This window comes from Aerococcus sp. NPDC058936 (assembly GCF_042741995.1).
In the GTDB taxonomy this organism is placed as follows: Bacteria; Bacillota; Bacilli; order Lactobacillales; family Aerococcaceae; genus Aerococcus.
Genome location: NZ_JBHYKZ010000004.1, coordinates 1 through 57671 on the forward strand (window position 1 = coordinate 1; position 57671 = coordinate 57671).

49 protein-coding genes and 1 riboswitch (1 of these 50 running past the window's edge) are annotated in these 57671 nt (G+C 40.8%); of the genes, 3 read left to right on the forward strand and 46 right to left on the reverse strand.

The genetic code is table 11. From position 1 onward, the window contains the following. Positions 1 to 669: 669 nt before the first annotated feature. From ACFW0C_RS04055 to ACFW0C_RS04065, 3 genes are read right to left on the reverse strand one after another with little or no spacing between them, the layout of a single operon-like run. A complete protein-coding gene (locus ACFW0C_RS04055) occupies positions 670 to 2016 on the reverse strand; it encodes a glucose-6-phosphate isomerase (protein ID WP_039935948.1) in 1347 nt (448 codons plus the stop codon). Between the two features lie 25 nt (positions 2017 to 2041). Next, a complete protein-coding gene (locus tag ACFW0C_RS04060) occupies positions 2042 to 2428 on the reverse strand; it encodes a CvfD/Ygs/GSP13 family RNA-binding post-transcriptional regulator (protein ID WP_378105604.1) in 387 nt (128 codons plus the stop codon). Positions 2429 to 2455: 27 nt separating this feature from the next. Then, entirely contained in the window at positions 2456 to 3043 is a 588-nt protein-coding gene (locus ACFW0C_RS04065) for a peptidylprolyl isomerase (RefSeq protein WP_003143396.1), read from the reverse strand. Between the two features lie 190 nt (positions 3044 to 3233). Here ACFW0C_RS04065 and ACFW0C_RS04070 point away from each other — a divergent pair, with 190 nt between their 5' ends. After that, positions 3234 to 3743 (forward strand): divergent PAP2 family protein, encoded by a 510-nt coding sequence (locus ACFW0C_RS04070; protein ID WP_378105607.1) that lies wholly within the window; start codon positions 3234 to 3236, stop codon positions 3741 to 3743. Positions 3744 to 3782: 39 nt separating this feature from the next. Continuing rightward, positions 3783 to 4781 carry an NAD(P)/FAD-dependent oxidoreductase gene (locus ACFW0C_RS04075; protein WP_378105608.1) on the forward strand — a complete coding sequence of 333 codons (999 nt, stop codon included), beginning with the start codon at positions 3783 to 3785 and terminating at the stop codon, positions 4779 to 4781. A 93-nt stretch (positions 4782 to 4874) separates the two neighbouring features. On the opposite strand, the gene ACFW0C_RS04080 is transcribed toward ACFW0C_RS04075, so the two are convergent. The 15 genes from ACFW0C_RS04080 to ACFW0C_RS04150 all read right to left on the reverse strand — a co-directional run bounded on the left by ACFW0C_RS04080 (position 4875) and on the right by ACFW0C_RS04150 (position 21828). Then, positions 4875 to 5549, reverse strand: a complete 675-nt coding sequence (locus ACFW0C_RS04080) for a TIGR01906 family membrane protein (RefSeq protein ID WP_378105610.1) — start codon at positions 5547 to 5549, stop codon at positions 4875 to 4877. After that, positions 5524 to 6333 carry an HAD-IIA family hydrolase gene (locus tag ACFW0C_RS04085; RefSeq protein WP_378105612.1) on the reverse strand — a complete coding sequence of 270 codons (810 nt, stop codon included), beginning with the start codon at positions 6331 to 6333 and terminating at the stop codon, positions 5524 to 5526. The genes ACFW0C_RS04080 and ACFW0C_RS04085 overlap by 26 nt, the downstream gene beginning before the upstream one ends. Next, positions 6334 to 7053, reverse strand: a complete 720-nt coding sequence (locus ACFW0C_RS04090; protein ID WP_378105613.1) for a YutD family protein — start codon at positions 7051 to 7053, stop codon at positions 6334 to 6336. A gap of 36 nt (positions 7054 to 7089) precedes the next feature. Next, a complete protein-coding gene (locus ACFW0C_RS04095; RefSeq protein WP_378105615.1) occupies positions 7090 to 8559 on the reverse strand; it encodes a bifunctional metallophosphatase/5'-nucleotidase in 1470 nt (489 codons plus the stop codon). Positions 8560 to 8801: 242 nt separating this feature from the next. Then, a complete protein-coding gene (locus ACFW0C_RS04100; protein ID WP_378105616.1) occupies positions 8802 to 9263 on the reverse strand; it encodes a MarR family winged helix-turn-helix transcriptional regulator in 462 nt (153 codons plus the stop codon). Between the two features lie 111 nt (positions 9264 to 9374). Then, positions 9375 to 10025, reverse strand: coding sequence for an endonuclease III (gene nth / locus ACFW0C_RS04105; RefSeq protein WP_378105617.1), 651 nt, complete (start codon positions 10023 to 10025; stop codon positions 9375 to 9377). A 43-nt stretch (positions 10026 to 10068) separates the two neighbouring features. After that, positions 10069 to 10716, reverse strand: coding sequence for a DnaD domain protein (locus tag ACFW0C_RS04110; RefSeq protein ID WP_378105620.1), 648 nt, complete (start codon positions 10714 to 10716; stop codon positions 10069 to 10071). Positions 10717 to 10898: 182 nt separating this feature from the next. Beyond that, positions 10899 to 12095, reverse strand: a complete 1197-nt coding sequence (locus ACFW0C_RS04115) for a pyridoxal phosphate-dependent aminotransferase (protein WP_378105622.1) — start codon at positions 12093 to 12095, stop codon at positions 10899 to 10901. 13 nt (positions 12096 to 12108) lie between these two features. Then, positions 12109 to 12582 carry a DUF5590 domain-containing protein gene (locus ACFW0C_RS04120; protein ID WP_378105624.1) on the reverse strand — a complete coding sequence of 158 codons (474 nt, stop codon included), beginning with the start codon at positions 12580 to 12582 and terminating at the stop codon, positions 12109 to 12111. A 39-nt stretch (positions 12583 to 12621) separates the two neighbouring features. Continuing rightward, positions 12622 to 15489: an exonuclease domain-containing protein gene (locus ACFW0C_RS04125; protein WP_378105625.1), complete on the reverse strand. Its 2868-nt coding sequence runs from the start codon at positions 15487 to 15489 to the stop codon at positions 12622 to 12624. 19 nt (positions 15490 to 15508) lie between these two features. After that, entirely contained in the window at positions 15509 to 16789 is a 1281-nt protein-coding gene (locus ACFW0C_RS04130) for a CCA tRNA nucleotidyltransferase (protein WP_378105627.1), read from the reverse strand. Continuing rightward, the gene (gene dapB / locus ACFW0C_RS04135) at positions 16782 to 17573 is read right to left on the reverse strand and encodes a 4-hydroxy-tetrahydrodipicolinate reductase (RefSeq protein ID WP_181463323.1); all 792 of its coding nucleotides are present in this window, start codon (positions 17571 to 17573) and stop codon (positions 16782 to 16784) included. The genes ACFW0C_RS04130 and dapB overlap by 8 nt, the downstream gene beginning before the upstream one ends. Positions 17574 to 17641: 68 nt before the next feature. After that, the gene (locus ACFW0C_RS04140; protein ID WP_378105628.1) at positions 17642 to 18937 is read right to left on the reverse strand and encodes a tetratricopeptide repeat protein; all 1296 of its coding nucleotides are present in this window, start codon (positions 18935 to 18937) and stop codon (positions 17642 to 17644) included. Positions 18938 to 19355: 418 nt separating this feature from the next. Then, positions 19356 to 20345, reverse strand: coding sequence for a LacI family DNA-binding transcriptional regulator (locus ACFW0C_RS04145; protein WP_378105630.1), 990 nt, complete (start codon positions 20343 to 20345; stop codon positions 19356 to 19358). Positions 20346 to 20364: 19 nt separating this feature from the next. Beyond that, positions 20365 to 21828, reverse strand: a complete 1464-nt coding sequence (locus ACFW0C_RS04150; protein WP_378105632.1) for a sucrose-6-phosphate hydrolase — start codon at positions 21826 to 21828, stop codon at positions 20365 to 20367. 253 nt (positions 21829 to 22081) lie between these two features. Here ACFW0C_RS04150 and ACFW0C_RS04155 point away from each other — a divergent pair, with 253 nt between their 5' ends. Beyond that, complete coding sequence (locus tag ACFW0C_RS04155; RefSeq protein ID WP_378105634.1) at positions 22082 to 24079, forward strand: sucrose-specific PTS transporter subunit IIBC; 1998 nt, start codon at positions 22082 to 22084, stop codon at positions 24077 to 24079. A gap of 237 nt (positions 24080 to 24316) precedes the next feature. On the opposite strand, the gene ACFW0C_RS04160 is transcribed toward ACFW0C_RS04155, so the two are convergent. From ACFW0C_RS04160 to mutS, 28 genes are all read right to left on the reverse strand, one after another. Continuing rightward, entirely contained in the window at positions 24317 to 24592 is a 276-nt protein-coding gene (locus ACFW0C_RS04160) for an HU family DNA-binding protein (protein ID WP_290490400.1), read from the reverse strand. A gap of 162 nt (positions 24593 to 24754) precedes the next feature. Further along, positions 24755 to 26065 carry a ribosome biogenesis GTPase Der gene (gene der, locus ACFW0C_RS04165; RefSeq protein WP_378105638.1) on the reverse strand — a complete coding sequence of 437 codons (1311 nt, stop codon included), beginning with the start codon at positions 26063 to 26065 and terminating at the stop codon, positions 24755 to 24757. 96 nt (positions 26066 to 26161) lie between these two features. Next, a complete protein-coding gene (gene rpsA, locus ACFW0C_RS04170; RefSeq protein ID WP_378105640.1) occupies positions 26162 to 27448 on the reverse strand; it encodes a 30S ribosomal protein S1 in 1287 nt (428 codons plus the stop codon). Positions 27449 to 27623: 175 nt separating this feature from the next. Further along, complete coding sequence (cmk, locus tag ACFW0C_RS04175; RefSeq protein WP_378105641.1) at positions 27624 to 28304, reverse strand: (d)CMP kinase; 681 nt, start codon at positions 28302 to 28304, stop codon at positions 27624 to 27626. A 24-nt stretch (positions 28305 to 28328) separates the two neighbouring features. Beyond that, positions 28329 to 29117 carry a LysM peptidoglycan-binding domain-containing protein gene (locus tag ACFW0C_RS04180; protein WP_378105644.1) on the reverse strand — a complete coding sequence of 263 codons (789 nt, stop codon included), beginning with the start codon at positions 29115 to 29117 and terminating at the stop codon, positions 28329 to 28331. 96 nt (positions 29118 to 29213) lie between these two features. After that, positions 29214 to 30695: a RecQ family ATP-dependent DNA helicase gene (locus tag ACFW0C_RS04185; RefSeq protein ID WP_378105645.1), complete on the reverse strand. Its 1482-nt coding sequence runs from the start codon at positions 30693 to 30695 to the stop codon at positions 29214 to 29216. Beyond that, positions 30679 to 31746, reverse strand: a complete 1068-nt coding sequence (locus tag ACFW0C_RS04190; RefSeq protein ID WP_378105648.1) for a helix-turn-helix domain-containing protein — start codon at positions 31744 to 31746, stop codon at positions 30679 to 30681. The genes ACFW0C_RS04185 and ACFW0C_RS04190 overlap by 17 nt, the downstream gene beginning before the upstream one ends. An 87-nt stretch (positions 31747 to 31833) precedes the next feature. Beyond that, the gene (locus ACFW0C_RS04195) at positions 31834 to 32454 is read right to left on the reverse strand and encodes an ECF transporter S component (protein ID WP_378105650.1); all 621 of its coding nucleotides are present in this window, start codon (positions 32452 to 32454) and stop codon (positions 31834 to 31836) included. 108 nt (positions 32455 to 32562) lie between these two features. Beyond that, a riboswitch (FMN riboswitch) is annotated at positions 32563 to 32680 on the reverse strand. 63 nt (positions 32681 to 32743) lie between these two features. Further along, positions 32744 to 33466, reverse strand: a complete 723-nt coding sequence (locus ACFW0C_RS04200) for a pseudouridine synthase (protein ID WP_378105652.1) — start codon at positions 33464 to 33466, stop codon at positions 32744 to 32746. A gap of 24 nt (positions 33467 to 33490) precedes the next feature. Further along, entirely contained in the window at positions 33491 to 34120 is a 630-nt protein-coding gene (scpB, locus tag ACFW0C_RS04205) for an SMC-Scp complex subunit ScpB (RefSeq protein ID WP_378105655.1), read from the reverse strand. Beyond that, positions 34117 to 34872 (reverse strand): segregation and condensation protein A, encoded by a 756-nt coding sequence (locus tag ACFW0C_RS04210; protein ID WP_378105656.1) that lies wholly within the window; start codon positions 34870 to 34872, stop codon positions 34117 to 34119. The genes scpB and ACFW0C_RS04210 overlap by 4 nt, the downstream gene beginning before the upstream one ends. 15 nt (positions 34873 to 34887) lie before the next feature. Next, entirely contained in the window at positions 34888 to 35301 is a 414-nt protein-coding gene (locus ACFW0C_RS04215; protein ID WP_378105658.1) for a GNAT family N-acetyltransferase, read from the reverse strand. A 525-nt stretch (positions 35302 to 35826) separates the two neighbouring features. Then, positions 35827 to 37122 carry an ABC transporter permease gene (locus ACFW0C_RS04220; RefSeq protein ID WP_378105660.1) on the reverse strand — a complete coding sequence of 432 codons (1296 nt, stop codon included), beginning with the start codon at positions 37120 to 37122 and terminating at the stop codon, positions 35827 to 35829. Then, entirely contained in the window at positions 37112 to 38023 is a 912-nt protein-coding gene (locus ACFW0C_RS04225) for an ABC transporter ATP-binding protein (RefSeq protein ID WP_378105663.1), read from the reverse strand. The genes ACFW0C_RS04220 and ACFW0C_RS04225 overlap by 11 nt, the downstream gene beginning before the upstream one ends. 257 nt (positions 38024 to 38280) lie before the next feature. Then, positions 38281 to 39180, reverse strand: a complete 900-nt coding sequence (xerD, locus tag ACFW0C_RS04230) for a site-specific tyrosine recombinase XerD (protein ID WP_378105665.1) — start codon at positions 39178 to 39180, stop codon at positions 38281 to 38283. Positions 39181 to 39301: 121 nt separating this feature from the next. Then, positions 39302 to 40162, reverse strand: coding sequence for a S1 RNA-binding domain-containing protein (locus tag ACFW0C_RS04235; protein ID WP_378105667.1), 861 nt, complete (start codon positions 40160 to 40162; stop codon positions 39302 to 39304). A 232-nt stretch (positions 40163 to 40394) separates the two neighbouring features. Continuing rightward, a complete protein-coding gene (locus ACFW0C_RS04240; protein ID WP_378105669.1) occupies positions 40395 to 40919 on the reverse strand; it encodes a shikimate kinase in 525 nt (174 codons plus the stop codon). A gap of 34 nt (positions 40920 to 40953) precedes the next feature. Further along, the gene (gene aroA / locus ACFW0C_RS04245; RefSeq protein ID WP_378105671.1) at positions 40954 to 42237 is read right to left on the reverse strand and encodes a 3-phosphoshikimate 1-carboxyvinyltransferase; all 1284 of its coding nucleotides are present in this window, start codon (positions 42235 to 42237) and stop codon (positions 40954 to 40956) included. 7 nt (positions 42238 to 42244) lie between these two features. Continuing rightward, complete coding sequence (gene aroC / locus ACFW0C_RS04250; protein ID WP_016897609.1) at positions 42245 to 43441, reverse strand: chorismate synthase; 1197 nt, start codon at positions 43439 to 43441, stop codon at positions 42245 to 42247. Positions 43442 to 43669: 228 nt separating this feature from the next. Continuing rightward, positions 43670 to 45436, reverse strand: a complete 1767-nt coding sequence (pyk, locus tag ACFW0C_RS04255; RefSeq protein ID WP_378105673.1) for a pyruvate kinase — start codon at positions 45434 to 45436, stop codon at positions 43670 to 43672. 30 nt (positions 45437 to 45466) lie between these two features. Continuing rightward, entirely contained in the window at positions 45467 to 46438 is a 972-nt protein-coding gene (gene pfkA, locus ACFW0C_RS04260) for a 6-phosphofructokinase (RefSeq protein ID WP_378105675.1), read from the reverse strand. A gap of 102 nt (positions 46439 to 46540) precedes the next feature. Further along, the gene (locus ACFW0C_RS04265) at positions 46541 to 50029 is read right to left on the reverse strand and encodes a DNA polymerase III subunit alpha (protein WP_378105678.1); all 3489 of its coding nucleotides are present in this window, start codon (positions 50027 to 50029) and stop codon (positions 46541 to 46543) included. A gap of 42 nt (positions 50030 to 50071) precedes the next feature. Next, positions 50072 to 51196: a tRNA preQ1(34) S-adenosylmethionine ribosyltransferase-isomerase QueA gene (gene queA / locus ACFW0C_RS04270; RefSeq protein ID WP_378105680.1), complete on the reverse strand. Its 1125-nt coding sequence runs from the start codon at positions 51194 to 51196 to the stop codon at positions 50072 to 50074. Beyond that, entirely contained in the window at positions 51197 to 52258 is a 1062-nt protein-coding gene (ruvB, locus tag ACFW0C_RS04275; protein ID WP_378105682.1) for a Holliday junction branch migration DNA helicase RuvB, read from the reverse strand. A 37-nt stretch (positions 52259 to 52295) separates the two neighbouring features. Further along, the gene (gene ruvA / locus ACFW0C_RS04280; RefSeq protein ID WP_378105684.1) at positions 52296 to 52928 is read right to left on the reverse strand and encodes a Holliday junction branch migration protein RuvA; all 633 of its coding nucleotides are present in this window, start codon (positions 52926 to 52928) and stop codon (positions 52296 to 52298) included. Between the two features lie 4 nt (positions 52929 to 52932). Continuing rightward, positions 52933 to 53373 (reverse strand): peptide-methionine (R)-S-oxide reductase MsrB, encoded by a 441-nt coding sequence (gene msrB, locus ACFW0C_RS04285; protein WP_378105686.1) that lies wholly within the window; start codon positions 53371 to 53373, stop codon positions 52933 to 52935. A gap of 240 nt (positions 53374 to 53613) precedes the next feature. After that, positions 53614 to 55677 carry a DNA mismatch repair endonuclease MutL gene (gene mutL, locus ACFW0C_RS04290; protein ID WP_378105688.1) on the reverse strand — a complete coding sequence of 688 codons (2064 nt, stop codon included), beginning with the start codon at positions 55675 to 55677 and terminating at the stop codon, positions 53614 to 53616. Positions 55678 to 55689: 12 nt separating this feature from the next. After that, on the reverse strand, positions 55690 to 57671 hold the 3' portion of the coding sequence (mutS, locus tag ACFW0C_RS04295) for a DNA mismatch repair protein MutS (protein ID WP_378105690.1). It continues 628 nt past the right edge of the window; 1982 of the gene's 2610 nt are visible here — the last part of the coding sequence; the start codon falls outside the window, past its right edge — the gene reads right to left on this strand; it ends in the stop codon at positions 55690 to 55692.

Below are 57671 nucleotides of genomic sequence, written 5' to 3' on the forward strand. Positions count from 1 at the left end.
GTATTAGGCATGCCGCCAGCGTTCGTCCTGAGCCAGGATCAAACTCTCATGAAAGATTTTCATGAGCTTGATTGCTCATTAAAGTTTGCTGACTTATTTATAGTAGTTCTCACTACTTTTAATTGTTGGAATCAAATGATTCCATACACAATTTTTGGTTTGTCTTCTTTGTTCAGTTTTCAAAGGTCTATCTCGTTGCTTTATTAGCAACTCATATATCATATCATCTTCATTCAAGCTTTGTCAACAAAAAGTTTTAAAAGTTTTTGTTTACCGCTCAACTACTTGAAGCGACTTGATTATCTTACCTTATTCTATGTTTTCTTGTCAACACTTTTTTTGATTTATTTTTAAATCATTTTTGTGTGATTTGTAAACTATAAAGCTCAATAATCTTACCATTTCAACCGGATGATTGTCAACAGTTTTTTTGAAGTTTGTTTTTTTAAAATCGAAACAAACAACTCTGTTATGATAGCATGTTCTTCCAGAACTTGTCAATCATTTTTTTACTGTTTTTTTTCGATTGGTTTTGGTCCGAATCGACAAGATTTATAATATCAACAAAGCAGTTTTTCGTCAATAGTTTTTTTGTCTTTTTTTATCAAAAATACAAAAAGATGTCGAACATCTCTGTTCGACATCTTTTTAATCGTGATTTTAAAACACTTATTTCAATCGTTCGTTCAATTCTGTTGCTAAATCTTCGAACCCTGGTTTACCTAATAAGGCAAACATATTTTTCTTATATGCTTCTACCCCTGGTTGGTTGAACGGATTTACGCCATTTAAGTATCCAGAAATCGCAACAGCAATTTCAAAGAAATAGATCATGTAACCTAATGAGTAAGCGTCCATTTCTGGGATTGTTAACACGAAGTTAGGTACATCACCGTCTGTATGCGCTAAAACAGTACCTTGGAAGGCTTTAGTGTTTACGAAGTCAACATCTTTACCTTCTAAGTAACCTAAACCGTCTAAGTCTTCATCAAAAGCAGGAATTGAAATTGATTTGCTTGGTTTGTCTACTTTCACAACAGTTTCGAATAAGTTACGTTGACCTTCTTGGATATATTGTCCTAGAGAGTGTAAGTCCGTAGTGAAGTTTGCACTTGATGGGTAAATCCCTTTTCCGTCTTTACCTTCTGATTCTCCGAATAATTGCTTCCACCATTCTGAGAAGTATTGTAATTTTGGTTCATAGTTAATTAATAACTCAGTTACTTTACCTTTACGGTATAGGACATTACGTAATGCAGCATATTGGTAAGCTTCGTTTTTACTTAAATCAGCATCACTGTATGCTTCCATCGCGTCAGCCGCACCTTGCATTAAAGCATCGATATCTGCACCTGAAACAGCAATTGGCAATAAACCAACCGGTGTTAATACAGTGAAACGCCCACCAACTGCATCCGGAATAACGAATGACTCGTATCCTTCAGCATCAGCTTCAGATTTTAATGCGCCATTTGCTTTATCTGTAGTCGCGTAAATACGTTCTTTAGCTGCTTCACCATATTTTTCTTCTAATAATTTTTTGAAGATACGGAAAGCTACAGCTGTTTCAGTAGTCGTACCTGATTTAGAAATAACGTTTACGGAGAAGTCTCTATCCCCAATTGTTTCGATTAATTCTGCAATGTAAGTTGAGCTTAAGCTGTTACCTGCAAAGAAGACTTGTGGTGTTTTACGTTCTTCTTTAGATTGTAAGTTTGAAAATGAATGAGATAAAAAGTCGATTGCTGATTTAGCACCTAAGTAAGAACCACCGATACCTAATACAACTAATACATCTGAATCAGATTGAATCTTAGCTGCTGCTTTTTTAATGCGTGCATACTCTTCTTTATCATATGCTTTTGGTAAATCAACCCAACCGATATAATCGCTACCTGCACCAGTACCTTCACGTAAGATTGTATCTGCTGCCGTAACTAACGGTTGCATTTGTGTTAATTCGTGTTCTGCAATAAATTGGTCAGTATTACTATAATCAAATTTGATATGTCCCATTTTAATACTCCTCATTTATAAAATATTATTTTGTAGCCATCTTTTGTAGCGCTTCCTCAACCCATCCCGGCAATTGTTCTTCTATGGAGACAAAGCCAATTTTTGGTGCATGACGTTTTTTAGGCCAAGCATTCTTAGCAGGTTTATTAGAGGTTGCAAGTTTTTTTAATGCTCGAATTGACAAACTCATTTTGCCTGTAAACTCATCGATATCGATAATCTTTACCTTCAGTTTTTGACCGATAGTAAATTTATCATCCACGTTGCTCACATAGCCATGATTGATTTCGGATATGTGGATTAAACCTTGATGGTCTTCGTCTAATTGAACAAAGACACCATATGGTTGTAAACCTGTTACTTCACCTTCAACTACATCACCAATGTGGTATGGAAATTCTTTAGTTGTCATGAAGTTGCATCCTTTCTAGTGTGTAGCTTATTCGTTTTCAAAAGTGACACTAGTAATAACAACTTCTTCTAAAGGTTTGTCTGATGCATTACGAGGTTGGTCTTCAATATTATAAACAACATCCATACCAGAAACAACTTGACCAAATACCGTATGTTTTTGATCTAACCATGGTGTTCCACCGTTTTCGCTGTAGGCTTCTATAATCTCTTCTGGCCAACCACCAGCTTTAAGTTGTCCTAACATTTGTGCAGGTACTTCTTTAGCTGTTACAACGAAGAATTGTGAACCATTCGTATTAGGTCCTGCATTCGCCATTGATAAGGCTCCGTTAATGTTGAACAATTCAAGATTGAATTCATCTTCGAATTTGTCCCCATAAATTGAAGTCCCACCCATACCAGTTCCAGACGGGTCGCCCCCTTGAATCATAAAGTTAGGAATTACACGGTGGAAAATAACACCGTCGTAGTAACCTTGTTTACCTAGGGTTACAAAGTTTTCTACTGTTTTTGGCGCTAATTCTGGAAATAGTGCAACTTGGAAAGTGCCTTTATTTGTTTCAATCGTCGCTTTCAATTGCGTATCTTTAATATCTAATTGTGGATAAGTCATTTTCTGCCTCCTATTTATTTCTATACTTATTGTAACAAATACTGAGCGAAAATTCTCCATTTAATGATTGAATAATTTTTATTCCTCCTAGTTGATAAAGTTTTCTTATTTTCTCTTTTTACATCGAAACATTTTCCGATTGAATCTTTTTCATGCTATTATTGAATTAAATAAATTCAAGGAGGAAAACATGAATACAACAACTAATTTTCCTTTAGTCGTTACCTTTGCAGCAATCATGATTGCACAGTTGGTTAAATATCCTATTGCTGTTTTCTTTAAGAAACCAAATGCTAATTTTTCCATCATTCATGCTACAGGTGGTATGCCTAGTTCCCACTCGGCTGCCGTTACTTCGCTAATCACTGCTTTGATTCTTCAATATGGATTCTTTTCTCCTATTGTAGCCATCGCCGTTTGTTTTGGTATGATTGTCATGTTTGATGCCATGGGGGTTCGTCGCCAGGATGGGGAGCAAGGGGTTTTAATCTATAACCTTATGAAGATTTTAAAAGAAAAGGCTAGAGAAACTGACGATTCAGATCTATTAGCTAAATTAAATACACTTGATGAGGACCGTATGGTCATTAATGATTATCTAGGCCACAAACCTTCAGAGGTTATTGGTGGTATGACCACTGGTGTACTTGTTACGTTAGGTGTCCGCTTTATCTACAGCCTATTAAACCTCCCATTATAATCCGCCAACATCATAAAATCTAATTAGAAAGTGATCACAATGACAAATAATAGAACGGACCTCCTCATTGTCGGGGCTGGTCCAGTAGGTATGTTTGCCGCCTTTTACGCAGGTATGCGGAACCTAAGTGTCCGCTTAGTAGACTCATTACCTGAAATCGGTGGCCAACCAAAAGCCTTATATCCTGAAAAAAACATATTCGATATTCCAGCATACCCTAAAATAACCGGTCTCGAGTTAAGCCAAGTTCTACAAGCACAATTAGACCGATTTTCTGCTACCACAGATATTCATCTAAACGAAAAAGTCCTAAATATTCAAAAAAATGACCAAGACTTTACGATTCAAACCAGCAAGTCGATCTATATAGCGGGCGCAGTCATTATTGCCGCCGGTAATGGTTCCTTTAAACCTCGAAAAATAGCCATTGATGGTCTTCCTGACTATGAAGGCCGGCATATTTCATACCATGTATCAGACTTTGCTAAATACACAGGTAAAGAAGTTGCGGTCCTTGGTGGTGGTGACTCAGCATTTGATGCCAGTTTGGCTTTAGCTAACTATGCTAAAAAAGTCTACTTGGTTCATCGTCGCGACCGTTTTCGTGCTCATGAATATTCAGTCACCTTAGCGAAACAAACAGCCAACATTGAATTCGTTACCCCTTATGTGCCACAAACCCTTCTTGGTGAAGACGGTTTCTTGACTGGATTAGAAGTTAACAAGGCTCGTAGTCAAGAAAAGCGTATACTAAATGTTGAGCATATCTTTATGACTTATGGATTTGTATCTTCAATCGATGAAATCAGAAATTGGGGTCTTGAAATTGAGAATGAATCTATACAAGTAGACCATAATCTGCAAACCAATATTCCCGGTATCTATGCAGTTGGTGATATAGCCAATTACCCGCATAAAGCAAAATTGATTGCAACTGGTTTTGGCGAAGCGCCACATGTTATTAATCAAGCGGCACATTACTTATTCCCCGACCGCCGGGTTGCCCCCCTACATTCAACATCTATGTTTACTGACTAATGTTGGTATGACTTGCAGTTTTAAAATAAATCAATAAAGTAAACCAAAAAACCAACCAAAAAGTGCTTATTACAGACACTTTTTGGTTGGTTTTTATATACCTAAAATTTGACGGTTGAAGTCCTTTTTCCCAATACGATAAACCAATTCAATAGCGAGTTGCAAGATCAAAAAGACAGATACAAAGCATAATAAGAAGAAGGATTCATGGAGCACGAGAATAATAGGATCTGTGGCTGGATTAAATAACCAAGCATCATTATTAAAGGCTATTTCATGAAACGCGATAAAAATAGTATTGAAATTAAAAACGAGTAGGATGATTACAATGATTGGAAGCCATCTGAGTTGCTTGAAGGGCCAATATAAGCGCCACAAATTATGTGTAATTTTCAATTGATATAAAAGATAGAAGCCGATTAGGGCGGCAATCGACATCACACCATAATTTAAATAAAATAAGTGCTTCACTTCCATAAAATGAAAGGCTGCTGAGGCAGAGGTGGGAAAGTCTGACATGGCTAAGGTATCTATCCAAGGAAAATTCAAATAGGCTAGCAACTGTAAGTAGTTTTCAACAACTGTCCAAAAGAATAAATTGACGGCTTCAAAAGACTTTGAAAACCATAGAGACCCCATAAATAAGGGGACGTTTGCGATTGTGACTGTAATCGCTAGTGTAATAAAGAATATCAATAGGGCAAGAATCCCTATCCATAAACGTGTTTCATTTAGCAGTCGACTACCAGGCCGATAAGAGTGCTTCATAATCTTCCACCACCAATGTTGGCGTCACGCCAAATTCTTCTAGATCATTTCTTTTATGTACCCCTGTTTCAATAAATATCGAATCAATACCAGCATTTACTGCTGCTGATATATCTGTCATTAAGTTGTCGCCTAGGAATACGGCTTGGTCTTTGCTATAGCCCATCTTGGCTAAGGCACCTTCAATAATCAAGGCATTGGGTTTTCCGCAAACCGTTGGGTGAATCCGTGTGGCTGCAGTGATCACTTGACCGATGGCACCAGCGCCTGGCACAAATCCTCGGTTTGAAGGGAACTGTACATCAGGGTTAGTGAGATAGAAAGCTGCCCCTCTTTGAACCGCAATTGAGGCTTCAATGAATTGTGGGTAGTTTACTTCTTGGTCAAGGCCAACGACCACCACATCGCATGGGTCCTGGTCGACGTTTTGAGTCAATTCAAAGCCAGCGTCCACTACTTCATCTTTTAAATAATCCATTCCGATGACATAGGCATTGCCCGTTTCTTTTGTCAGTTTGCCCGATGTTAAATCTTCAGCAAGGATAAAGCGCAAGGTATCCACTGAGGTGTAGAAATGTTTGGCCTCAACATTTAAGCCCGTAATTTTATTTAAATTATCAGCTGCTGCCTGGTGTTTACGCATGGCGTTGTTGGTCACAAACATAAATGGGATACCATCTTCAATCAAGCGTTCAATAAAGTCCTTCGCACCCGCTATCGGTTGTCCGCCACGGTACATCGTACCATCTAAATCAATTAAGAAAACTTTATCTTGTAGATCCATCTAAGCTTTATCCCCCTTTTCCTTGATACTAAAAGAATGTTGGCGTTTAGTGACGACTTTTCGCTTCACTGGCTTTTGATTTTCGGTATTTTTATTTGACTCTTTATTTTGTGAGATTGAGAAAGATGGCCCTTTAGCACTTTCATGCTTTTTGTTTGACCGTCGCTGTTTTTGTTTCCCATTATTTTGTTTTAGCTCAGATGATTGGTGGTGGTTGTCTGTTTTCTTCCTTTGGTAAGATTTCCGACTCGCTGACCTTTGTGATTGGTTTTTGTTTTGTCTACTTCTTGACGGTTCTTGGTTTTGGTCTTTTTGTTGTGTCCAAAAGGCTTCATTTCGTTTTTGGATTTCTTCTCCAGTCCGTTCATGCAATAGCACAAAATAAGAGGCCCCAAAACTCCCGTATTCTAGTAAGTAATCAGGTAAATGCTTGATTTTTTGCTCTAATGAGCCGATTTTCGCATCATTAGCAAAGAAGCCTTTCAACCGTAGTTGTTCATAGGACCAGTCCCCCACGACAAAGTCATAAACATCTAAAATATCCATATACCGGTCAGCCAACGCTTCAATATCTAATGCATCCCGGTAATTATCTACAAGCACAAATGATTGCCCGTTAATTTCTAAGGTCTCTTGACTCGTTTGTTTGATTTGCGCAATGGGGTAATTAAAACTTGCCCGCTGTTCTTTTAATTCTTCTTGTTTCTTACGACTTAACATGTCATACCTCCTTACGCCTTGTGCGCCTATGAATACCTATAGCGATTCATCGCGACTACTAGTTTGCTGGATCTTATCCGCAATGAGTTCTCGTATAAAGGGTTGTCCCCATAAATAATGTTTTTTATTGATTAGTTCCGTGAAAAACGGCAAATACAATAGGTGGTCGATTGTAATGATTTTCAAAGGTAAATCTGGTGCAAGTTGGTCTAAGTTTTCATTATCTAAGATCATTAATTGCCCAAAAATACGCCCTCTAAATCCTGATCCTTTAATCGGCATAGCTTGCAAATCTGGTCTGAGACTTGCAATTTGCGGGTATATTTGATTCAAATATTCTGAAACAGTACACTCGACCACCATCAAGCGAATCGGATGCGGTAAGGCCTTATGCAAATCATATTTAGATACTGGCCCAGCATGCAGTCCTTGAAGGAATAAGCCCGAATTAACCATAGCAATGTCTGCACCACTGGCTGCTTTCATGGCCAATAAGGTGTCATATTGTAGGGGGGAAAAATGATTTTCATCCGCTGCTAATGCGATGGGTAATTGGCCAACAATTTGGTTTTTCAATTGGCTTTCGCCCTCTTCTAACCACCTGTTGACCTGGATATAGTCTTCATCATAGGCAGAAATGCGGTCAGAAGCAATCAATTCTTCGTCCAATGTGAAATAGCGTGCATAATCGATAATCGCGTTATCTTGTTGAGCATCTGTTGACATTTTGCCAGGGGTATATAAATGTCCTTCATCTTTATTGATTTCAAGGGTTAGATGGCCCATAAATTGTCCGTACTTACCGCCACCAGTTAATAGTGTATGGCCGACCCATTCGCCTTCTGGTAAAACGTGGTGGGTGTGGGCACCGAAAATAGTCAAAATTTCTGGAAATTGCTCAGCGACTTGGCGGTCTGTTGGTAAACCGAGATGACTCAGCAACAGAATACCATCAAAAGATTCATTGCACTTAATGTCCTTTAATACACGTGCGATGCTCAAGAGTGGATCAATCGGGGCCCAGCCAACTACGTCGTAAGAAATTTCAAATGGGGCCGTCATGCCAAATACCGCAAACCGACTGCCCTGATTGGTTTGAATCATGGTGTAGTCTTGGGTATATTTGGGTGGGTGGCCACTTTCTTTATCAAGAATATTGCCTAAAACAACCGGGAAATCAGCTTGTTCATACAGGTTATCTAGAATATCATGCTGACTCCCAATCCCTTCGTTGTTGCCAATTGTCGCAACATCTACCCCAAGTTCATTCATCAAGGTCACCATATTTTGCCCCTGACTAGCTTCTGTAGAAGGATGTTGGCGGTCAACTGCATCTCCAATATCAAAAAGATAATGGGCTTCTCCTTCGCTTCGATGTTTATCTGCTTGTGTTTGATAATAGCGTAAAAATTTCGGCCAGTTCTCCAGATGAGAATGCCAGTCATTTGTATGATAAAAATGAATTATTTCCTTCAAATCAACACCCCAATCATTCTGTATAATCATATCATATTCGTACACTTTTCAACATGTGAAAAACTCGGCCGAGTTTATCAATAATCGATGACGAGAAAAAAAGAGAAGCTATCACATAGATAAACTTCTCCATATTAAATCCTATCCATCCTAATATCAGGTTTAAAAAAGGCAAAGGCTTCCGATGCTTCCCACAATACGCCAATTACGCACAAGTAATTGTTCCCCTTTTGGTCCAGCACAATGATTCTTAACGGCTTTTTTCACACCTATTATTTTTCTAGCATTTTTTGGGCTGTAAAGCCTAGTTTTTTGGTTAGATGAATAAACGTTTCTACATCCTCAGCACTAAATTCTTGGAACATATCTGCGATTAATTGACTGTGTCCGGGGAAAACTTCTGCCATTTTCTCGCGGCCTAGTTTTGTGATTTTAGCATAGATCACTCGACGGTCTTCAGGATTATGCGTACGTTCAACAAAATCCTTATCCTCTAAGCGATCAATCACATAAGTTAAGCTTGATGATGGAATAAGGATACGTTTACCAATTTGCTGGATGGGTTGTGGACCACGATTATATAATAACTCTAGGACTGTAAATTCGTTTTCACTTAAACCTTTCTTACGCATATCTTTTTTAAGCACTTCAAGGATATATTGACTCCCTTTTAAATGGACACGTAAGGCGTGTAAACTTTCAGCTGTTTGCGTCCCGTCATGTTCTGCAGGCATGTTTTCACCTTCTCTTTCATTTCATTGTTCATAAATATACCCAACTTCAAAATATTAATCAAGTGACGTTCTGTAATTGACTCGCTCTTTTGTCCTTCAAAAATGCGACATTTATTTGAGCTTTCGACATTCACAAAAAGTAATCCTCGGGTCAGATACACATTTAGGATTACGGGCAGTGCAGTATTCTCTGCCAAAATAAATAAATTGATGATGGGCATCCCGCCATCTTTCTTTAGGGATTTTCGCCATCAAAGTTTCTTCCGTTTGTCTAACGCTAGCATCCGGGTCGACAATGCCCATACGCTTGGTCACCCGTTCAACGTGAGTATCGACCGCGATTGTTGGGATTCCAAAGGCTTCACTTAGCACGACGTTGGCTGTTTTCCGACCTACACCCGGTAATTGAATCAGTTCTTCCCGAGTTTTGGGTACCTGTCCGTTGAATTCATCACGAATCATGATTGCTGTATTCTTCATATTTTTGGCCTTGTTATGGTAAAGACCAATCGTTTTAATATAGGATTCTAACTCTGCTAAGTCTGCTTCAGCCATATGGTCTGGGTCCGGATACTTGGCAAATAAGTTGGGTGTCACTTTATTGACCGCCACATCAGTCGTTTGCGCGGACATCAGAACCGCTATCACTAATTGGAATGGGGTTTGATAATCCAACATGGTTTTTGGGTTGGGGTATAGTTTATCTAACTCATCCAGTATAGCGATCGTTTCTGCTTTTGTTTTTAAAGGTAATTTGGTCACGGCTATTCCTCCCTCTTGCATATTAAATGATTTTTCTAAAGAATTATTTATTTAACCATTTGGTGACTGGTACCGGTGGGAGGTCTTGGTTTTGCACTTTTTGTTTACTGAAACCTGCTGAATCATTCGCTTGGGCCTGTTTACGTTTAGACCAGTTTAATAAGATACGGTCCATATAATTCAAGGAATAGGCATTGTTTAAGACGGATTCCTTCAAGGCCTCCTTGACAACATCTGGGTCATAACCGTCTTTCTTAAACCAATCACTAATCTTTTGGTACTCAATTGGCGATAATTGACGACCAAATTCGACTTGAATCATGTCGAAAACTTCGCCCTCTTTGGTAGCTTTGGCTTCTTTAAATCGTTCACTTTCGTCTATTTCATCCAATTGGGTGATTTTCTGGTAGAGAGGATCCAAGGAATAATACTCCACCGATTTGCCTTGGTCATTCTTATAAGATGGAATACTTAGAAAGCCTCGTTCAATTAAAGACTGGATCATGTCATAAAGTTGTTGGTCTTTTACATTCATCCGCCGACCAATCAGGGAAATAGCTGGAAAGTCTTCCCCTGCTTGTTGGAAAGTTAGAAAGTGGATTAAAAGCATCATTTCTTCATTTGAAATATTCAACCGGTGGTAGGATTCTAAAATGCGGTTGCGTAGGACTGTATAGTATTCTCTTTGCATGCGGCACCCTTCTTTCATCGTTTTTCTTACTTGTCTATTTCATCTACCGACGTGTTTTTCATTTCTTGAAAAATAGCCCATCTGCTCGAATGCTGTCGCGTCTATTATAATACAAAAAAGTTAGGTCTATAAAGTAACCTAACTTTTTTAATGCACATTTTATCAGATAAAAATTGCGTCTATTATTTAGCCATTTTCCCTTGAACAAATTCACGGATACGTTTCATTGCTTCTGCAAAAGTTTCTTCGTTTGTTGCATATGAAAAACGGATATGGTCTGCCTTACCAAAGGCCACACCAGGCACCCCAACAACATGTGCTTGATCAATGAAGGCATTGGCTAAGTCTGTTACGGATTCGTAGCCACATAATCTAGCAGTTTCAGTTGCATCTGGGAATAGGTAAAATGCCCCTTGCGGTTTGAAATCTAATTTAAAGCCCGGAATCGTTAATACTTCTTCGTAGGCTGCATTTAGGCGGTTTTCAAATTCTTTACGCATGGCTTCAACGGCCTCTTCACGGGGACCTGTTAAGGCAGCTAAGGCTGCAAATTGACTGATACCTGCCGGGTTTGAGTTGATTTGACTAGCCAATTTAGCAAAAGCGCCAACATATTTATTGTCCGCTAAGGCATAGCCTAAACGCCAACCTGTCATCGCATAGGCTTTTGAGAAACCATTAATCACGATGGTATTTTCTTGGACTTCCGGTGAAATAGCTGCAATCGATTGTGCTTGATGACCGTTGTAGACTAAACGGTAGTAGATTTCATCGGCAACTACTAGAATGTTGTGATCTAAGCAGTATTGGGCTACTGCGCGGGCGTCTTCTTCACTCATAATCGCCCCAGTTGGGTTAGATGGTGTATTTAAGACAAGTAATTTTGTTTTGTCAGTGACATGTTGGTCTAACAATTCAGGGGTAATTCTAAAGTTGTCACTTGCTGATGTTTCAAAAATCACGGGTACCCCGTCTGCCATCTTCACTTGGTCCACGTAGCTCACCCAATAAGGTGCTGGGATTAAGACTTCGTCCCCCTCGTTTAATAGGGATTGGAAAGTGTAGTACAAGACCATTTTCGCCCCGTCGGCAATAAAGACTTGGTCTAACGTGTAGTTGACCTTATCGTATTCATTATGATAGTCAATGATGGCTTGCTTCAAGTCTATGATCCCTGTTGAATCAGTGTAATGGTGACCGCGCCCAGCAAACATATCCTCTTTTACTTGTTCTAAGATATAGTTTGGGGTGTTAAAATCTGGTTCCCCTACCGCTAGCGAGATGACGTCAATTCCTTGTGCTTTTAGTGCACGAGCCTTAGCTGCAGCAGCTGATGTTTGTGACCCTTGCATTTTTTTAATTCTATTTGCTAATTCCATAGCCTCATTCCTCCTATAAGTCGTTGATGGTTTCGTACCATTCACCAGTTGTTGCATTGATGTAATGGTAGCCAAGACGGCCGTCTGCATCTGTGAATGAAACTTCCCACACGAATGTATCATTTTCGATACCGAGGTTGGCTGTTCTTACATTGACATCAGGCATTTCGTATTTTGTCAGTGAATAGGCGTTATCTTCGTTTACCATCTCATCTACAAAGCCCATTTTCTGGTACTCAGTATCGGGTTGATAGGCAAAATAAACTTGGCGCCCTTCACTATTTTCGCCCATAACGGCATAATACGTTTCATCTTTGTTAAATACATAAAAATCAGTGATATTGGTTAGGCCTACATCCTTTGCGACTTTCGTGGTTTCTGCTTCTGCTCTAGCCACCATTTGTTGCGAATTCGTGTAAATATAGGTGGACCCTACCAAATAAATTACCATTACGGCGATCAAAATGGAAAATAATTTGCGTTTCATGATCTCTTACCCCTTTTGTAGGTCTATTCTAACATAGTTTTAATCTATCCGCTTCAATTCCTGAAGTTTTACCGTCTGCATGTTTAAAGCATCCGGCATCACATTAGCAATTTGGTCAGCATAGGCTGCCTTTTCTAGCCGCTTATCCAGTGAGATAAAGATGGCATCTTGGCTACCCGACGCGGCCATCCGACCAAAGATTTGTGTTAAATTCATTAACATTTCCGGTAAGGCCACATCATCAAAGTAGTTATCGCCAAGTGATTTTAGATAGTCTTGCTTGGCTAATTCATCTGGCGTATCTGGCGCTGAGAACGGCAGTCTGGTTAGGACAAAAGCGTCCGTTTTGGCATTAAGATGGACCCCTTCTTGAAAGCTAGCCAAAGCGAACAATATGGCTCGTGAACTGGCTTCATACTGACGGGCTAACCGGTCTAGATTGCGTTGATTATTTTGGACAATCAGATTGCCATAATCAGACCGAGTCATCCGCTGCTTCATTTCAAATTGCGTTGCCCGCATCAAAGACCTAGACTGGAAGAAAACTTGGATTTTTTGCATGGCTTTTCGATTGGTCCATAGGGTTTCCACCAAATCAGCAATCACCATAGCAGCCTGGTCCTCATTGTATTTGTCGATAGAGTGGTAGTCTTTCAGATAATAGCCACGAACTTGATGGTCCCGGCCTTGGACTAATTGCTGGGTGTAAGAATCTTCCATGAAAGAAAACCATGCAAAGTCCTCGATACCAAATAATGACTGAATCATATTTTTAGACCGGACGATTTCAAGTGACGCTGATACCAATAACATTTGGCTTGGAATCGCTTGGAATATAGCCGCTAAATGAGCCTGACTCGTGTACAATTTGCGGTCAATGGTCACTTGAACATTGTGTTTGCCGAAATTGACTTGTAAGTCCGCGTAATAATTTTTGCTAGGTTCGGTCGTTTCTAGCCAGATTTGAATCGTGTAATCATATTGGTTTAATTGGCCAAGTAATTGCTGGTAGGCCCGCTTGGTCAATATCTCCATTTGATATAGCTGTCTGCCAATGACCTTCAACGGTGACACCATCTTAGACATGGCTGTAATCGCCTTTTGGGCTGATTCTCGCCAATCGGCCACTAGATAATAGTCATAGGCAATATAATAGGATTTTTGTGCCGTATGCCGTTGGTAGTAAGATTTGGTTTGGAATTTATCCGAAATTTGATCGATGAACCGGTCTAAATTGCCCCAAGCATCCTGTAAATTCTGCTCTACATGGTAGAGTTTGTCGACTGCCTGGATTTTCACATTGTTGGTGACTACCTTGTCCATCAACCGGTGCACCATTCGTTCCATCGCCGTCAAAGTTTCCTCCACCTCTTTCGATTGGAGGGTCTTAATCTGTTGTTGGTGGACGGTTACTGGTAATTGATGGCATTCGTCAATAATGACCTTAGCTTTTTCTGTCAAAATAGCTTGGTTAATTAAATCTTGGTAATGGTAGACAAAGTAAGCGTGGTTTAAAATCACGATGTCTGCAGACTTGGCTTCCGTCACATGTCGCTCATAGAAAGCATATTCTGCCCACTTTTGAATTTCATCATTTCGGCTGCCTTTTGATTGGCGGTTGACATTTTGCCAATAGACTTCATTGTTCAAGCCAGGATTCAGTTCATGCAAGTCACCTGTTTCAGTTTCATGCAACCAGACAAAAAGTGCCACTGAAATTAAGACATCTCGTTTTAAGGCCGCTTCCGGATGTTGCTTTAACTGTTGAGTGTATTTCTGCAATTTCGTCAATTGGATAAAGTGGTTTTGCCCTTTTAAAATAACTGTTTTCAAGGGTTTTCCTAATAAATTGGCCGCTAATTGGACCGTTTTATCCAAGAATTGGTGCTGTAAGACCACTGTTGAGGTTGAAATGACCACTTGTGTTTGATCATCATTTACCCCAGACCTAGCCCCAGTTTGTTGACTAACCAAATCGTCAGCAGTCAAGGCAGACACCACGTAGGCCAAGGATTTTCCTACTCCTGCATTGGCCGTTAGAAAGGCATATTTAGGTCTTTTATTCGTATCTGAAGAAGAAGTGGTCGCTTGCTCATGGAAAAATGGTGCTACATCTTTGATCATGGCCTTTTGAAGGGGCGCTAAACTTACCCCGTGATTGGCTTCAATCACTTTTAAATCACCAGCTTGTAAATAGCTAGCTTCTTTTGCACCAAAGCCAGCAGGAAAAATATGAAAATTGGCTAATTTTGGATTCAAGGCAAATGGCGCGATGTATTCGTAAGGACGTTTGGCTCCTTTGTGGTCTTTAAACCATAAAGCCATGTAGTCGCCGGTTTGCCCAATAAAATAATGTAAGAATGGCTGAAGCTGGGCGAATAACTCGGCTGGCATGGTGGCTACTTTTTCCTGACACATAATCAAAATTTGGGCGGTCGCCACTGCATCATCAATGGCCGTGTGGGCATTCTCAAGTTGGATGCCGTGGGCTAGACAGAATTCACCTAGTTTATAGGAATCTGCCGTTGGGAAAAGAGTCCGCACCATTTCCACAGTATCTACCCGGTCATGGGTCATAGCCGGGTAGCCGTGGGCTTGGAAGCTCTTGTCTAAAAATTTGTAATCAAAGCCTATATTATGGGCAACAATGACCGTATTGGAAAGCTTTTGCCAAAGGATTTCTGCAACTGCTTCAAACTTTGGCGCCCGCTTGACTTGTTCATTGGTAATACCGGTCAACTTGGTAATTTCACGTGGAATTTCTTGATTAGGAAAGATATCCGTAGCAAATTGATCCACAACCTGCCCGTTCTGAACAAAGGCCACCCCAATTTGAATAATGCGGTCCCCATTATCATATGTAGATCCTGTTGTTTCTAAGTCCAGAACTGCATAAGTGGTTGTCACTTCTAACACCTTCCTACAATTAAATTTCGTTTATTTGATCATGATGGGTATCTAGATAAGCTAATAAAGCTGCTCGGTCATTCACCACATCTTGGGCCACAACCGCCTGCTCTAAAAATTGGAGCATACGGCCAATCGCCCGTTTATTTTCTGGATTGATTTCTTGAATAATGTCTTGGCCGTTTAAGGCTAAATCACGCAAGGATTGAATTGGTAATTGGTCGAATAAAGCATGAATTGCTTGGACATTGGCTTTCTTAAAAATGGTTACAAAACCTTCTTGACCAGCCGCTTGCTGCGCTTCAATGAAGGCTTCTACTAAGAGAAGTTTCTCTCGGTCACGTCCATATAAATCAACTAGGGTCCATTCAGCTGCTTGGGACCGGTATACCAAGATATCTAAGTAAGCAAGGATATCCTTTTGGGCTTGGTTAGACAATTTCCAATCCTTGGCGAATTGGCGGACTTGTTGTTGAATAGCCGCCAAATCTTCCTTGTCATTTAGTTGAAAGGATCGCCAAAAGAATAAGGCCCAGGCAAAGTTTTCGTTTGGGATTTGGATTTGGTCACTCGTATGATCTAGTAAATCTGTGAAAACAGTCTTGTAATCCGCTAAAAAGGGTACATACTGAATTAAATCTGTTTCAAGAAAATAGACTAATCCTCTGTGCCAATTGACACCAACCCACAGTTTGTTCATTTCAACCGCAATTCGTTCAACTGCAATATGAACTAAAATCCTAGCGTTTTCAGCGATTGCTGTTAATGTTTGTGGCTCAATATGAAAGTCAAGTTGACTAGCAAAGCGAACGCCTCGCATCATGCGGAGACCATCTTCATTAAACCGGTCATGTGGGTTACCCACAGCCCGGATAACTTGGTCAGCTAAATCCTTTTGCCCATGGAAATAATCCACTATCTTGTGGTCAGGATTCATAGCCAAAGCATTAATGGTAAAGTCACGGCGTAATAGATCTTCTTCTAAGTTTTGAACAAAGGTTACCTTGTCCGGGCGACGGTAATCTTGATAGGTTGATTCGGTTCTAAAGGTAGTGATTTCATAGGTTTCACCTTCAAACCAAACCATAATCGTCCCATGATCTAAGCCCACATCAAAATGACGTGGGAAAAGGGCTTGAACTTCAGCTGGATAGGCAGAGGTAGCGATATCTACATCATGGATAGGCAAGTCTAATAGCAAGTCCCGCACAGCCCCACCCACAAAGTAGGCCTCGTAGCCAGCCTCGTTGAGGGTATGAATAATCGGTGCTGCTTTGGTAAATTCTTGACTATTAGTCATCTAACAAGTGCTCCAAACCATAGATTAAACCGTCTAATTGACCCACTTTTTCGACTGCCAATGCTACGCCGGGCATGTAAGAGTTACGGTCGAATGAATCTTGACGGATAGTTAAGGCTTCCCCCACACCACCGAATTGTACGATTTGATGTGAGTTGTAGCCTGGTAAACGTAATGAATGGATGCGGATGCCGTGGAAGTCAGCGCCACGTGCGCCTGACATTGATTCTGTTTCATCTGGATGTCCAGAAACATGCTCACCGCGTGCTTCATAAATTAATTTAGCTGTTTTTTCAGCGGTACCACTTGGGGCATCTAATTTTTGATTATGGTGAATTTCAGTTATTTCAACGTCTGGTAAGTATTTAGCCGCTTTAGCAGAGAAGACTTGCATCAAGACTGAACCAATGGCAAAATTTGGTGCAATTAAACCACCTAGTTTTTTTGCTTCAGATAAAGCCGTTAATTCTTCAATTTCTTCATCAGTGAAACCAGTTGTCCCAACTACTGGGTGGATATCATGTTCAATATAGTATTTAGTGTTTTCATAAGCTGCAGCCGGAATTGTAAAGTCGATTGCGACATCGATATCTACAGCTGCAATCGCTTCTTGAATACTTTCAAAGACTGGTGCCTTGTCTGACCATTCAGCCACCCGGTCTGCTTGCTTATTTAAATCGTTGTTGGCTAAAGCGACCAATTCGAACCCTTCATGGTTAATGACCATGTTGGCTGCTGTGGAACCCATTCTACCTAAAAATCCTGTTACTAATACGCGCATAATCCTGCCTCCTAAAATTCTCATTCTCTATGGTTCATTTAATCTGACTCGTGTGTATCCTAGCATTTTAATTAAAAACCTTCGTTTTCGGCCAACCAATCTTGTAAACTTTCATAAACATCTTGGAAGTCTGGTCTTTGGACTAAATCACTTTGGTTTTTAAAGATTGCTTCAATTTGGCGCCAATTCCCTGCTTCTCGTAAAAAGTCGAAATAGTCATGTAAGAAGGACGTATCTTCTTTCAACTGCGGGTAAGCATCGGTGTAGGCTTGGTTAGCAAAGTCAAATTCTTCTAGCTCTTGGAAGACTTTGGCCTTCATCCAAACATATCGGTCGAACTCGATCCCTTTTTCATCCATATCTTGAATCAAGGCTCTGGCTGTTCCGTAGTCTCCGTCATCAATCAATAATTGCAGTAGCAATACTAAAGCCTGGCCATAGTCAGGATCGATATCTAAAGCCAATTCCAATGCCTCACGAGCTGTTTCCCGGTTACCAATTTGTTGAGCAAATTCAGCCTTTTGGAAATACAAACGAGCTTCATATGGATTCACCAAAATAGCCTTGTCAATCATTTCCAAAGCCCCGTCATGGTCATGAAAGGCATTCTTTACTTGAGCAAAAACCGCTAGTAACCCATCCGATAATTTATCGTCTTCATACAAGGCTTCTAAAATGGTATTGGCTTTTTCAAAGTTTTCCGTTTCCACATAATAGAAGGCTAGTTGTTCTTGTTGCTCATCTGTCCGATCATTTTCAGGTGTCGCTTCAATTAATTCAATGGCTTCTTCAAAGTCCCCAGTTGCCGCCTTAGCATAAGCAAAATGGGCTTCAATAGTCTCAAATAAAGATTCTGGCGTTTCCTCAGACTGCAATAACCGCTCATATAATGGCAAGGCTTGTTGGAATTCACCCTGTTGGAACCGTAATTCCGCAATCCCGTATAAAATTACCGGTTGGTTTGGCGCTAATTCCCGCGCTTCACTCAATTTGACCAAGGCCACTTCCGGCAAATTGTACATTTGGTAAGCATCCGCCTGTAATAACAAAGCATCCACATACAAGGGACTCTCTGGCGTAATTTTCAATAACTCATCAATCGATTCTTCCACTTGACCATTATCCAGGGCTAATTCCCCCTTCAATAAAATCCAAGAATCTTCCTCAGGAAATCTGTTTTCTCCCACTGTATAAATCTCATTGGCATAATCCACAAAGCCTAATTGCGCCAGGCTGTATCCCGTTTGCGCCATGACTTGGGCATCTTCTTTATCAAGCTGTTCTAAGATTTTTTCAAAAACCACATTAGCCTTTTCAATCTCATTTTGCTGTATATACGTAATAAATTCATTCACTAATTGGTCCAAAAGATCCAACCCCCTATACCTAGCCTATTTTAGCACAATTCATTAGGTAAAATCTTCCACCAGGTCTATAATTCCTCTCCTTTTGAAAAAGAGTTACCAGACCCCACGCTGACAAGCGGGCTCGAAAAAAAGAAGCCTCATTAATTAGACTTCTTCTTAAATACTATTCTATTCACTATAGGGACTTGCCACTTGGGTCACAGGGTATAAAAGGTTTTAATCCCTTCCACCAACAATACTTGTCCAACTTTGGTGATCACAACCGCCTCAACCCTTGCAATCGCAAACAGCTTAGCCAATAAATCTTGACTGGCTACCTGGGCCTTACCATGGACAATAGCTAAGCTAATGGTATACCCATGGATTTAAATACAATTTCTGCCAAATTCTTCACCTTCTGTATGTCACAAGATAAAAACTAGACAGTCTGACCGGGAATTAATTTAATAGGCAGGACATACCGATTATCCGCGTCCTTTTTGACCTTAAGTGAGTGGTCAATTTGCTGCAAGAGGACATCCACTAATAATTCGGCCAGGTCTTTAATGGGTTGGGCAATCGTCGTTAATTGCGGTACGTAAGTTTGAATGAAATCTGTCCCGTCATAGCCCACCAATTTCAAGTCGTCCGGAATGGCTATCCCTAATTCCTGTGCAGTATTCATGACCAACATAGCCGTTAAATCATCAGAACAGAAAATGGCATCCGGTGCCTCTTCAAGTAATAAGGCCTTGATTCTCAATTGCTTTCTAATTTGTGAAAAGTCCTTTGGAATCTTAGTCACTTGCCCTTCCAACCCATGAGCCTTGGTCACATCCATAAAAGCCTTGTAACGAAAATAAGTCGGCGAATTGGGATCATTGGCCCCGGTAATCATCCAAGGCTTGGTCGGTCGCCCCTTAAGCAGGGTTTCTGTCGCCAACTTCCCGCCTAGATAGTTGTCAGAGGACACTATAGGAATATTCTCCCCGATATACCGGTCGAAAGAAATTACAGGCGCAGTAACCCGCTCGTAATCCGCATAATTCAAATTATGGGCACCCGCAATAATCCCTTCCACTTGGTTGGATTGGAGCATATTCAAGTACTCAGCTTCCTTGCCAGCATCTCGCTCGCTATTACAGATGATGGTCTTATACCCCTTGGCAAAAAGGATTTGCTCCAGGTGATTGACCAATTCTGCGTAAAAAATGGTGTCGATATTTGGAAAAATCAAGCCCACCAACTTAGTCGACTTGCCTTGTAAACTCCGCGCCAATGAATTTGGATAATAATTCAATTCTTTCATGGCTGCATGAACTTTATCAATGGTTTGTTGGGATAAATAACCCTTTTGATTGATGACGCGACTCACTGTTGTTACTGAAACACCAGCTAAAGTTGCTACATCTTGTAACTTTGCCCGCAAGGTTCTTCCCCCTTATTCATTATTTTTGCATTGGGTATACCAGGTCGTTGTCAGTTCCATCAGCAAAAATATGTGTTTGTTGGTTAGATAGTGTAAAAATTCTTGAAGACATCACATAAGCACCATCGTTCACGAAAATCTCTAAAACAGATGTATCCGCAAAGACATTCACAGTCACTTTTTCTTGCCCAGCTAGGTCAAGCGTTCGACTTGTGCCAAAGTCTTCAGCAAAAACTGTCCCCATATCACTTCTATCAAGTTCTATTTTACCATCAATTGTATCAATGGATAAGGTAACACAGTGGTTTTTATCTGCGTCTGCATATAATTCAATGGTCGCTCGTTTATTCGCCACTACTTCAAAGGCATATTCGAAGGTGTTTTGGGATACTTCAATATGGTCAGTGAAGGATTGTGGGTCCTGTCTTATGGCCAAGGTCTCTTTAACTGGGTACTGATACAAATGACCATCTTGAATACGAAATTCTTTGATTAAACTTAAAGCGCCTTGGTAACCGTATTGGTCCGTTGGATAATCAATTTCCGGGAGACCTAACCAAGAAACGCCTAGCACTCGCCCGTCAGGTGCATTGATCAATTGACTAGCATAGACATCAAAACCGTAGTCTAAATTGTGTAATTGACCAGGGTTTTCCAACTTCCCTTCTGCAGTAAAAGCGTCCGCAACTAGGTAAGCATTAGGATAGATATTTTGATAGGTTAACTGGTCTTGGTCGATTCCTTGGGGACAGAAAGTGACAAAGACTTTACCGTCCACTTGGTTGATATTTGGACATTCAAACATGTAAGCAGAATCCGCTTGAGGTATTGCTAATTCACTGTGGTAAGTCCACTGATTCAGATTGGACGGGGCTGCTTGGTATAAATACAAGGTCCCCCGCTCGTCAGCTTTTCTTTGACCGCCTATCACTAACCATGATTTACCGTGTGCTGTAAAGTACATGGGGTCACGGAAGTGGTCAGTAGCCTGGTCAATTTCATCAATGATCAGTTCTTTTTGACCAAGTGCCCCTGTTTCAGGATTAAGAGTCACGGTATTTTGTTTTGGATGACGCACCCAATTTTTGTCCCGGACATTCCCCGTATAAAATAATCTTAAGTTGTCACCATCAGCAATTGCTGAACCTGAATAAGCACCGTGCGCGTCTAAATAATTATCAGGCAGAAGTGCTAACCCTTTTTCCTCCCAGTGGATCAAGTCCTTAGAGGTTACACGGTACCAAGATTTCAGGCCATGAATTGGGCCAAAGGGATAATATTGGTAGAAAAGTTGCCATTCTCCGTTTATATATGAAAAACCGTTTGGGTCGTTGATCAGTCCAGTTTTGGGTTCTAGGTGAAAATAGTTGCGCCAAGGTGATTGGTCCGCTAATTCATTGAGTGCTGTGACATAGTCCTCTGGCCAGTCAGCATAGTTTCGGTATCGGTCTGCTTGGTCAAAGCTGTGTAATTTAAAAGACATGTGTATCCTCCTAATAAATGATGGATTCCGGCATCCTCATTTTCGCGTTTATGATGGTACCATTTTAAGCATAACTCAGAAAAATAGCAAGCGTTTCCACGTTAGATATCCCTATTTTTCAATGGCGTTATATATAAATGAAATATTTTATGTCAAACGTTTGACATATTACCGTTCGCCTGTTAAAATTCTAAACAAGTAAATGAAAACGCTTAAATTTACAAAACATATCTGAAGAAAAGAGGTAAATATCATGAATCATAAAGATGTAGCCAAACGTATCCATACAGCTTTGGGAAAAGACAATGTTGTCACTGCTGCCCACTGTGCGACCCGTTTACGTTTAGTGGTGAAAGATGAAGAAAAGATTGACCAAGATGCCTTGGATAATGATCCAGATTTGAAAGGGACCTTTAAAGCAAATGGTCAATATCAAATTATCGTAGGACCTGGTGATGTGAATAAGGTATATGAGGAATATACAAAAATCGCCGACATTAAGCCTGCGTCCCAAGAAGAAGTAAAAGAAACAGCTAAAAGTCAGGGTAAACAAAACCCAGTTATGGCAGTCATTAAGGTATTATCGGATATTTTCGTTCCATTAATTCCGGCTCTAACAGCCGGTGGTTTGATTATGGCAGTCAACAACGTCCTAACAAGTGAAAACTTATTTGGACCTGAAGCCCTAGTGGCCATGTATCCAGCCTGGGCTGATTTTGCTGACATGATCAACATGTTCGCATCTGCTGCCTTCGCCTTTTTGCCTGTTTTAATTGCCTTCTCAGCAACCAAACGATTTGGTGGTAACCCTTATCTTGGGGCTACTATGGGGCTAATCATGGTGATGCCACAATTAATCAATGGTTACGACGTAGCCAATGTGACGGCAGCAGGTGAAATGCCCGTATGGAATATTTTTGGTTTAGAAATTGCGCAAGCAGGTTACCAAGGTCAAGTATTGCCTGTTATCGGGGTTGCTTGGATATTAGCTAAATTGGAAACCTTCTTCCATAAATATTTGAAAGATGCCATCGACTTTACCTTTACGCCAATGTTAACCGTCATCTTAACAGGTATGATTACCTTTACAGTTGTAGGACCAGTCCTACGTACCCTATCTGATTTATTACTAAACGGTATTGTAGAAGCGATTACTTACCTAGGCGCATTTGGTTATGGTGTATTCGGTCTATTCTACTCAGCAATTGTATTGACAGGTTTACACCAATCATTCCCCGCAATTGAAACTGCCCTAATTGCAGATGTTGCGACGACAGGTGGTAACTTCATTTTCCCAATTGCATCAGTAGCCAATGTTGCTCAAGGTGCAGCGACCTTAGCCGTATACTTCATCACTAAAAATGAAAAAACTAAAGGTTTGGCGACATCATCATCTCTATCTGCCATGCTAGGGATTACTGAACCAGCCATGTTCGGAGTCAACTTGAAATTGAAATACCCATTCTTCATCGGGTTAATCGCTTCAGGTATTGCCTCAGTCATTTTAGGGATTTTTAACGTTCGTAGTCAGTCGTTAGGACCTGCAGGTGTGATTGGTTTCGTTGCCATCATCCCACGCTTTATACCAACCTTTATGCTTGCCATCGTCGTATCTATCGTGATTGCATTCGTAGCCACATACATTTACGGTAAATCTCTTTCAAAAAAAGAGGCAAAAGATGCCCAAGCTGAGAAAGAAAAAGAAGCAAAAGTAGTTGCTGCTCATGAAACTGAAGAAACAGTACCTACCTCAGAAACAAACACCTTATCAGGTGAAAGCACTGGCCTAATAAGCGACAATAAGACGATTGTTGCACCACTCGCTGGTAAGGTCACTGCCCTAGAAAATGTTAATGATCCCGTATTCTCACAAGGCATGATGGGCCCTGGATTAGCCATCGTCCCTGATTCAAGTGGCAATGTATACGCACCTATTTCAGGTAGTTTAACTATCGCCTCTGAAACGGGCCACGCTTATGGTTTAGTTAGTGACTCCGGTCTAGAAGTTTTAATTCATATCGGTATTGATACAGTGAACTTAAATGGTCACGGTTTTACCAGTGAAGTCCAACAAGGTGATCAAGTCAACAAAGGTGACCTATTAGGTAGCTTTGACCTAGCAGTAATTAAAGAAGCTGGTTATGACCCAGATGTTATGGTACTTGTCACAAATGCAAATCAATATGAAAATGTTGAAGTAATTGCGGACGGTCAAGTAGCTGAAAAAACAGCTATTATCGAAGTAAAATAGTCTAGACAATAACAAAGCAAATTAGGAGGTTGGACAATAGTCCAGCTTCCTTTTTCGTGCATATCTTGCGATTTCCAAGCTAATTCAGGACAGCGTCATCGTTACCTATCCTGATAGCTTCCACTGGCTCCTCCCATCATGGAGCCCATATTCTTACTACTTTTTGGTCTATTTGACCAAAAAGTACAAATAAAAAAGCCGCTGATGTCATAGACATCAACGACGTTCTTTGAAATCTTATTTAACTGCATCTTTCAATGCTTTACCAGGTTTGAAAGCTGGTACTTTGCTTGCAGGGATTTCGATTTCATCGCCAGTTTGAGGGTTGCGACCTTTACGCGCTGCGCGGTCACGAACTTCAAAACTACCAAAACCGATTAATTGAACTTTTTCACCGTCAGCTAAAAATGCTTCGATTTGTTCGAAAACTGCATCTACAACTGGTGCTACATTTTTTTTAGAATCACCTACTGCATTTGCAACGTTTTGTACTAATTCTGCTTTATTTGCCATTCTAATTTCACCTCCTCCGAAATTCTTTCGGATATATTTATTCTAGAATAAATATATGGGATAATCGAAATGTCTCTCAGATAATCCTTTTATAGAATACCATACAAACCGCTATATAACAACGTTTTTGGTTAAAAATACGCGTATTTTTAACCTTTTTTGTTATTTTCTGTTTCTTGTGATAATTTGAATAGGCGTGCCTAAAAAATCAAAAGATTTTCTAATTTGATTTGAAAGAAAGCGCTCATATGAGAAGTGCATAAGCTCTTCGTCATTGACAAATGCCACAAAAGTTGGCGGTGCAGTTTTGACCTGTGTTAGGTAATAAATACGTAATTTTCTGCCCTTGTCAGACGGTGCTGGGTTAATACGAATCGCATCAACCAATACCTCATTCAATAATGATGATTGAACACGACGGTTGAAGTTACCATGAACGTGGGCAATCATTTCTGGTAGTTGCACTAAACGTTGTTTGGTTTCGGCAGATACGAAAATGATTGGTGCATAGTCGATAAACTGGAACTCACGACGAATGTCATCAGTGAATTTCTTCATGGTATGGTTGTCTTTTTCAAGAGTATCCCATTTGTTTACCACAATAATAATTCCGCGTCCTGCTTCATGGGCATAACCAGCGATCGTTTTATCTTGATCCCGGATACCTTCTTCAGCATTTAAGACAACTAGACACACTTGAGCTCTTTCAATTGCACGCATGGCACGCATCACTGAATATTTCTCAGTTGCTTCGTATACTTTACCACGTTTACGGATACCTGCTGTATCAATAATTTTATAAACTTGTCCGTCATCCTCGAAAGATGTATCGATTGCGTCACGAGTTGTCCCCGCTACGTTCGATACGATTACACGGTTCTCACCTAAAATCGCATTGACCAAAGAAGATTTACCTACGTTTGGACGGCCAATTAGGGCGAATGAAATAGTATCATCGTCATCATCATTTTCAATATCGTCTGGTGCCAAGTGGAATACTTCTTCTAGTATGTCCCCAATACCTAAACCGTGAGAGCCAGAAATTGGGTATGGATCGCCTAAACCTAATGAATAGAAATCATAAATTTCCGCTCTTTGTTCAGGGTTATCCACCTTGTTTACTGCCAGTACGACAGGTTTATCTGTCTTACGTAACATACTGGCTATTTGCGAGTCTGTCTTTGTCACACCTTCACGGACATTAGTCATCATGATGATAACATCTGCTTCTTCCATAGCAATTTCAGCTTGCAAGCGAATTTGTGTCATGAAATCTTGATCGTTAAATTCGATACCACCAGTATCAATTACATTTAATTGTTTTCCTAACCATTCACCCTGTGCATAAATTCTATCACGGGTAACGCCAGGTTCATCTTGGACAATTGAAATTCGGTCGCCAACAATGCGGTTAAAAATGGTAGATTTTCCCACGTTTGGACGGCCGACAATGGCAATTGTTAAATTAGACATCGTTTTGCCTCCTTTCAATAGCAAACATTGAAATAAAAAAGGTAGGCGAGTTTCCCCAACCTACCATCAAACCAAACTTATGGTTTATTAATAAAATTATTCGTTATCGTCGCCGAAATCGAAGTTTTTCAATTGGTCACCTAATAAGTCACCAAAAGTGAAACCTGATTCATCGTCAGATGATGCTTGAGCAGCATTGTTACGACGGTTGTTGTTTTGTTTACGAGGTTTGCTTTGACGTTTTTCTTCGCGAGGAGCAGCAGGTTGTGCAGATGCATCAACTTCTGGCGCTTCTTCTAAAGCTTTGATTGATAATGATAAACGTTCGTTTTCAGCATCAACGTCTAAAACTTTAACTTGGATAGCTTGACCCTCTGTCAATTTATCAGCTGGTGTAGCAATGTGGTCGTGAGAAATTTGAGAGATATGTACTAAACCTTCAACACCTGGGAATACTTCTACGAATGCACCGAAGTCAACTAAACGACGTACAGTACCTTCTAATTCAGCACCTTTAGGCGCTTTTTCTTCAATGTTTTCCCATGGTCCTGGTTGTAAAGCTTTAATAGATAGTGAAATACGTCCACGTTCTTCGTCAACTGAAAGAACTAATACTTCAACTTCTTGTCCTTCGCTTAATACATCTGAAGGATGGTTAACGTGTGCTTGAGCGATTTGAGAGATGTGTACTAAACCATCGATACCACCTAAATCAATAAATGCACCGAAGTTAGCCAAGCGAGCTACTGTACCTGATACTTTATCGCCTTCTTGGAATGAGTTTAATTTTTCTGCACGTTCAGCGACGCGTTTTTCAGCAGCGATTTCTTTGTGAGATAAGATTAAACGATTTTCGCTAGGTTCAATTTCAACAATTTTAACTTCTAATTCTTGGCCTTTGTATGGAGAGAAATCGTCAACGAAAAAGTCTTCAACCATTGAAGCTGGGATGAAACCACGTACACCCGCATCAACAACTAATCCACCTTTAACTACGCTCTTAACTGGAACAGTGATAGTTTCACCGTTTTCAGCTTTAACTTCTAATTCAGCCCATACTTTTTTCGCTTCGATACGACGGCGAGAAAGTAAGAATGAACCATTTTCTTTTTCTTTGATTTGTTTAATAACAACTAACTCTAAAGTGTCGCCAACTTTAGCAACTTCTTCGATTGAGTCAATTGGTTGAGCAGATAATTCTTTGAAAGGAATAACCCCTTCAACACCTGCGCCTTCGATACCAACAATTACTTGGTTATCGTCGATTGATAATACTTCACCTGTTACTGTATCACCAATTTTTACTTCTACTGATTCTGCAAGAATCTCTTCCATTGATGGAATTTCTTCATTATTTTGATTTTGTTCAAATTCGTTTGACATACTCTAAATCCTCTCCTAAATGTACTACCTCATTCGCACTAAGCCAATGATCAATTATTATTATATCAGTTATTTAAACTATATTCAACATTTTTTCCTCAGAGATAATAAAAGAGGTAGAATTCGCTTGAATTTTACCTCTTTTTGTGGTTGATAGTATTTTATGCAATATGAATTATGCAATCACACGTTGGATTTCAGCTAATATAGACGCTTCTACTTCTTCAAGTGTTAAATCAGATGAATCTAACATGATCGCATCGTCTGCAGGCACTAATGGGCTATCTTCTCGGGTCGAATCATACAAGTCCCGACGCTTAATATCTTCAATCAAGTCTTCAAGATTCATTTCTGAATAACCCTTGGCTTGATTTTCTAAAAATCGACGACGCCCACGTTCTTCAGCAGATGCGGTTAGAAAGATTTTCACTTCTGCATCCGGCAATACAACCGTCCCAATATCACGGCCATCCATTACAACGCCTTGGCCATTTTGGGTGTAGGCTCTTTGTTTTTCAACAAGGACTTGGCGTACTTCAGAAACTGCCGAGTAAGCAGAAACTGCTTTTGAGATACGGTCTGTACGAATGGCCTCTGACTGGTCCTGGCCGTTAACTAAGACGCGCTGGCCATTGTCTCCTGGTTCAAAGGTAATATCACTCGCTTCAGCCAAGACTTTCAATGCACCAGCGTCCTCAGCTTGAATGTGTTCATCAAGGGCTAGTAATGTAATTGCCCGGTACATGGCGCCTGTATCTAAGTAAACATAGGCTAATTTTTTAGCAATTTTTTTGGCAATTGTACTCTTGCCAGACGATGCTGGTCCATCGATTGCGACTTGAATCGCTTTAGACAATCTGTCCACCACTCTTTCATTCTATTAATTTACACGTAATACGGTTCCAGGTCCTATGCTAGAACTTTGTGTTAAACCGTTTAATTCAAGTAATTCATCTAGGGTCATACCGTTGTTCACTGCAATCCGATATAGGTTATCCCCTGCTTGAACAGTATAAGTACCTGTTGACTCAGACACACTTTCAGAAGAAGCTGATTCTTCTTCGGCTGCTACTGCTTGTGATTCAGCAATTGAAGCTGATTCAGCGGCACTTTGCGCTGCGGCTTCTGACGCTGCTACTGCTGCATTTGACTCAGCTACACTAGCTGCGATACTTGAAGATTCTTGTTCAGAAGCTATGCGAGCTGATTCTGATTCTGAGGCAGCTACTGCGCTTTCTGAGGCAGCAATTGATTCAGAGACAGATTCGGAAGCTGAAATAGATGCTGACTCACTGGCTTTTGAAATTGATTCAATATTTTGGGTTTTAGAAATCATGACTTGCTCAGTTGATTCCGGTTCAGGCACTTTGTCTTCATTATTCATATAGGCAATCAAAAGGAACGGTACAACTATCATTACAAATAGCAAGAAGGCAATTACTTTTGATGTTGTCGATATCGTATCTTGGTTGTTCTTCTTATTGCGAGCCGTTCTCGTATACTTTTGATTTTTTAAATTCTCAAATTCGCCGAACCCTTGATTCTGAAAGTCATCACTTGTAGGGGGGGTTTGGTCAGAAGATGCTGAACTGTCTTTTTCTGAAGCCTGTTCAGTTTCTACTTCTATATTTTCTTGATTTTTTTTCGTCAACTTGTCCCAGAATTTCATCCATATACCCCTTTCTTAACACTAAGAATTGTACCATGAACCCCTTTCTATGTCAGTATTTCTTTAGGCAATTTAACAAAACTTTATGGACCCATTTCAAGATAATAATTGCTGCAAACGTTGGGTCCACATTTCCCTGAAATCACCATCATGCTCGTCTTTTTCAACTGTTACTCTATTCGGTAGGGCCATTAAGTCTTGCCATATCGGTTGACTGTCATAGTCAGGTTGGCAATTACTGCAACATAATTCTGGTCTGTCCACTACCAGTTCATCAGCTTGATCTAATAGGAAAGTCCGGTAACACTGGTCATTAGCCATTAAATCTAACATTTGGTAGATTTGCCGCAACCGTTCCTGACGAAGTTTTTGGGCATGTACTTTTGCTGTTTGGTAATCAGTAAAATGATGGCGATAAAAGTACAACATGGCACTTATGCTATCTGGGTATTGGTCCACTTCACTTTGGGTTAAGGCCTGTTTAAACAGCCGTGCCAATAAATCATCCAACAAGTCTGCCTCATCTTCCAATAACCGGTGCATTTGCTGCAGTCTCGCTGCCTCGCGATTGTCATATAAGACAATGGATACTGATTGTTCCTGGTCCCGTCCTGCCCGCCCCACTTCTTGAATAAAATCTGCCATATTCTTGGGGAGGTGATAATGCAAGACAAAGCGTATATGACCATGGTTGATTCCCATACCAAAGGCTGACGTAGCAAAAACTACATCCAATTCATTTTGTAGAAACTGGCTTTGGATGATATGCCTATCCTCTAGACTTCTATCCCCATGGTAAGAAGCGACTCGCAAATCTGTATGAGCTTTCATCCATTGGTTGAGTTCCTCGAGTTCACTTTTATGGTGGACATAAACAATACCCGGCTTGGGTAGCTTGTCCAACCAGCCTTGCAATTTGTTTACCCTCACTTCACCAGCATCAATTTCATCGAATAGGTAGAAAATATTAGGCCGATCAACTGATTCCTTTATCAATTGAATAGGTTCTCCCTCTTCAAATAAGTAAGCCTTGATATCTGCCAGTGCAGATTGGTTAGCAGTGGCAGATAAGGCCAATGTTTTTGGTTGTTTTAAAAGCTGACGAACTTTTTTCAATTCGGTATATTGCGGTCTGAAGTCATAACCCCATTGAGAAATACAATGCGCTTCATCGACAACTAATAATTGAATGTCCATCCGCTGTAGGACCCGGATTACTTGATCTTTCAGGAGCATTTCTGGTGATAGAAATAGGAATTGATAGTCAGATAAGTGACTTAAAATATAAGCTTGTTCTCTGCGGTCATAGGTCGAATTTAAGGCAATGCCACGTCCTAACCCCATCCGTTGTAATTGACTGACTTGGTCTTGCATCAGGGAAATCAAGGGCGAAATAACCAAAGTTACCCCGGATTCGTGATATTGGTTGATTTGGTATATTAAAGATTTACCCCCACCAGTTGGTAAAATAGCCACCACGTTTTCCTGGCGGTCTAAAGCCTCTAAACTCGCCAATTGACCGGGTTTAAACTCTTGATAACCTGTCATTTCTTCCAGGCGTTTATGCCAATCTGTCATCATTAACTCCTTTCTGGTAGACGATATGCCAATACCGGTATAACCAATAATCTTTCTCGCCGAATCGTGCTTTGAAGGCTTCGTAATTTTCATCCGGTTCTTGTCTTAAAAGGGGGGAAATGTCTGTCAAATGAAGTTCTTCAACCACCAAGGGTTCAATGATTGCGGGAAAACTTAGGGCAATTTCTATGATATGTTCCGTTATGGTAGATAATTTTAACCGTCTTCTATCTGCTATTTTCTGCAGCGTCCAACCTTGATTGATCAAATTTAAAGTATCTTGCGTAGTCTGATTCCAAATTGGGAATTGTTTGAAAACCCCTTGGGCGAAGACTTGCAGCCATTGCGTTTCCACCTCTAAAGTATGACCACTTACCCAAGTTTGATATATTTGGTCCATCAAGGCCTGTTGGCTAATGACGATTACCCGCTTAGAAATCTGATGGCTTTCTGCTCCTTGTTCAAGGGTTTGTGCCGGTAATTTGGCCCCTTCAAACTGTTCTAGGAAGATAAGGGCTGCTTGGTCTGGAAAGGCAGATAGTTCCTTAGCAAGTTGCTGGTGAAGGCTTTTGGCTATGACTTGTAAGCCAGCTTGGGACGCGTCTGCCCTTTTGACCATTGAAATAAAGTTTTTGATCAGCTGCTGGACTTCTAAATCCTGGACGATTGGGCTATAGTGCGAGTTTTCGGCCTGAATATTGGAGAGGACTTGGAGCAATAATTTGAAGGCTAAATGGTGCTTGTGGTGGTGGCTTGGAATAATGAGACCGTTTCTTTTTTGAAGGATGTTATCAAATAGCAAATGCATATAATGACTATGATTTTCTTGGCGAAAAATAGCCTCCACCGAGATGTAATCAGCCACATTTTGGGTATAGGACATCCATACGTCTTTTTCAAGTTTTGGATAAAGCCCGAAATAGGCGGTTAAATTGTTTGAAAATGCAAAAAAAAGTGTTGTGGCTGTTCGCTTGCCAATCAACACTTGATATATGGAATTCGGGGGTAAGGCTTGGACTTTAAAAGCAATTGCCATTAATAAAGTATCCAATCCTATCCCTCCAACATTCCTATTATTATGATGCTCGACATGATTCTCTAGGTCTTATCATACCAGAAAATTGTCTAGGGTTCACTTTTAATTATGTGAATATTCGCGCGTACCGAATCGATTGACCAAGGTTGGTAAGGTTTGAACTAGGACGAAATGTGCTAGAAGGGAAACCAATACTCCTTTGATTAAGTTGAATGGGATGATACCCGCAAGAATATAAGTTTGCATGTTACCTACATCGAAGTTCATGACTTGCATATAGAATGGTGTGATCACGAAATAGTTTAAGATAGTCATCACTACTGTTAAAGAAAGGGTTGCAGCTAGGTAAGTAGCAATCGTTTTGCCGAAATTCATTTCTTTCGCTGATTTATTGCCTGCATAGACTGTCGCCATTTGGTCTTTCAATAAGTAGTAAATTGGCAAGATGTAAGCGATAGTTGCGATAAAGGCTGTTGCATCACCAATTGGAATCCCCATTTCACCACCTGTATACATATAATGTAATCCATTGGCGATCAGGCTGGCAGCAACTGCTTTTTTAGGTCCTGAAATGAATGCAACGAGTAAGATTGGTACGAGTGAGAAGTCTACCTTTAGATAAGGTAAAGCGGGGATGATTGGGAAACCAATGAACATCAATATAAATGATAGCGCCCCAACAATTGCGACCAATACAATTTCTTTAGTGTGATTTTTTCCCATGTGAATTTCTCTCCTTTTCTACTTCATGGGGTTGGCACTCAAAAGTGGAAATAAAAAAACTCTTTCCACCTTCAAGGTAAAAAGAGTATAGGCAAACAGACATAGTCCGCCCATCTTCTTCCATCCTGACTTTACAGTCGGTTCTAGAATTTCACTAGATCAGTCCCAAATGGGAGTCGCGGACTTTACCGCCGATCGGGAATTTCACCCTGCCCTGAAGATTGCTTCAAATTTTATTTAATTACAGTTCCTATTATAACAAGTATCTTACTTTTTTCAAGTAGAAAGCTTACTTTTTCTTGGCATTTGCTAACAATTCTTCGATTTCGTGTTTTAATAGGGTTCTGCTATCACCAGGTTTCAATCCTTTAAGGTCTAAAAATCCGTAACGTTCACGTTTCAACTTAATAACTGGATGTCCAACTGCTTCTAACATTTTACGGACTTGGCGGTTACGCCCTTCATGGATAACCAACTCGATAATAGTGGTCTTTTTGTCCTTATCAACAGAAAGAATTTTCGCTTGTGCTGGGGCAGTTCTCACGCCGTCAATTTCAACGCCTCGTTCTAATTGCTTACGTTCTTCTCCGGTTATCACACCCTCAACTTTAGCCACATAGACTTTGTTGATCTCATAGCGGGGGTGCATCAAGGTATTGGCGAATTCACCGTCGTTGGTCAATAACAAAAGTCCTGAGGTATTGTAGTCTAACCGTCCTACTGGATAAATCCGTTGTTCGATTCCTGGGAAAAAGTCAGTGACCACTTTCCGGTCTTTGTCATCTTTCACAGCAGAAATTACACCAGTTGGCTTGTAAAATACGTAGTAAACTGGCTCTTCTTTGTAAATTGGTACTTGGTCTACTTCAATACGGTCATTGTTAGATACCTTATAGCCCAACTCTCTCACAACCTCACCGTTTACTTTCACCCGTCCTGAGGCAATCAATTTTTCAGACTCACGTCTCGAGGCAACACCTGCATGTGCCATCACTTTTTGTAATCTTTCCATCTTTAAATAACTCCTATTGGTGACCTATTCAGTCGTTTCTTGTGTTTTTGTTTGGTTAAAGTCTGTCTGGTTAAAATCTTTTTGCTCAGGTTCACCATTATCATCAATTTTAAAAAGGGTTTCTTCATCTACCGAGCCATCTAAGACTAGATTGTGAATGTCCGGCAAGTCTTCTAAGGACTCCAAGCCAAAATATTGGTAGAAGTAAGACGTTACCCCATAAATAATCGGCCGACCTGGTGAATCCTGACGGCCCGTTTCCATAATTAAATCTCGCTCTAGTAATTTATGGATCATATTAGATGACTGAACACCTCGAATATCATCGATTGTCATTCGTGTGACCGGCTGTTGGTAGGCAATAATCGCCAATGTTTCCAATGCCGCTTGAGACAATTTCGTCGCAAAAGGAGAAACCGCGTAATTTTTCACTACTTCACCATATACTGCCTTAGTCACTAATTGAACACGTTCGTTAATAACGGTAATTCTTAATCCAGATTGGGGGTCATGTTGGAGACGATTTCGCAAAACCATCACGTAGTATAAAGCCCACTCCTGGCCTATCTCTAATAAATTTGCAAGTTCATCGACAGCAATCCCATCTTCTCCTGCTACGAAAAGTAAACTTTCTATTGCAGCGACTGCATTCATTCACTTTCCTCCCGTCTAATCAATTGAATATCTGCTCTTAAATCTTCTTGGTATAAGTATAACTCATTTGACTTCACTAATTCCAAAATCGCTAAAAACATGCTCACAATTTGACTGCGTGATTGAATTTTCCCAAGAAAAACAGCTTCTTGAAACATTAACACATCTCGGTCAGCTTCGATGAAGGCTTGTCGAATTTCCGCCATTGCAGTCCCTACCGAGTATGATTCTCCCGCAATCGTGGTTTGGATGGGTTGTTGATTTTTCAAGCGGAAGGCCATCTTTTGAATGGCTCTATACAAGTCATCAGGCGTTAATTGGCGACCCTTCATAGGGATTTTCTCCTGATAAGCCGATAAGTCTGATGGTTGTTTAGTATATTCTAACGACCGTTCAGCTTGTCTATCCGCTAAGATATGGGAAACTTCCTGATATTGCTGGAAAGCAAGTAATTGTTCCACTAATGAGTCACGTGGATCATCTTCTTCCTCAACCGCTTCTTTGGGGGTTTTTGGTAGCATCATTTGGGTTTTGATTTCCAATAAAGTAGCTGCCATCACCAAATATTCTGATGCAATATCCAGCGATAAGGCTTCATAAGTATGAATATAGGCTAAATATTGATCGGTAACCAAATTGATGGGAATATCAAAAATATCTACCTTTAAATCTTTAATTAAGTGTAATAGTAAATCAAGCGGCCCCTCAAAGGCCGCTAGATCTAATGTTAATTCACTTGGTTGTTCGTTCATCCTGACACTTGTCTCCTAGACTTGGGGTGTGTTTTCTTGTTTATTATCCAATTCCTTGTCCAACTCTTCTTGTCGACGTTTTGCCCATTTTGACAAAATCGTTGAAAGAGAAATTACCCCAGTAAGGGAATACACTGGAAATTCTTTCTTTAAAGCCGTTAAAAGATCGTATGTGAGACCTTCTTCTCTAAATGAAGGATTGATTGATAGATAACGCACGACTAAAGTATCTGTATCATCATGTTGGTCAAAGCCTACTAAACCGATGATATTATCAGAATTAGCTTCTTTCCATAAATAGATTTTACGTTCATGCTGATTAATTTTATCCATTTCTTCTGTAAGTTCAGAAAATTCTTTAAACTCAGGGATGTAGGATAATAGGCCCATTACGATTTTCTCGTATCTTCCTATATAAGGCACTAACATCTTTGCCCTCCTTTTACTTTTGCATAATAACAAAGTATGTGTAAGAGTACATTAGCATACATCGTCAATCAAGGCAATTTTTATTAAAAATAATTAAGGGTGTTAGAGACCGTTTAGCGCAACAACCCTGGAAAATGAGTGCCGTATCACACGCAATGTGATGCAAAATAATTTGAAGCGGACTTGAGCTGGTCGAACCAACCCGACTACGAAAAGGAGGACGCTTTACATCCTTGTCTGCTGCTAAGGCATGCGAGGAGGCTCCTGCCTTGGCAATATTTTTTACAATGTGCTTGCTGATAATATGATGTACCATTTGAATAAATTGTAAAATATATGCATTTTTAACAAATTGACTGATGATAAATTGTCAGCATAAGGTAGTGTATATTTTTTTCAAAAAAAGCAGTTTCAGTTTAATTAATGACCGATGACAAGTGGTGGTCCGTCACGATAGTTAATCTTTCCCATATCGATTTCACTAAAAATAGCCAGGTCTAAACAGACCTGACTAGATAGTTGTTGTTAGCCTTTTTTCTCACTTTGTCTTAAGGTATAAGATTGTTTCAGTGTGCCGAATAAGCCTTTGTCTGAGTATGTCAGGACATTTGACTTGTAGAAGTTGGCGGATAACCATAGGCAAAGGATTGAGAATAGTAGTGAAATGATGACCGACATGATTAATTCTTGGGTCGATACGGTTTCAGCAGCTATTCTGAATGGCATGACAAATGGTGTGAAGAATGGGATTTGTGAGGCTACTCGAACTAAGATATTGTTTGAGAAACCTAGTCCAAACATCCCAATATAAAAACCAATAATACTTAATATAATAATTGGTGTGATCATTTTATTCACATCTTGTACATTTGAAACAAGTGATCCAAGGAAGGCACCCAATACTGAATAGGTGATGATGCCCAAGAAGGCTAATAAGCTGGACCAACCAATGATAGATGCTGAGTTAGATAACAGGCCTGGAATTGTTTCGTCCCCTAATAGGGCTTGTAATTCTGCTGGCATTGGCGTGTTCATGATCAGGATAAAGATGATGCCTAGTAAGATTGCGTAGAAGGCAACTTGTGTCAGCAATACGAGGAAAATCCCCAACATTTTACCCATAAAATGGCTGGTTGATGAAATGGAAGATAGGACAATTTCCATGATGCGTGATCCTTTTTCCACGGCAATTTCTTGCGAGATGATAGAGATATAATTCATGACAAACATGAATACAATAAAGGATACAAGGTAGGCGACACCTGTTCGTACCATAGATTGAATGTCTTGGTCACTTTTGCTGGTACCGGATTCTAAATCAATGGTCTGGCTATGGATGGCCACGTTTGAATCGAGTAAATGACTGGATTCTTCTTCCGTCAGGCCTAATGCTTGCGCCCGGTAGGATAATTGAATACTTTCTAATACAGTTTGGAAGCCAGTAGTTGAGATGTTCTTCCCGGTATTACTTTTGTAGAATTCAACATGGATGGCTTCTGGATCACTTTCGTCAATGACTAGGTAGCCATCAATTTCTTCGTTTACAAGCGCTTCTGCTGCCTGGTCGACATCTTGGTCAAAAATCAATTGGTTCTGGCCATTGTCTTCCGTTTCAATTGCGCTGGCTGTTTGGTCAGTAGCACCAATGATGGCTACCGTACCGATTGAATCAGAGGCGGTTGCCATACCGATAACACCTGAAATAATAGCCACTACAGCAACCATCAAGATTGGGCTCAGTAATAGCATGACAAATGACCATGAAAAGACATTTTTCTTGTAGACCTCTTCAATAATAATACCTAAACGACTATTTCTCATGACGTCCACCTGCTTCCATTTTAAATATTTCATCTAGTGTTGGCGGTTGTTGGCTAAAGGATTGAATGTATTCACCTTTTGAGATGGTCTTAAATAATTCAGGCCCTATATTTTCATCTGCTAGGACTAACTTATATTCCCCTGTTGTCAATTGACTAACCGATTCCACCCCTTCTAATGTGGCTAGGGCTTCTTGATCCCAGCCCTCAGCTTGGATGAACAGTCTTGTTTTTCCGTAGGCATTACGCACATCATTAATTTGCCCGTACAGTTTCTGTTCTCCGTTATGAATCATAACAACTGAATCACAAACATCTTGGACGTTGGCCATGTTATGACTTGAAAAAATGATACATGCGCCTTGATCGCGCAGTCGTAGGATACCTTCCATCAAAAAGCCTGCATTCACTGGGTCTAATCCTGAAAATGGCTCATCTAAAATGACCAATTTTGGTTCATGGATTAAGGTGGCAATCAATTGGACCTTTTGTTGGTTCCCTTTGGATAAGGTTTTAATCTTATCTTTACGGTCACCTTTAACATTGAAGTTTTCTAGCCATTCATCAATTTTGGCATTGATTTCTTTCTTTTTCATGCCACGCAAGCGGGCAAAATACATGATTTGTTTTTCAATGGTCATGGTCTCATAAAGTCCACGTTCCTCGGGTAAGTATCCCACCGTGTCATACACTTTCTTCATATGTAAGGGTTGGCCGTCCCATTTAACTTGCCCCCCATTTTCTGGTGTTAGAAAATTTAGAATCATTCGAAAAATTGTCGTTTTGCCAGATCCATTCTGGCCAACAATTCCTAGTATGGTGCCCGGTTGAATTTCAAATGATACATCATCTACTGCGACAACTCTGCCGAAGGTTTTTCGTAGATGTTCTACTTGTAACATACACTTTCTCCTCCTTTTGTTTTCTTATGTTTTCTCTGTTTCTTTCCCTTGGTCTGCCGAAATGACTCGTTTAAGGCAAAAATCCAAGTAATTCAAAGAATTTTATTGCACCCATATATACATTATAAATTACATGAAGCAATTTGTGGCTTCAAACCAGGTAATAAATAACCATTTTCTGAAAACATGCAAAAAAAAGGCAGGATAATCCTGCCTTTTTAGTTAAGTATGGGGTTATGCAAACATTCCTTGTATTTTTATGCCCGCGGATGATTTTGGTGATAAATATCCTTCATATGTTGGGCATGAATATGCGTGTATATTTGCGTTGTTGAAATATCAGAGTGGCCAAGGAGTTCTTGGACAACTCTTAAGTCCGCCCCATTTTCAAGTAAATGGGTGGCAAAGGAATGGCGGAGGGTATGGGGACTGATGTCTTTGGTGATATGAGCCATAACCACCATCTTCTTCAAGTTCTTCCAAACACCTTGTCTAGATAAAGGCTTACCCCGGTTATTCACGAATAAATAGCTTTGGGTCTCGTCCTCATCTTTTACTAGTTTTGGACGCCCTTCTGTTAGATACTTGTTAATCCAGTCTTCTGCCATCTCACCGATTGGGACTAGTCTTTCTTTATCCCCTTTACCAATGGTTTGGATAAAGCCCATATCTAAATGAATGTCTTCTAGTTTGATATGGATGATTTCAGATACCCGCATGCCGGTTGAATACAGGGTTTCTAACAAGGTTCTATCCCGTAAGCCTAGTGGTTTAGTGATATCTGGCGTCGCTAAAATCCGATCAACTTCGTCTAAGGTTAAAACAGCTGGTAAATGTTGGGTTTTCTTAGGTAAAGAAATCTTCTCCATTGGATTGTCTTCAATAACCCCATCCAATTTTAGGTAGCGAAAGAAATGACGCAAGGTTGACACGTAATGTGACCGGGTTGACGTGGCCAATTGGTCTTCGTCCATCCACTTTAAATGGTCTAACACTGTATCCTGACTAATGACCTGAACCTTTTCAATGCCTTGCCGCTTTAAATAGGTCATCATTCGGTTTAATTCTTGCTTGTAGGAGATGATGGAATTTTCTGCCAACCCTTCTTCTACACGCATGGTATTTAAAAAATCTTCAATCACTTCAGTTAGCTTCATGCTTACCCTTTCTTCACTTCACAAAAACATATATAGTCAAAGGTTTACCTACTTGATGGATGATATAATTTTCAAAAAAATGAAATGCATCAAACTACGCGGATAAACTGTTAATGACTCATTATTTAAGACGGATGCCGCCTTCGACTTGTTCAACTTGACCATTCTTCAATAAGTTCCCTAAGGCACGCTTGAATTGTGCTTTAGAGATGCCAAAGTATTCACGGATATCATCTGGATCCGATTTATCGTGGTATGGCAAGAAATGATTCGGTTGGCGTTGTAACAAGGCCAAAATCATTTGCGCATCCTCAGAAATTACCGTGTGGGCTAATGGTTTCAAGGACATATTCAAGTTCCCATTTTGTCCAATACCGATGACACGCCCTTGGACTTCTTGTCCTAAATGTGGTTCTTCCAAGCGTTCACTTTCATGGATAAAGGCTAGAAAGTAGTCATCTGTAATTACATAAGTCCCCACTAATTTTGCGTGGTAGACGGTCCCTTTCACTTCTTGGTTGGTCCAAGATTTTGATTGGGGTGATAATTTGTTGGTAATTTGTTGGAAAACTTGGTCTTCAGCTAATTTACCCCAAATCCGTTCTTTTTTATCCACTTCTAAACGGATAAATAAGCGGTCGCCTTTTTTCGGCCATAGGTGTTTTTCACTTGGTAGGTCATCTAAAGAAACCACAATTTCCTTGTCCGCTAAACCGATATCTACAAAGACCCCTAAGTCTTTACGGACAGCAGTAACAGTCGACCAACCATAACGTCCTTGACGAACGTCAGGTAATTGGGTGGTCATCATTTTAGTGTGTTTCATATTTTCATAAATGAAACCTTGGACCGCATCACCTAATTGGTAATCCCCTTCGCTCTTATCAAGTTGATAAGTAATACCCTCTTTTTGTACTGAATAAAATTTGTCATTTTGATCCGTTACCAACGCTGTAGTAACGGTACCTAATTGTGCGCTCATATATTTTCTCCTTAAAACGGTGCTTTTGCATGTTAATCTCATTGTATCATATTTATTAATTACTTGGCCGCAGCTTCATTCTTCAAACATCTGATTATACTCGATTCTCAACTAAAGGTAAACGTCGATTACATAAATAATGTATAAGTTGTCACTGTTCCGCCTTTTTTTGCATGAAAAAAGGAGGCCCGCACTTAAGCTGACGCCTCCTTTTTATACAAGTACATTTTAATTATTCCGTTTCACACATTTTCCTAATTAATTCTGCGGTTTCGTGTGCATCGGATTGACGAACATCCAGTAGGTAATTCGACGCTTCCTCGTATAAAGGAATTCGGCGTTCATACTTGGCAGCCATTTGACTTTTACTATTGGCATTGACTAAGGGGCGGTCATTGTTACCGGGACCCCCACGATTAATCCGTTGCCACGAGGTTTCAAAGGTATCTTGTAAGTAGAAAACCTTATCATGTTGGGCTAGCAGTTGGCGGCACTCAGCTGTTTCCACAATACCACCACCGGTTGAAATCACTAGCGCGGTATTTTCTTCAGCCTCTAGTAATTCCGTCAAGATTTGAAACTCCAACAATCTAAAACCCGATTCTCCAATTTGATCAAAGATTTCTGCAATCGTCTGACCTCGACGGGTCTCTATATAAAAGTCCATATCCACAAATGGGACACCTAACTTGTTGGCCAAAATGCGCCCGACTGTTGTCTTTCCGACACCCATAAATCCTGTTAATATGATTGGCATCCTTTGATCAACCTTTCATTTCCAATTGGGTGATTTACTTGCTTAAAGCGGCTAAGTCATCGAAGAAGCTTGGGAAAGAAATGTTGACTGCTTCAGGGCGTGCCAAGTTGACAGTTCCTTCTTTTACCAATAAAGCAGCAACTTGTAGCATCATACCAATACGGTGGTCACCGTAACTATCCACATCCGCTGCGTGCAATGGTGTTGGACCAGTAATAATCATGCCATCTTCAGTTTCTTCGATGTTGGCACCCATTTTATTTAATTCTTGGGCTGTGACCTGAATACGATCAGTTTCTTTTACTTTTAATTCTTCAGCGTTGCGAATCACTGTCCTACCTTCCGCTTGGGTAGCGGCTAAAGCAATAATTGGAATTTCATCAATTAATGCTGGAATAATGTCGCCACCGAATTCTGTTGCTTTTAAGTCGCTGGCAGAAACAGTTAAGTCACCGCTCAAGCCACCTTCATGCAAGCTAGTTTCGATGTTGGCACCCATATTTTGCAAGACTTCAATAATCCCAGCTCGGGTTGGATTTAAACCAACATTTGGCATGTGGAGTTTAGATCCTTTAACTAATAGTGCAGCAACAATAAAGAAGGCAGCTGAAGAGATATCTGCCGGGACTGTAATATCCGTAGCTGTTAAGCTTTGGCCACCTTCTAGATAGATGTCTTTATCGTCTACTTTTAGTTCAACGCCAAAGTTTTTTAACATGTTTTCCGTGTGGTCACGTGACCGCTCTTTTTCATGGATAATTGTTGTACCTTTAGCAGTTAAACCTGCCAATAAGATCGAGGATTTTACTTGGGCAGACGCCACTGGCATATCATATTCAATGGCATTTAAGTGGTCCACTGGTTGGATATACAAAGGCGCAAACTCGCTACCTTCTGAGCCAGAAATCGATGCCCCCATTTGACGTAAGGGTAGCATAACACGGTTCATTGGTCGCTTTGATAGAGATTCGTCCCCAATCATCTTAATTTTAAATGGGAATCCTGAAAAAAGTCCTGCCAGCAAACGCATAGTCGTACCGGAGTTTCCGGCATCTAAGGCATGATCTGGTGCTGTTAAGCCTTCAATACCCTTACCGTGAACGATGACAGATCCATCTGCCTCTTCATCAATTTGAACACCTAAATCACGGAAGATATTCATAGTTGAAATACAGTCTTCCGCATATAGAAAGCCTTCAATTTTTGTGGTGCCTTTAGCGATAGAAGCGAACATGATCGCCCGGTGAGAAATTGATTTATCACCAGGAATCGTGATTGTCCCTTCTAATGGATTGGCATCAATCATTAATTCTTTCATGGATGTCTTACTCTCCTTCATTTTGCCAAATGTCAGGGTTTTTAGCGTATTCGCGGTAATTGTTTACTGCTTTGACTAATTCGTTGTAGTCATCATGTGGGAATTTTTCTAAAATTGCTTGGGCTAATTCAGTAGCGATTACTGTCTCACCAATAATGGCTGCACGTGGTACCGCCGTAATATCAGAACGTTCAATCGACGCTTTGTACGGTTCTTTGGTGTAGATATCCACTGATTGTAATGGATGGTATTGTGTTGGAATTGGTTTTTTGTATCCACGGACAATAATTGGCATACCAGTTGTCATACCACCTTCAAAACCACCCATATGGTTGGTTAAACGATAGAAACCTTGTGTATCGTCGTAGGCAATTTCATCCATTAATTCGTTACCAAAACGGCTAGCCACTTCAACACCATCACCGATTTCAGCTGCTTTAAAGGCGTTAATCGATACCATAGCACCTACTAATTTAGCATCTAATTTCTTGTCCCAGTGTGTGTACGATCCTAAACCAGCAGGAACATTTTTTGCGATTACTTCGATAACCCCACCTAAAGTGGTGCCATCTTTTTTTGCTTGGTCAATTTTCGCTTTGATTTCTTCATCAATTGAATGGTCAATCATTTTTAATTCTGATTCATCCGTTGTTTGACGGATTTCCTCATAAGAAAGACTTGTTGCATCGACCTTACCTTCAACGCCACCCAAAGCTTTAACGTAAGCGATGATTTCAATATCTAACCCATCTAAGATTTGTTGAGCAATAGAACCAACAGCTACACGCATTGTTGTTTCACGAGCAGATGAACGCTCTAAAACATTACGTAAGTCTTTAAAACCGTATTTAATCCCACCGACTAAATCAGCATGCCCCGGACGTGGATGATGTACAGTACGACGTTTTTTAATACCGTCTTCTACATCTTCTGCACTCATGATTTCAGTCCATTTTTTAAAGTCTCTATTTTCAACAATCAAAGTAATTGGTGAACCTAAAGTTAATCCATGGCGAACACCTGAAGTGATACGCACTTGGTCTTTTTCAATTTTCATACGATTACCTGCACCATAACCCATTTGACGGCGAGCAAGATTCTCGTTGATTTTATCTATATCGATTGGTAAGTTTGCTGGAACGCCTTCAATGATCGCAGTTTCTAATGGACCATGTGATTCGCCAGCTGTAATGAAACGTAGCATGTACTGTTTCCTCCTAATTTTTCAAATTCTCTTATTCATTTTAGCCTTTATTTCCAATAGGGGCAATTATATTCGTACAAAAATTAGAAAATAATGAAGATTCCGTCGAAACATTTAATATAATGTATCATTTTTGGAAAAAGAAAAGTGCTGGCCGAGCGAAGAGAGCTCAGTCAACACTTTTTAAATGTCCGAATAATAGATTTTAGTGACTCAGGTTAAGCAAGATTAGATAGTTGTAGTTGCGCCGTTATAAACGATACCACGACGAGCATCAACTGTTACTAATTGGCCGTTTTCAATTGAAGAAGTTGCGTTTTCTGCACCTACAACAACTGGAATACCATTTTCTATACCTAATACTGCTGCATGGCTTGTTAATCCACCTTTTTCAACAACTACCGCTGCAGCATTTTTAATTGCTTCATTATAGTCGTTGTCAGTTGATTTCACAACTAATACAGAGTTAGCTTTTACGTGAGCTACTGCATCTGCTGCGTTGTCTACAACTACTGCATGACCAACAACAGATTTTTCACCAATACCAGAACCTGATACTAATTTTTCACCAATAACTTGGATTTTCATCAAGTTAGTAGTACCTTTTTCACCAACTGGTACACCCGCAGAGATGATAATTGTATCACCGTCGTGAGCGTAGCCAGATTCTTTCGCTACAGTACCTGCTAATGACATCATTTCGTCAGTTGAAGCTGGTTTCTCCACAACAAATGGCTCTACACCCCAAGCTAGAACTAATTTACGTGCTTGACTTTCAGAGAAAGTTAAAGCGATAATTTTAGCGCTTGGACGGTATTTAGAAATCATTTTCGCAGTGTGGCCAGATTCAGTCGCTGCAACGATTGTTGAAACGCTTAAGCTACGAGCAGTGTAAGCAACAGATTGACTGATTGCTTCTGCCATGTCGCCTTCTGTACTTGGTTTCAATGAACTAATGTCAGTTTTCGCTTCTTCACGTCCTTCAGTTACTAAGGCAATACGGTTCATTGTTTGAACTGCTTCTACTGGATAGTCACCAGCAGCAGTTTCACCTGAAAGCATGATTGCGTCAGTACCATCAAAGATTGCGTTAGCAACGTCAGATGCTTCTGCACGAGTAGGACGAGGGTTAGATTGCATTGAATCTAACATTTGTGTAGCTGTAATAACTGGTTTACCAGCCAAGTTACATTTACGGATCATGTCTTTTTGTACAACTGGTACTTGTTCAGCTGGGATTTCTACCCCTAAGTCACCACGAGCAACCATTAACCCATCAGATACAGATAAGATATCGTCTAAGTTATCTACACCTTCTTGGTTTTCAATTTTAGGGATGATTTGAACTGATTCGTTACCAGTTTCTTCTAGAATTTCACGGATTTCTAAGACATCACCTGGTTTACGTACGAAAGACGCTGCAATATAGTCAATATCATTTTCTAGACCGAAACGGATATCATTTGCATCTTTTTCAGTAATCCCTGGCAATTGAACAGAAACGCCCGGTACGTTAACACCTTTTTTATCTTTGATGACACCAGTGTTTTGTACTTCAGTAACGATTTCGTTGTTTGCAGTGTCGATATCAGTTACTAATAAGTCTATTAAACCATCATCAATTAAGATATGAGAACCTTTTTCTACATCATTAATCAATTCAGTGTATGTAATTGAGAATTTTGTTTCGTCACCCTCAACTTCTGTCATTGAAACGCGAACTTCAGAACCTTTAACCAATGTTACAGGTTTGTGGTCTTTCATGTTGTTTGTACGAATTTCAGGACCTTTCGTATCTAATAAGATTGCAACGCGACGACCAGTTTTTTCTGAAGCCTCGCGGATGTTATTGATACGTGCTAAATGCTCGTCGTGATCTCCATGAGAGAAATTCAAACGGGCAACGTTCATACCTGATTCAATCAGTTGAACTAAAGTGTCTACAGACTCCGATGCGGGTCCAATGGTACATACAATCTTGGTATTTTTTTCCATAATGATTAATGCATCCTTTCTTAGAAAAAATTAAAATGAAATTTCTGAGTTGATATTGTATAGGTCTACTTGAGACGTATGAGAGTGACCTTTCGATTGCAATGCTTCGTTAATATCAGTAGAGATAATCTTTTCACCACTAATACCTACACAAACACCGCTGGCACCTTTATGTAACAATTCCACAGCATTGAAGCCGAATAGCGCTGCCAATACACGGTCACGAGCTGTTGGTGCTCCACCACGTTGAACGTGACCTAATACGGTAACACGTGCATGATAGTCATCATATTCGTAAAGTTTATCAGCAAATTCATGCCCCTCCATTACACCTTCAGCAAGGATAATAATAGAGTGTTTCTTACCGCGACGACGACCGTCTTCGATGTTTGCAACAATATCATCCATATTAAATTCTGCTTCTGGAATAATGATTTGTTCAGCCCCTGAACCGATACCAGTCCAAACGGCAATATCACCTGCATTACGCCCCATCACTTCAATAACAAATGTACGAAGATGACTAGTAGCTGTGTCACGAATTTTATCGATAGCTTCTAAAGCAGTGTTACAAGCGGTATCGAAACCGATTGTGTACTGGGTACCAGGAATATCGTTATCGATTGTTCCAGGAATACCGACAGTTTGAATACCTTCTGCCGCTAATGCTGCTGCACCTCGGTATGAACCGTCCCCACCGATTACAACCAAAGAGTCAATGCCATGTTTTTTTAATTGTTCAATCGCTGGTCTACGGCCTTCTTCATCCTGAAATTCAGGATAACGGGCAGTATAAAGCATGGTACCTCCACGAGCAGTCAAATCACTCACATCGCGTTCCGTCATTTGGAAAATGTCGCCTTCAGCTAAGCCACGATAACCGTAGCGAATACCGAATACTTCATCACCATCATGAATTGCTTTACGGACAACTGCTCTAATAGCTGCGTTCATACCAGGGGCGTCTCCACCACTAGTTAAAACTCCTATACGTTTTCCCATTTTTCCACCTCAATTAATTTATTTACAGTGTTATTCTACCATTTTTCATAGCTAATGTCTTACGTTTTCTTAATTTGTGCAAAGATATACAAGTATTTTATGCTATTTAACAACCACGTTTTCTTCGCCATAGATAGCAATCAATTCTGTAACCGATTCATCCGTTACTTCGATCGCATACTTTTCAGATAACCAGTAATTTTCTTGACTCGCCACAATGGTAAAATGAAGCCTGGTTTGGCCTGGATATTTGCCGATAACTTCTAGTAGTCCAGCTTTCAGCGCACTAGCCTTGGCCTTATTTTCAACGCGAATCCAACAAACTGGGACTTGCTTGGATTGTTTACTTTGGTTTGTTTGCTGACTTTGTCCGCCGTTATGACCTGCTTGACCAGACCCATCTGATTGTTTTTGCTGCAAGTTGTTTAAATAAGCTCTTGTGTCTTCATCCAACATCCAAGCCTTAGTCAAGAGGACTTGCAACTCATCATTGCGTTTTTGCGTCTTTCCGTAAACCAACAAGGCATTGCCCTGGTTTAAATGTTTGGCGAAAGTGATATAAGCTTCCGGAAAGGCCGTCACAGAAATCTGCCCCGTTTGGTCCTCTATTGTCACAAAGGCCATGGGTTGATTTTTCTTAGTGGTGATTCGTTTCACCGCCATTACCTCCCCTAGGAAAAAGGCTTTGTCATTTTCTTTGAGGTTTTCAATGTAATCAATAATCCCTGTTTGATAGAAACCTTCATATTCTTCAAAAAGGTTAATCGATAAAGCTTGCCCCAGCGTTTCAATTTCATTCTCAATTAATTGGTGTTGGTCAAATTCATCGATTTCAATAATCTTCGGTGCGAACATGGCTGACAAGTCATCGTCCCCAAGTAGTGATGCTTGGTGTTGATTGTCTGTTTTAAAGAGTTGCTCGTGGGTAATCATCTTAGGGATAGCTTCCACTTGTAAGGTACGTCGGTTGTAGCCAAAGCTATCCAATGCACCTGCTTGGGCTAATTTGACTAAGATGTCTTCTTTGAGGGCGAGCTTTCCAAGTCGGTGGATAAAGTCGGTAAAGTCCTTAAATGGTCCTTCCGCTTCCCGAGCTTGAATCATTTCTTCAACTGCCCGCTTAGGAATGCCTCGAATGTCCCCTAAGCCGAGTTGTAATTGGTGGTTGTCCACAACTGACAAGCCATAAAATGACCTATTAATATCTGGATTGACCACTTCAACCCCGTGGTTTTTCGCTTCTAGTAGCAAGTTCTTCCCTTTTTTATCATATATCCTTGTATGTTTCAAGTTGCCATAATAAAAAGCAACTGGATAATTAGCCTTGATCCAAGCCAACTGGTAGGCCAAGTATGAGTAAGCAAAGGAATGCGATTTATTGAAACCATAGTTGGCGAAGGCTTCAATATAGTCATAAATTTGCACAGCGACACTTTCCTGGTAGCCATTTTCAATAGCCCCGCTGATAAATTGTTTGCGGACTCTTTCAATGGTTTCGTGTTTCTTTTTACCGATGGCACGACGCAAGATATCCGCTTCACCTAGGCTAAAGCCTGCGATTTTTTGGGTAACCTGCATTACCTGTTCTTGGTAGACCATAATTCCATATGTAGGGGCTAAAATTGGTGCTAAATCAGGGTGTGGGTATGCAATAGCTTCACGTCCATGCTTTCTGGCCACAAAATGTGGAATTTGTTGGACTGGACCTGGTCGGTACAAGGCATTAACAGCCACCACATCTTCAATGGATGTAGGCGCTACTTGTTTCAAAACATTCTTAATACCGTCCGATTCAAATTGGAAGACGCCATTGGTATCTGCATGTTGGAAGATTTCATAAGTCTTTGGATCATCTAATGGAATATCCAAGGCTTTGACAGGTCTACTGGTTAATTTACCAACGGCCGCTAACCCGTCATGCAAAATAGTCAGGTTGGATAGACTCAGGAAGTCGACCTTCAGTAGACCCACTGCCTCAACATCCCCCATAGTATATTGGGTATTTGGAATATGGGTGGATGAGGCTTGAAGCGGTGTATGCAAGGTTAAAGGTTGGTCCGCAATCACGACACCGGCCGCATGGGTGGAGACGTGACGTGGTAACCCTTCTAGTTTACGGGCGGTATCAAACCACAATTGCCCGTGGTCTTCGTTTTCAATTAATTCCCGTAATTTCTGTGACTGGTCATAGACTGCTGTTAGTGTTTCAGCTGGTAAATTAGGATTATTGCCTACTGTATTAGCCCATTCTGACAATGTCACTTGCGCTTTCCCAAAAACAGAACCGACATTTCGCAAGGCTTGCCGAGCACCAAATGTCCCAAAGGTTGCAATTTGTGCTACATGGTTGTCCCCGTATTTCCGGTAGATATAGTCGAGCACTTCTTGCCGTTTATTATCTGGGAAATCCAGGTCAATGTCTGGCATATTCTGCCGTTCTGGATTCAAGAACCGCTCAAATAGTAAGTCGTTTGCAATCGGATTTACATCTGTTATTTCTAGGACGTAAGCCACTAAGGCCCCGGCAGCCGACCCACGTCCAGGACCCGTTTGAATATGGTGTTGGTGGGCATAATTCATCACATCCCAAACGATTAAAAAATAATCGTCAAAGCCCATATCATGGATGACTGACAATTCATAAGCCAAGCGGTCGGTGTAGGCATCTGTAATGTTCGCCACACGCTTAACTAACCCTGCTTCCGCTAAGTCTTTTAGGTATTTCGGTGTATCCGTGTATTCACTCGGTAGCGGGTATTTGGGCAGCAAGGTTTCAACTTGAGGAAATACAATATCAATACCCTTCACTGCTGCCTGTAACCGGTCCAAGGAGTCTTTGTAAATTGAATCTGGATCTTGGTACATCTTGGCCCATTGGTCTGGATTTCTAAGTGCATGAGTCCCTTTCACTTGCTTCAACTCATCAATCCCTATTATTGGCTTATTATTGTCAATGGCTTCAAGGACTTGTTGGGTGAAGAAGTCATCCGGATTGGCATATTGAATGTGTGGCATAGCGACTAGTGGAATACCTGATTGCTCACTCAATTCGATGATGGCTTTGGCATGGAATTGTTCATTCTCCAAGGCTGAAAGACCTAGAAATAACTGGTCATCTGAAAAATGGCGTCGCCACCAAAGTAACTCATTCTCTAACTGGTCGTAGTCTGCCTGCCCATCGCCTTGTTTCAAGTAACGCATATGTGGCCCGGTCATAGCAGAAAAAATCACAATATAATCATCCGCATGCATGGTGATTTCTTGGTAAATTGCCCGGCGATTGGCTTCTCCTTGTAATTTTAAAGACGACGAAAGGGCCATCAGATGCTGATAGCCTTCGTAGTTTTTTGCGTAAACAACCAATTCTTCTTTAACATTGTCAATATTAAACTGGACAGTTAACCCGATTAGAGGGGTGATGCCATTTTGCTCACAGGCACGGACGAATGCCAAGCTGCCTGACATGACATTGACATCGGCCAAGCCTAAATGGGTATAACCTGCAGTCGCCCCTGCTTGTACGTATGCCTCAACAGACATGGGACTGGTTAATAGGGAATAAGCTGAATTTACATGTAATGGCACAAACATCTGGTCACCTCCTCATTCATATGGTTTGTTTAAAATCACTATTTATTTGTCTACCTCAGTGAAAAACTGACTATTTCGTTGTTTCGCCGCTTCAATATCTTCTGCAGTGATCGCTGGATCAGTGTATTGGGGTCCTCGTAAGAACATGGCATCCCCAAAGGAGAAGAACCGGTATTTTTCTTCAACTGCATGCTGGTAAGCCGCAAGGACATGGTCGCGTCCGGCAAATGCAGAAACCAACATAATTAAAGTCGATTTAGGTAAGTGGAAGTTCGTAATAAAACCTTCAACCACGCTAAATTGATAGCCTGGTGCGATAAAAATATCGGTCCAACCAGAATCAGCTTGGACTTGCCCCTTGAATTTAGTGCCGATTGTTTCAAGGGTCCGGATAGATGTCGTCCCAACCGCAATCACCTTGTGTGCACCTTCTTGGGCTCGGCGAATTTTAGCCGCATTTTCTTGGTCTAAGCGATAGAATTCCGAATGCATTTTGTGGGCATCAATATCATCCACAGATACCGGCCGGAAGGTCCCAAGTCCAACATGTAAGGTTAGGTAGGCAATTTCAACACCCCGGTCTTTTAAGTCTGCCATAAATTCTTCTGTAAAATGAAGACCCGCTGTTGGCGCCGCCGCTGACCCATTTTCCTTGGCATAGACGGTTTGATACCGGTCAGGATTGTCTAGTTTCTCTTTGATATATGGTGGCAATGGCATTTCACCTAAAGCCTCAAGCACTTCTAAAAAGATGCCCTTATATTTGAATTCCACAATTCGACCACCATGGTCAAGCACTTCAGTAACAACCGCCACTAATTGACCGTCCCCAAAAACAATCTCAGTCCCCACACGAATACGACGAGCTGGTTTAACCAAGGTTTCCCATTTGTCGCCTTCCGTATTATTTAATAGTAAGACTTCGATATGTCCACCCGTATCAGGACGAATTCCTTGTAAACGCGCTGGTAATACTCGGGTATTATTCAATACCAAGACATCACCCGCTTCAAGTTCACTAGCTACATCTGGAAAATGGCCATCCTGGAAACCCCCAGTTTGGGCGTCAAGTTTCAACAGTTTACTAGCCAACCGGTCTTGAATCGGTACTTGGGCAATCAATTCTTCTGGTAAGTCAAAATCAAAATCATTTGTCGTTAATGTCACTTAATATTCCTCCGCATAGGGTATACCTAGATGGTCGTAGGCCTTTGGTGTTGCTAGACGACCACGTGGCGTTCTTTGTAAAAACCCATTTTGAATCAAGAAGGGTTCGTACATATCTTCTATTGTTGTCGTTTCCTCTGAGATATTCGCTGCTATGGTCGACAAACCAACAGGTCCCCCACCATAATAGCGAATAATCACATCGAGAATTTTTCGGTCGGTTTCATCTAAACCTGCTTGGTCTACTTTCAAAATAGATAAGGCCTTATCCGTGATAGGATCGTCAATTAAACCATCTTCGTGATAAACTTGAGCAAAATCACGGACCCGCTTTAATAATCGGTTGGCGATACGAGGTGTCCCTCGTGACCGCATCCCAATTTCTTTCGCTGCTTGATCTTTAATTGGCACTTCAAATAAACGAGCTGTCCGTTCAACAATGGTCGCTAATTCATCCACTGTATAGTAGCGTAAATGTTGGACAATCCCAAACCGGTGTCTTAATGGTGACGACAAGGCACCTGGTCTAGTTGTTGCCCCAATTAAGGTAAAAGGTGGCAGCGGAAAATGTACAGGGTGGGCCCCTTCATCTTGTCCAACAATAATATCTACTTGGTAGTCTTCCATAGCGGAATACAACATTTCTTCTACCACACGGGGTAGGCGATGAATTTCATCAATAAACAAGACATCTCCTGCTGACAGCTCATTTAACAAGACTAGTAAGTCTCCGGTTTTTTCAATGGCTGGTCCAGAAGTGGTTTGAATATTAACCCCCATTTCATTGGCGATAATATTCGCCAGGGTAGTTTTCCCTAAACCTGGTGGTCCATAAAGGAGGACATGGTCAAGCGCTTCATCACGATTTTCGGCTGCTTGTATATAAATCGCTAACTCTTCTTTTAACTCAGCTTGACCAATATATTCCCGTAAAAACTTAGGTCGTAAGGATAATTCCTGGACTTCATCTGCTTGTGCATGGGGTGAGTGTATTTGGCCGTTGTAGACGATTTCAACATCTAAATCTTCTTGGTCAAAATCTTCATGATGATCAATATCCATAGCGACTGCCTCCCTTCTTTTCCTATATTAACGTTCATTAACGTTTTGTGATAAATTTCAAGGCGATGCGTATAGCTTCTGCTGTAGTGGTTACATCGGAGAAGTCAGCATTTTTTACTACGCGATTGATTTCTCTTTGGCTGTAGCCAAGACTAGCCATGGCCTCTTCAAGTTCATGCATGAATGGTAGGTTGACTTGGTCTGGTCCTTGAATATCTAAGCTTTCTTGCTTGAATAGTGCAGAAGATGAAGACTCAGCTAAAACTTTTGGTAATTTTTCTTTCAAATCCAGCACAATCTGTCCCGCTGTCTTTTTGCCAACACCTGGAAACTTCATTAAAAAGGCATTGTCTTCTGCCTGGATGGCTGCGACTAAACCGGCGTTATCGTCTAATGATAGAATGGATAAGGCAGATTTAGGGCCAATACCAGAAACCGAAATCAACTGTAGGAAGATAATCTTCTCTTCTTGTGATTTAAAGCCATATAAACGGATGTCATTCTCTGAAACAGATTGGTACAACCACATTTTCACTGGTTGGTCTTGCCCGATTTTGTCTGTAAAACGATAAGGATTGGCCATATAAACATAGTAGCCAATCCCCCCCGTTTCAAGTATGACAGCATCTGGGTAGACACTTTCAACCTGACCTATCATAAATTCGTACATGGTCTTACTTCACTAATTCTTTCAAGTCGCCGTAGCCTTCTTTGTCCATATCTTCTAGCGATACGAAACGAAGTGAAGCTGAGTTGATACAGTAACGCAAGCCACCTAATTCAGCTGGGCCATCATTAAATACGTGACCTAAGTGGGTATCTGCGTTTTTTGAACGGACTTCAATACGTTTCATACCATATGAAGAGTCATCTAACTCTTCAATTTCGTCTTCCAAAATTGGTTTTGAAAATGATGGCCAACCACAACCGGCATCAAATTTATCAGTAGATACAAATAATGGCTTACCACTCACGATATCAACGTAAATACCTTGCTCGTAGAAGTCATCATATTGACCAGTAAATGGGCGTTCAGTACCCGCGTTTTGTGTTACTTCATATTCTAATTCAGATAGCTCTTTCAAACGTTCTTCTTTATTGTAGTCTTTTGTCATAATGAAACTCCTTTTTTTCTCGTTCGACCACCCGAAAAACAGGTGTCGTCATATCGGTCTCCAAAAGTCAAACTCTTCCGATACTAGACCAAAATGCGCCAATTACTTGGCAGTAATTATTCAGCTTTTGGTCCAGCACATTAAGTCTTAACGACTTTTGTCGCACCTCTCTTTTCGTTGATTACATTCTAGCACAAATTCCGCATATACACGAAAATCTAGATCACAGTTTTAATTGCTCTACAATTGCGGTGACTCGTGCGGATCTTGAATTCGCTTGAACATCCGCTCAATTTCATAATTTGAAAAATGAACCAACACTGGTCGACCATGCGGGCAGTTATAAGGATTTTTGGTATAAGCCAGGTCATGCAGCAGTTGTTTCGCCTGCATGTCGTCTAAATAATGGTTGGCTTTAATCGACCGTTTACAAGACATCATGATAGCCGTTGCTTCCCGGTAATTACCTACCGTCGCTTTAGGATCTTCTAAAATTAAGGCGATCAAATCTTCCACAATTTTTTGGATATTCTTCTTACCCATCCAAATTGGGTGCTGCTGTAACTGGAAGGCATTTGGGCCAAAGGGTTCTAAATCAATCCCCATTTCTAGCAATTTTGGCCGGATTTGGTCAATCTCTTGAGCCTCTGAATTTGAGAAATCAAAGACAATCGGTAATAGTAAACTCTGCATTGCCGTTCCAAATTCTACAATGGTATCCCGGTAGTATTCGTACTTAATTCGCTCCTGGGCCGCATGTTGGTCCACCAAATACATACCCGTCTCATTTTCAGCCACCAAATAAGTTCCTTGCATTTGCCCCACATAAGTCAACTCTGGAAAGGACATATTCCGGTCTACGATAGCCTGGTCAAGCGCCCGAACTTGGTTAACGGTTTGCCAGACGGGTTTATTGTGGGATTTTGGCAAGTCCACTTCTTGTTCCGTATCCAAATAGGGTACTGACACCTCATCTGAATGATCCGCCTCATTTTCAAGGCTCTCTGCTTGAACCACCTGGGCTTCATCCCGCAAGTAAGTCGGCACTTGGACAGATTGTTTGACCTCTTCATGAACATCTTCATCGAAAATATTTGAGAAACCATTAGCTGAAAAAGGGTTATTGGCATCTTGCTGGTTGTTACTGCCACGTCTGCTTTGACTGGCCGAGAAGTCTAAACTGGCTTGCTCGCCAAGGTAAGTAGTTGGCTGGCTTAGAGGGCGGTAATTACTTTGCCCAGAAGATGGTGAAGCAAATGAATCGCTGTTATTAACTGATTGGCCATCGTCCCCTTCACCGTCTGCGTATACATCCGGAATCCGTTGTACAGGGGCGAGGGCATCAATAATGGCGGTTTTGATCATATCATAGAGGTCATCTTCTTTAGAAATACGGACCTCTTGTTTGGTTGGGTGTACGTTCACATCGATCAATTGCGGGTCAAGTTCAATATAAATGACTGCAATTGGGTAACGTCCGACCATTAATTTAGATCCATAACCCTTTAAAATGGCCTGGTTCAATTTATAGTTTTTGATAAAACGACCATTTACAAATAAGGACATATAAGACTTGCTGGCTCTAGTCACAGCTGGTAAGGACACGTAGCCTGAAATGTGGAAGTCTAAGTTCTCCCCTTCAATAGACATCATATCTTTTGCCTGTCTAAAGCCGTAAATAGCTGCTAAGACTTCATTGACCCGTCCCTTACCATTTGTTGACAATAAGGTTTTCCCGTCATGGGTATAGTTAAAGCGAATGTCTGGATGTCCAAGGGCCTCACGGTTAATGATATCTGTGATATGGGCTAATTCTGTTTGCAAACTCTTCAAGTATTTCAATCGAGCTGGCGTATTGTAGAAGAGGTTCTCTACCAATACAGACGTCCCCCGTCTTAAAGCAGATGACTTCTGGTCAACGATTTCCCCATCTTTAATGTAGATTTCACTTGAAGATTCCCCATCCGAGGTGTTCATGGTCACTTCTGAAACTGAGGCGATTGACGGCAAAGCCTCCCCCCTAAATCCCAGTGTCCGTATTCTAAACAGGTCACTTGAGCTATATATTTTTGAGGTTGCATGTCGTTTAAAGGCTAGGCCAACTTGGTCTGCTGCAATCCCTTTTCCATTATCAATCACTTGAATAGACCGTAATCCGGCTTCTTTTAGGTAAATCGCAATTTCACTGGCGCCTGCATCTATCGCGTTCTCCACAAGTTCCTTGACAACTGAGGCTGGACGTTCAACCACTTCCCCCGCTGCAATCTGGTTGGCTACTTGAATGGGTAATTCTTGTATCGCCATTTACATCATCCTTTATAATTGGCTCTTTAATTCTGCTAAGAAGTTTAAGGCCTGAATCGGTGTTAAGTTATAAATATCTTCAGCCTTCAATTGGGCTATCACTGCTTGAGTGCCTGCATCCACTGGCCTATTATCTACCGGTTTCGTTGGCGTTTCTTCTTGGACCACATCAAATAATGACAGCTGTTGGTCCTTATTAACTTCATTTAAATTGTTGGCTTCAAGTTCTTGCAAGACCATCTGGGCGTTCTGCAATAATTCACCCGGCATACCGGCCAATTTGGCTACATGAATCCCATAAGACTTGTCCGTTGCACCGTTAAATACCTTATGCAAGAAGACCAATTCCCCGTCCTCTTCACTGGCCCCAACATGAATGTTGGCTAGGCGCGGTAAGCTTTCATCTAAGGCTGTAAGTTCGTGGTAATGCGTTGAAAAAAGGACTTTCGCATCGAAATGGTCATGGATATAGACCAAGATGGCTTGGGCCAAGGCTATTCCGTCATAAGTAGACGTTCCGCGTCCCAATTCATCAAATAATAATAAGGAATTATCGGTGGCGTGCTGCAAGGCTTGATTGGCTTCCATCATTTCCACCATGAAAGTCGACTGACCCGCTAAAAGATCATCTGCCGCCCCAATTCGGGTGAAAATCTTATCAAAAATCGGTAAACGGGCTTCTTTAGCTGGTACAAAAGACCCCATTTGGGCCAAAATGACAATCAATCCTAATTGCCGCATATAAGTTGATTTACCGGACATATTTGGCCCTGTAATCATCAAAATGCTTGTTTCAGGATCCATCACGATATCATTGGGCACAAATCGATCTTGGCCAATGACCCCTTCAACAACCGGGTGCCTTGATTCTTTCAAGTACAAGTCACGTTTGTCGGTCATAAATTGTGGTTTCACGTATTGGTGGGTTTCAGAAATTTCCGCTAGAGACTGAAGCACATCAATAGTAGCTACTGTACTCGCAATCGCCTGCAAAGTCGCTTGATGACATTTCACTTCTTCCCGAACGGCTTGGAAGATTTGGTGTTCAAGGACTTGTGACTGTTCTTCCGCTTCAAGAATTTTTGCTTCTACTTCTTTTAGTTCAGGTGTAATGAAACGTTCAGCATTGGTCAAGGTCTGCTTGCGGTCATAACGACCTTCTTCAAGTAAATGCAAGTTGGCTTTTGTCACTTCGATATAGTAACCAAAGACCTTATTATAGCCAACTTTAAGGGATTTAATGCCCGTTTTGGCCCGTTCATCTGCCTGCAATTGAGCAATCCACTGTTGGCCATTACGCATGGCATCCCGGTATTCGTCCAGTTGCGGGTTAAAGCCATCCGCAATGACATTCCCGTCTTTTAAGGTCGCCGGTGCATCTTCCTTGATGGCTGCTGCAATCGTATCGGTTAATGCTGGTAAGGCTGTGATTTGCCCTTGGATATTGGCCCAGACACTGTCATCTTCGTTATCCGCTGCGATTTGGTCAACGGTGTCAATAATTCCTGGGACCCGACTTAGTGACTGGTTTAATTGTAATAATTCTTTAGGGTTAACGTTCCCAATAGCTACTTTTGCCACTAACCGCTCTAAGTCATACACCCCGTGTAATAGGTCTTTAATTTCAAGTCGTTGGAAATAATGTTCGATCAAATCTTCAATTTGAGCTTGACGCCGTTCAATTGCCGGCAGGGATATCAGTGGTCTATCCAACCAATTTTTTAGTAAGCGAAAGCCCATAGCCGTTTCTGTTTTATTTAAGAAAGCTAACAAGGACCCTTGCCGTTTCTTGGTTCTAACTGATTCGGTTAATTCCAAATTACTTTTGGCATAGTAGTCCATATGGAGGTAATGCGCTACTTCATAGTGGGTTGCCCCCTGCCAATGGTCAATTGCTTGGTGGGACATAGAATTTATATAAGTCAATAATAATAAGAGGCCATTCAATTCCAGGTCATCCGAAATGTCGGCTAGGATTTGCTTGTAAATTTCTC

Bases quoted from the DNA above. Each gene is read 5' to 3' on its own strand.
- ruvB (WP_378105682.1), bottom strand. From the start codon at position 52,258: ATGGATATTGATCATCATGAAGATTTTGACCAAGAAGATTTAGATGTT.
- ACFW0C_RS04235 (WP_378105667.1), bottom strand. From the start codon at position 40,162: ATGAGCGCACAATTAGGTACCGTTACTACAGCGTTGGTAACGGATCAA.
- ACFW0C_RS04220 (WP_378105660.1), bottom strand. From the start codon at position 37,122: ATGAGAAATAGTCGTTTAGGTATTATTATTGAAGAGGTCTACAAGAAA.
- ACFW0C_RS04185 (WP_378105645.1), bottom strand. From the start codon at position 30,695: ATGACAGATTGGCATAAACGCCTGGAAGAAATGACAGGTTATCAAGAG.
- ACFW0C_RS04215 (WP_378105658.1), bottom strand. From the start codon at position 35,301: ATGTTAGTGCCTTATATAGGAAGATACGAGAAAATCGTAATGGGCCTA.
- rpsA (WP_378105640.1), bottom strand. From the start codon at position 27,448: ATGTCAAACGAATTTGAACAAAATCAAAATAATGAAGAAATTCCATCA.
- aroC (WP_016897609.1), bottom strand. From the start codon at position 43,441: ATGCTACGTTTCATTACAGCTGGCGAATCACATGGTCCATTAGAAACT.
- scpB (WP_378105655.1), bottom strand. From the start codon at position 34,120: ATGAATGCAGTCGCTGCAATAGAAAGTTTACTTTTCGTAGCAGGAGAA.
- ACFW0C_RS04155 (WP_378105634.1), top strand. From the start codon at position 22,082: ATGAATCATAAAGATGTAGCCAAACGTATCCATACAGCTTTGGGAAAA.
- ACFW0C_RS04060 (WP_378105604.1), bottom strand. From the start codon at position 2,428: ATGACAACTAAAGAATTTCCATACCACATTGGTGATGTAGTTGAAGGT.
- der (WP_378105638.1), bottom strand. From the start codon at position 26,065: ATGTCTAATTTAACAATTGCCATTGTCGGCCGTCCAAACGTGGGAAAA.
- ACFW0C_RS04210 (WP_378105656.1), bottom strand. From the start codon at position 34,872: ATGAACGAACAACCAAGTGAATTAACATTAGATCTAGCGGCCTTTGAG.
- ACFW0C_RS04075 (WP_378105608.1), top strand. From the start codon at position 3,783: ATGACAAATAATAGAACGGACCTCCTCATTGTCGGGGCTGGTCCAGTA.
- msrB (WP_378105686.1), bottom strand. From the start codon at position 53,373: ATGACAAAAGACTACAATAAAGAAGAACGTTTGAAAGAGCTATCTGAA.
- aroA (WP_378105671.1), bottom strand. From the start codon at position 42,237: ATGAAAGAATTAATGATTGATGCCAATCCATTAGAAGGGACAATCACG.
- ACFW0C_RS04200 (WP_378105652.1), bottom strand. From the start codon at position 33,466: ATGGAAAGATTACAAAAAGTGATGGCACATGCAGGTGTTGCCTCGAGA.
- ACFW0C_RS04095 (WP_378105615.1), bottom strand. From the start codon at position 8,559: ATGATTATACAGAATGATTGGGGTGTTGATTTGAAGGAAATAATTCAT.
- ACFW0C_RS04115 (WP_378105622.1), bottom strand. From the start codon at position 12,095: ATGGAATTAGCAAATAGAATTAAAAAAATGCAAGGGTCACAAACATCA.
- ruvA (WP_378105684.1), bottom strand. From the start codon at position 52,928: ATGTACGAATTTATGATAGGTCAGGTTGAAAGTGTCTACCCAGATGCT.
- ACFW0C_RS04160 (WP_290490400.1), bottom strand. From the start codon at position 24,592: ATGGCAAATAAAGCAGAATTAGTACAAAACGTTGCAAATGCAGTAGGT.
- ACFW0C_RS04090 (WP_378105613.1), bottom strand. From the start codon at position 7,053: ATGTTAAGTCGTAAGAAACAAGAAGAATTAAAAGAACAGCGGGCAAGT.
- xerD (WP_378105665.1), bottom strand. From the start codon at position 39,180: ATGAAGCTAACTGAAGTGATTGAAGATTTTTTAAATACCATGCGTGTA.
- mutL (WP_378105688.1), bottom strand. From the start codon at position 55,677: ATGGCGATACAAGAATTACCCATTCAAGTAGCCAACCAGATTGCAGCG.
- pfkA (WP_378105675.1), bottom strand. From the start codon at position 46,438: ATGGGAAAACGTATAGGAGTTTTAACTAGTGGTGGAGACGCCCCTGGT.
- ACFW0C_RS04225 (WP_378105663.1), bottom strand. From the start codon at position 38,023: ATGTTACAAGTAGAACATCTACGAAAAACCTTCGGCAGAGTTGTCGCA.
- ACFW0C_RS04120 (WP_378105624.1), bottom strand. From the start codon at position 12,582: ATGAAACGCAAATTATTTTCCATTTTGATCGCCGTAATGGTAATTTAT.
- ACFW0C_RS04150 (WP_378105632.1), bottom strand. From the start codon at position 21,828: ATGTCTTTTAAATTACACAGCTTTGACCAAGCAGACCGATACCGAAAC.
- ACFW0C_RS04265 (WP_378105678.1), bottom strand. From the start codon at position 50,029: ATGTTTGTGCCATTACATGTAAATTCAGCTTATTCCCTATTAACCAGT.
- ACFW0C_RS04110 (WP_378105620.1), bottom strand. From the start codon at position 10,716: ATGCAAAGAGAATACTATACAGTCCTACGCAACCGCATTTTAGAATCC.
- ACFW0C_RS04070 (WP_378105607.1), top strand. From the start codon at position 3,234: ATGAATACAACAACTAATTTTCCTTTAGTCGTTACCTTTGCAGCAATC.
- ACFW0C_RS04100 (WP_378105616.1), bottom strand. From the start codon at position 9,263: ATGCCTGCAGAACATGACGGGACGCAAACAGCTGAAAGTTTACACGCC.
- ACFW0C_RS04055 (WP_039935948.1), bottom strand. From the start codon at position 2,016: ATGGGACATATCAAATTTGATTATAGTAATACTGACCAATTTATTGCA.
- ACFW0C_RS04195 (WP_378105650.1), bottom strand. From the start codon at position 32,454: ATGGGAAAAAATCACACTAAAGAAATTGTATTGGTCGCAATTGTTGGG.
- ACFW0C_RS04085 (WP_378105612.1), bottom strand. From the start codon at position 6,333: ATGGATCTACAAGATAAAGTTTTCTTAATTGATTTAGATGGTACGATG.
- ACFW0C_RS04240 (WP_378105669.1), bottom strand. From the start codon at position 40,919: ATGCCAATCATATTAACAGGATTTATGGGTGTCGGAAAGACAACAGTC.
- ACFW0C_RS04180 (WP_378105644.1), bottom strand. From the start codon at position 29,117: ATGAAATTCTGGGACAAGTTGACGAAAAAAAATCAAGAAAATATAGAA.
- ACFW0C_RS04065 (WP_003143396.1), bottom strand. From the start codon at position 3,043: ATGACTTATCCACAATTAGATATTAAAGATACGCAATTGAAAGCGACG.
- ACFW0C_RS04080 (WP_378105610.1), bottom strand. From the start codon at position 5,549: ATGAAGCACTCTTATCGGCCTGGTAGTCGACTGCTAAATGAAACACGT.
- pyk (WP_378105673.1), bottom strand. From the start codon at position 45,436: ATGGAAAAAAATACCAAGATTGTATGTACCATTGGACCCGCATCGGAG.
- ACFW0C_RS04130 (WP_378105627.1), bottom strand. From the start codon at position 16,789: ATGACTAATAGTCAAGAATTTACCAAAGCAGCACCGATTATTCATACC.